This is a genomic window from Telluribacter sp., assembly GCF_035998675.1.
In the GTDB taxonomy this organism is placed as follows: domain Bacteria; phylum Bacteroidota; class Bacteroidia; order Cytophagales; family Spirosomataceae; genus Telluribacter.
Map to the genome: position 1 here is coordinate 57,296 of NZ_DASYHI010000010.1, position 57,417 is coordinate 114,712.

The window sequence follows — 57,417 nt, forward strand, 5'->3', positions numbered from 1 at the left end:
TTGCCGTTCCGGCCAAGGTAGGTACAGTGGAGGGTAACTATGCCATTCAGAATAACGTACTACGGGTTACCATTACAAAAAAACCTTTCATAGCTCCCAATTCTATGATTGAAGATGCCTTGCGCAGGTACCTTGGGTAGCAGACTTTTCCAAAGTGGAAAGGTACTTGGAAAGTACCTGAAGAAGATCTGATTAGGAATTTCTTCCGAAACTTTGAGGGTGGGTGCGAGTCCTGTTTTGTAACAGTACTTTTGCCATCAGCAGACCAATATATTGCGACATAAGCTGTTTCAGCTTCTTTTTCTGTGACATTTCCCCACAATTTGTGAGAATTATCCCCTTTCAGGCTCCGATTTTATCCTTTTGGGTTGTGGAATAGTCTTTTTCCTGAAAACCTGGAAAAAAGTTAGAATTAAATATTGTGAGCTATGGATTTGAAGCTGAAAGGAAAGAAAGTGGCCATTCTGGTCACCAATGGATTTGAACAGGTAGAACTAACAGAGCCTAAAAAAGCCCTGGAAGATCAAGGGGCTGAAACTCATATCGTCAGCCCGGAAAAAGGAACAATAAAAGGTTGGGATAAAACCGACTGGGGTGATTCATTTCAGGTAGATAAAACTGTTAGTGAAGTTAGCGCTGACGACTATGACGCGTTACTCTTACCCGGCGGTGTCCTGAATCCGGACAAACTCCGAACCGATAAGAAATCAGTACAGTTTGTCCGGGACTTTTTTGAGGCCGGAAAGCCGGTAGCCTCCATTTGTCACGGTCCGCAAATGCTGATTGAAGCTGACGTAGTAAGAGGAAGAAAACTAACCTCCTACCCCTCGGTGAGCACTGACCTTAAGAATGCGGGTGCCAACTGGGTCGATGCCGAAGTAGTTACTGACCATGGATTGGTTACCAGTCGAAAACCGGAAGATATACCCGCCTTTAACCGGAAGATGGTAGAAGAATTCCGGGAAGGTATCCACGAGCAGCAGCACGCCTGAAGCAGGTAAAGCTTCAAGTTATACAGGGAGGAGAAGGACTTTTGTAAAAAAGCTCCTTCTCCTTTTTTATTCCCCCATGGTACTGCCAAATGTAGCTTTATTGCTACAACCGCCCGGACATTTGGTGGGTATGGCTGCTATATAGGGGCTGGTATATTTTTTATGCTATTAGTTTAATCCTTATTTTCCTCTTTTTAATTAAAATAAAAGAAGCATGGAAGCCAGACTAAAAGGCATACGCATTGCCATCCTGGTAGCCGATGGTTTTGAACAGGTCGAGCTGACCGAACCCCGAAAAGCGTTGGATATGTGTGGGGCTACTACGCATATTATTTCGCCCAATAAAGATTCTGTAAAAGGCTGGAATCACATAGAATGGGGAGAAACGTTTAAAGTAGATGTGCCGCTGGAACAGGCACGACCCGGCTATTACGACGCTCTGCTCCTGCCCGGTGGAATCCTGAATCCGGACTCGCTTCGTATGAACACCCGGGCGGTGGAATTTGTGCGTTGTTTTTTCACTACCCAAAAGCCCGTTGCGGCAATTTGCCACAGCCTGCAGATGCTCATTGAGGCGGAGGTAGTTAAAGGACGACTGCTTACCTCCTACCCGTCGTTACGTAAAGATCTGGAAAATGCGGGGGCCCGCTGGGTGGATCGGGAAGTAGTGGTAGACCGGGGGCTGGTAAGCAGCCGCAAGCCAGACGACATACCGGCCTTTAATCAGAAAATGATTAAAGAAATTGCCGAAGGCGTACCCAGCAAACAGCACGCCTGAGTCATTTAATAGTATATAGAATACAAAAGAGCGGGATTCCTGAAAAAAGGGTCCCGCTCTTTTTATACTATAAAACAGGTACGTTGGCCTCTTTACAGACTGGCTTTTACCAGGTACTTTGACATGACCTGGTACAGTTGCTTAATAGCGTACGGCTTGGCCAGGTAGTCATTCATGCCTGCTTCCTGGGTCAACCGGATGGTTTCCTGACTGTAATCGGCCGATAAGGCGATTATAGGTACCTCTTTTTCAAATTTTCGAATTTCGCTACTCAGCGTAAAACCGCTCATGCCGGGCATTTGCAGATCCATCAGTATTAAATCATAAGTACTGGTTCTGGTTGCTTCCAGGGCTTTTAGCGGAGTAGAATATGTTTCAAGCTCCACGCCCATTTTATCCAGTGAATGTCTTATGAGTTTTAAATTAAGGTCACTATCATCAACAACCATAACCCGGAAGCCTTTAAAGTCCCAATCCTGATTATCCTGATTGAGGGGTAGTGCAACTTTGGCTTTTTTAAATTTAATCGAAAAGGTGAAGGTAGTTCCCTTACCCAACTCACTCTCTACCTGGATAGTACTTCCAAATAAATCAAGTAACTTTTTGGTGATAGACAATCCCAGGCCGGTCCCCCCGTACAGGCGGGCAATGTCAGTCGAGGCCTGCGTATATTCATTAAAGATAACCGACACCGCTTCCGGCGACATACCAATGCCGGTATCCTGCACCTTAAAATGGATTCTAACCAATTCACCATCCAGGTTCTCGGCGATTAGTCGGATCTTAATCAATCCTTTTTCGGTAAATTTGATACTATTGGATACCAGGTTATTAATAATCTGCAGCAACCGTACCGGATCCCCCAGCAAGTGTGGAGGCAGGTTCGGGTCGGCGTGTATTTCAATATGATTGCCTTTTTTACTGGCCCGATTCAGATTAAGCTGAACGGCATTGTTGATTAACTCCGCCAGGTTAAATGGTATGGTTTCCAATTCCATTTTTCCGGCCTCGAGCTTATTCAGGTCCAGAATATCATTGATCAGCGAGAGGAGCATTTCGCCCGAAAAGCGCAGCGCCTTGAGGGGTTGTTGCTGGTCCAGCCGGGGCGTTTCCTCGATCAGCAGGTTGGTATAGCCTACAATGGAGTGCAGGGGTGTCCGGATTTCATGACTCATCACCGACAAAAAATCAGTCTTTGCTTTATTGGCCCGCTCGGCTTTCAGTTTGGCTTCCAGTAGCTCCCGGTTTGCAGTTTCCAGTTCGGCCCTGGCCGATTCCAGTTCCATTGTTTTTCTGCGCAGTTCAAACTGACGTATAACCTGCCTGGCCAAAGCTGAAAGTGCCTGCTTCTGTTTCTCCGTTAGTTCCCTGGGCTTTTGGTCTATTACGCAAAGCGAACCCAAGGCAAAGCCATCGGAAGTAACCAGAGGAGCCCCCGCGTAAAAGCGGATGTGGGGGTCTGAAGTAGTTAGCGGATTATCCCAGAAGCGATTATCATCCTGGGTATCGGGCACTACTAATACTTCAGAAGGATTGAGGATGGCATGGGCGCAAAACGAGACTTCTCTCGACGTTTCAGTTGCCTCAATGCCTTGCTTTGACTTAAACCACTGCCGCTCCCGGTCAACCAGAGAAATTAATGAAATGGGCGTTTGACAAATTTCCGAGGCAATCAGGGTAATATTGTCATAGTCCTGCTCAGGAAGGGTATCCAGTATTTGATAGGCATCAAGAGCCTGTTGCCGGTCGTGCTCATTAAGTGGTAATAAAGCTGATTCCATGTAAGCAGTTAGTTACGAAATTGTCGATCACCTGGTAAGATACTGTCACTCTTTTTTAATAAATCTGCTTATCGGCATTCCCGATAGCATAACCCTTTTGTAAAGGGCCGTTGCAGCAATCAGCAGAATTAAATACGTGTGTGATGACAAAAAGTCCCGCTTAAAAACCCACGTAATAATACGTAATAAAAATGAGGCATTCCTAACTGTACAATAATATTTATACAAGTTTAAGCGGCTTATCTTCAATCATCTGCCCCTGCCCCAAACAGAGCGTCCGTTCCGCCGACACATGTGAATTCTACCTCCTCAATAAAGTACAAATACCTATATGGTACTTCGCTCCTCTCGAAAATCCCCTTTTACCGTTCACTCAATAGCTGTACCAATAAAAAATATTCACTATCCCGGCTCGTTTCTTTTTCGATTGTACTCATTCACTCTGAATATTCATAAAATAATCCTATCTGCTACCGCATGAAAATACCTATACCCATGATGTACCCCACTTCATGATTTATGTTTAACTCAAAATCACTCACTCATGATTACCAAGAAAATTAAATGGACGGCCTTAGGTTTGGCAGCAGTATTGGCGTTTAGTAGCTGCAGTTTACAGGACGACGAGGATATAGACCCCTCCGGTACCGGTGGCAAGCTGCGGGTCGAGCTGACCGATGCACCAATTGACGAAGCATCGGTTCAGGGCGTATTTATTACAGTTACCGAAGTCCGGATTGACGGCAAAAAATGGGAGGCTTTTCAAACGCCCAAAACTGTAAATCTGCTGGAATTACAGGGCGGCAAAACCTTTACCCTGACCGAAGGCGACATATCGGTGGGCTCTTTTGACAAACTTACCCTGGTACTTGACTACGAGCGTGACGCCAGCGGCAACGCCCCCGGCTGCTATATACTTCGCCAGGATGGTACCCGCAATAAACTGGTGGTATCGGGTAACGCCCGCTCCGACATTGAAACAAAAGGTCCCAAAGTAGATATAGCCGAAGGACAAACCCAGACCGTGGTTATGGATTTTGACCTGAGAAAAGCCATAAAGGAGCAGGGCAGTGGCAATAAGGACTATGCCTTCGTTACCTATGGTGAGCTGCAGTCGTCGGTCCGGTTTGTAAAAAAAGAGAATACCGGTACCATCAAGGGCAAGCTAACCAACTACAACCCTAACACCAATGGCAAAGCCGTAGCGTACGTTTATACCAAAGGTACCTATAACCAAAATGCCGAAGTAAGCGGACAGGGAGAAAGTAAAGTTAGATTCAAAAACGCCCTGACCAGTACCAAAGTAAACAACGACGGGAGCTTTACGGCGGCTTTTGTACCGGAGGGCGAATACGAACTGCACGTAGTAACCTACAAGCCCGAAAGCTCAGGACAGTTGAGCCTGAATGCTTTTCTGGATATGAGTGGAAACACCAGCCTGAACACTATTTCGGTCAAGGCTAATACAGAAACCAGCCTGTCCATATCCATCAAAGGGATTCTGGGCGGTTTATTATAAAATTTTTCAGGTAAGGCTATATTCTCAACGGGGCAACCAGTATGGTTTGCTCCGTTGTTGTTTTTCCGGCCGGAAGTACCGATGGGAAGAGAAATGAACCGGACCCATAATTAACTTACTTTTGCCTGAACTACATACATGATTCCAGGTACCTCAGGAAGGTTCTGTCCGGCTGGTTTGCGATAGTTCAGAAAGGAGCAGCGCCATCTGATAAAATTTCTCTGATAGGCCCGCGTAAGCCGCGTGGTTGCGCGCATCCGGCTCCACCACCTGCTCAACGGGTGTAAAGAGAGGTACTTCCGAGTAATCCTTAATAATACCCACCGCTTTCAGCCCCATCATGGCCGCCCCTACCGACCCGGTTTCCACGGTATCATTCAGGCGGACGGGCGTTCCGAACACATCAGCCAGCATTTGAACCCATACCGGACTTCGCGCAAAACCGCCGTTGGCGTAGAGGGAGGTAATGGTACGGCCTTCTTTAAGTACCTTGCCAATGCTATACAGATTCAGCAGGATGCCTTCCATGACGGCCCGGGCAAAGTGCGCCTTGGTATGTTTAATATCCAGACCCAGAAATCCGCCCCTTACCGCCGAGTTCCAGAGCGGAGCCCGCTCGCCCAGCAGATAAGGCATAAACAGGAGTCCGTCGGCTCCAGGGGCAATCTGGGCGGCAGCCTCAAAGAGCGTATCATAGTCCCATTCGGCAAACAGAGCATCTTTCAGCCATTGAAATATTACGCCCCCGTTGTTGGTAGCACCTCCGATTATATAGGTCTTTTCGTCGAGCAGGTAGCAAAAGGTACGCATTTGCTCATCGGTGTAGGCTTTATCCGCGCTGATGCGGGCTGCCCCGCTGGTACCTATGGTGACAGCCATTGAATCCGGGGCCATGGCACCACTACCCAGGTTAGCCAGGCAACCATCACTGGCACCCATAATCAAGGGAGTACCTACGGGTAAGTCCAAAAGATTTCGGGCCGGTAACTCTTCTATATGAAAAGGAGATACGGCTTCGGGTAGTTGGGCTTCATCCAAACCAATCAGGTCCAGGGTCCAGCGGTCCCAGCTGCGCTTACGAATGTTGAACAGGCCCGTAGCCGAAGCCAGTGAGTAGTCCATCAGGTACTTGCCGGTCAGTTTATTAATGATATACTCTTTAATGCCAACGTACCTGCCGGCCCGGGCAAAGGTATCGGGCTGGTGTTGCCTTAGCCACAACAGCTTACAGGCAGGGGTCATGGCGTGGACGGGCGTACCGTTGCGGTGGTACAGCAGCCGGCCGTCGGCCGAGTGGCGCAGGGCATCGGCGATGTCGGCACTGCGGTTGTCCGCCCAGATAATAGAATTAGTAAGGGGTTTGCCGTTTTCATCCAGCGCAATGAGGCTGTGCATGGCCGCACTAAACGCTATACCTTTCAGTTCACCGTGTTTTTTGCACATTTTATATACCGTCCGGATGCTTTCCAGGGTAGCCCGCAGAATTTCTTCCGGGTCCTGCTCGCTCCAGTCAGCATGGGGGTAGTAGATGGGGTACCCCACACTGTGTGAAGCCAATATAGTACCATACAAGTCAAAAGCGACAGATTTTACGTTTGTAGTCCCGATATCGGCTCCAATAATAAACGGCATTGTATTTTTTTATTAATAAGTTAGCAAGTATAGGCGGATTTGGGCTTTTGAAGAAATAAAAGGCCCTAAAACAGTCAAAGTTTGCTTGCTCTATTTAATTCTTATAGTGTATAATTGAAAGGCGGAAGGTACTTATATTACGCTACTGTGCTATTATTAATGCCGCGTTACTGTTGCCGGAGAGTACTTTACTTAGAAAGCCAAAGAAGGGATAGCGCCTCGAAATAAAATTGGAAACAGGCCGTAAAAAAATATAAAGTCTATTATTATTTTTCGCGGCGCGCTACCATAAGCCGAGGTAATTTAAAGACCGGGGATGGATTATGTAGGGTTATTTATTATTTTCGCCCCGTATTTATACAATTCAAACTATTACAGAATCATGACTACTCATCATACCGAATCCACCGAACTACCCGTTTGGGCAAACATCAGTATCTACCTCCTGCTCCTGCTGATTTTGGGCATATTTGGGGATCTCCTTGTCTTTATCGTCGGGTTCCTGGGAGTAACCATCGCGTTTGCCTCCTACTTCAGCGGCAAAGATTCGCACGACGAGCATCATTAATAAAAGAACTTCAATCAGATTTCCTGGAATCTGATTTCTATACGGCCAGTTCGGGCAGGACGTAGGTAACGTTCCATCTGAGCTGGCCGTTTTGAATATCAACGCTCCATTCCTCTTCCAGTACTCTGGTATCTTCTATGTCACGGTACTCGGCTACCAGCTTATTATCCCTGAGGTTTAGCATCACAAAACCATTGTACCCCACCGGGTGCCGGCCAATCTGTTTACGTACCCGGCGGTCGTAGTAAAGCAACCGATCCTGCTCTACTTGGGTACGCGGCATCTTGATTTCGACGGGCATACCACTGTGGCCTACGCAACGGCCGAAGGTCCGGGGACCATTCCGGTTTTGTTCCAGATGGTACACGACCAGCCGGTGGTCATGCCCCCAGAACCAAATCAGGGGCCGGTCGGCTTCACCCAGCAACTCGCAGATCTGTTCGCCCGGCTTAAAGTAATCGTCCCGAAACGATGACACATTGGGATGATGGCTCAGCAGTACCAGGCCCCGCTTGTCGGCCGGGTCGCCGATACGTACCACATCGCGCAGCCAGTCGAGTTGTTCTTTACGCAGGTGGCAGTCGGGGGGAGAAATCACCTCCATCAATGGACGCCCCACCGAGGTATAGCCGGTATCAAGCCCGATAATGCGCCAGTGGTCATTTTCGAGACAGAAAAAACCCGCCTGCTGCGTTTTCCGCTCCTCACCCTCGTAGGCATACATGGCGGGCAGCAGGTTTTGAAAGTAGGCATCACCGTTGGAATACATTTCGTGGTTCCCGGACAAAGCCAGACTACCCGAAGCCCCGTAGTACCACGAGGCATGGGGGGCAGTAAAATTTTCTTCTACTTCCTGGGGGGTACCTACAAAGTACACGTCGCCCAGGTGAATGGAGTAATCGGGAGCATAGCGGGCTACCAGGTGCGCCACCGCGTCAGACTCGTCGGTATCGCTACCCCAGTCGCCCAGCAACGCCAGGCTGATGGCTTTGCGGGAAGGCAGGGAAGACTGCAGCCTATATACCCCGGAGTCACCAAAACGCGGGTACGCCTGGTAGGGGTGCCGGGGGCCAAAGCGGCTCCGGAAGTAGTGGTAGGTAAATCCAAAGATATTCGTCTTGAAAAATTCAGAGATGACCCGGCTGACGGCGGTGGTGCGCTTTACGTGTTCATCGTATTGTTTTTGCTGGGACCGGGCGTGGTTTTCGGCCTCCGAATGGCCCACATCAAGGTACTTCTCCGCTTTTTCTTCGGAAGTTTCTGGCATAGCTAAGGGTTTTGAATCTGTGCTGCATTAGTAAAGAACCTAAGGTAGGATTTTGTTTGCTGGCTGGGTTTGCTGCCTTACTCTTTTCTGAAATTTTTTTTACCTCGCCGCTGCGGCTGTGGCATGATACTTTAGAGCAAGTAATAAACTCATCATTCACTCTGAAAAAGCTTGCAGCCTTATGTTAGGTTTAGGTATTCTCTATGCAGTTGGCGTTTTTTTACTGGTAGCCTCTACACTTTCCCTTATTCGGGCCGACTACTGGATCTTCCGAGTCTTTGATTATCCCCGGCTGCAGAAATGGATTCTTACTGCTATAATATTATTCATCTATCCTTTCATTGTTGATTTTAACGTTTGGTACCAATGGGCATTCGCCGGAGCGCTTCTGCTCAACCTGGCCTACCTGAGTTACCAGATGCTTCCGTTTCTGCCCTTTTCCCGCATTCAGCTGCTCAACGCCAGCCGGTTTGAAAAAGACCAGACCATCGGCATTATGATTGCTAATGTCTATCAGTACAATACTTTATTTGACAATCTACTTAAACAGATAAAAGCCTGCGACCCGGATATATTTATACTTTCAGAAACAGATCAGGCCTGGTCGGACTCCATGGCCAGCCTGCACGAAAAGTACCCCTATCGGATAGAAGAACCCCTCGACAACACCTATGGACTGATGGTATTTTCGCGCTTTGAACTCCTGGACCAGCAAATAAACTACCTGGTAGAGGACGATGTCCCTTCCATATTCACCAAGGTAAAACTTCCTTCGGGAGAAATGATCCAGTTTTATTGTGTACATCCTACCCCTCCGGTACCACAGGAAAATCCCCGGTCAACCGAACGCGACAAGGAAATCCTGATTGTGGGCAAACTGGCCAAAAGTTCACCGCTCCCGGTAGTAGTAGCCGGCGACCTGAACGATGTGGCCTGGAGCTATACCACCGGACTTTTCCAACGAATCAGTGGCTTGCTTGATCCCCGGCGCGGACGGGGCTTTTTCAATACCTTTCACGCCAAATACCCCTTAATCCGTTTCCCCCTTGACCATATATTTTGCTCGCCTGAGTTCCGGCTGCTCGAAATAAAGCGACTCCCCTACTTTGGCTCCGACCACTTCCCCATGTGGGTAAGGCTGGAGTACGAACCCCAGGGTGCCACCCAGCAGGAAAAACCAATGCCGGAGGAAGAAGACCTAGAAGTGGCCAACGAAAAAATTCACGAAGAAACCCGCGACGAGAAGCAGAAAAAAAGTACATAGGGATTACAAGGCTATTTGACAAGCCATACTACCCCCCGTTTTATAAAATAAGGAGCATCCGGGGTGCTTTTGGGGCGGTACTGGGCTTTCCAGGCGTAGGGGCCGGGCTGGCACAGGACATTGTGGAAGTAGCCGTCCCAGGGCTCGTCTATATTCTGGCTGTGGAAGATAGCATTCCCCCAGCGGTCATAGATTGTCCAGTGCAAATCCACGGCACCCGAAGCACGAACCGACAGATTATCGTTATGCCCGTCGGCATTGGGCGAAAATGCATCCGGTATCCATACCATCAGATCACACCATTTATTTACTTCAAATCTTTCCCGGAACTGACATCCCGAAGTAGTGGTAGTAATGAGCTCGTAGGTACCCGGTTCACTAACCAAAGTACTGAATGCGGTTGTTCGTGAATGGGTCCAGAAGTAGGAGTTGGTAGTTTCAGAGAGTGAGGTAGTCAGACGGAGGGGGCCGTTGGCTATACATACATCCGACACTACGGGCAAGTCAGTCATCACCGACAGAAACTCAACCTGTACCGTATCCTTAACCTGGCAGTCCCCCGAGCTTACTGTCAGTATATAAGTACCAGTGGTACCCACGGTAATTATGGGGGTGGTTTCGCCCGTTGACCACTGGTACTGCAATGCGGCCGTAGTACCTGCTACCTGCGGGCTCAGCGTTACGGCCTTCTCCTGGCAGGTGGAGCGGTCTTCCCCCAGGTCCACATTAAAAGCGGAGCCTACCTTTACGAATATGCTGTCCCGAACCGGCCGGTCGCATTTGTCGAGGTACGAAACCACAAATAGCTGATCCTGCTCCGGACGGGCCATGGGGCTTTTGGAGGTTGGATTATCCAGCAATTGCGCGGGGCTCCAGCTGTACTGCCCGTTCGAAGAATTGCGCGCTACCAGTTGAATGGCCTCTCCCTGACAGATCTGAAAAGTATCCTTCACTACAATGTCCTTCCGCAGACATACCACCTGCTGATTGCTGAGCTGCCCCGTACCACCCGTAAAACCCCACCATACCAGCTTTTCGTTCCCAAATATACTGGCCATATCTACAGATGAACTTAGTCTTTTCTCGCAGTCGAAGTATACCTCCAGGGTTTGCCCGGCGGCATTCCAGACTATGCGCACCAGATGATCTTTCCCGTCTTCTATGTTCGCACTTCCCGACAAAGCCTGTACCGGCCCCGCCAGGTTATCAGGATTGGTAGCCGAATGGTTAACATTTCCGTTCCGGAGTATAGCAATATGGTCAAAGCGGGGGTCTTCACTTTCGGAGGCACTGGTGTTGGAGTGGGTGTCAAACTCAATACCTAAGGAGGGCAGGAAGTCGGCAAAGCCCAGTCCGCGCCCATTAGGACCTAAGGCATTGTTACCCCGGGTTTGCAGCACAAAAACCATCCCATCGGCTCCTCCCGCGTCCTTATTGCCAAAATTCATGGTAAATTCAATATCAAATGAAGACGCCAGGTTGAGCTTTTGGGTATACCATACGGCTCCATTTTGCCAGGGTATATCTTCGGTAATCCTGTAACAGTCCCCTCCAATAGCGGTTGTACTTCCAAGAAGATTATAGGACTGGCCGAAAAGGTCACTGCCCGCACAGCAGACCGAAACCCAAACCACCAGGAGTACCCGAAGAAGCATACAATCTTTTTAGCTTTAGATTGTGAATATAAGCTAACTTAAAAAAATCATTGTACGAGCATTAGTACCATCATGACTCAATTTCCTGCTACTTTAAAACCATTGTTTCGAAGCCCGGCCCTGTTTAGCCGCTTTCCTGATCTGATAGCCGCCGAAAGTACCCGGCATGGCGGCGTAAGCCCGGCTCCCTATTCCTCACTCAACCTGGGGCTTTCCACTAAGGACGACCCCGGTCATGTACAGGAAAACTGTAACCGGTTCTGGCAGGCGCTGGGTGTATTGCCCACGCAGGTAGCCTCCTCCCACCAGATTCACGGAGCCGAAATTCTCACAGTTACCCAACCCGGGCAGTACCAGGGGTACGATGCGCTCGTTACCAACCAAGCAAATACCGTGCTAACTGTGACCGTTGCGGACTGTACTCCAATTTTAATTTACGATCCGGTTCAGGGGGTGGTGGCGGCCGTTCATGCCGGGTGGCGGGGCACGGTTCAGCACATTGCCAGCCAGGCGGTGGAGCGGATGCGGGACGAATTTGGCACCAACCCGGCCGACTGTTTTGCGTATATAGGTACCTGCATTGATGAATGCTCTTTTGAGGTGGGCGAAGAAGTAGCAGAGCAATTTTTGGAAACACATAAACGTTTTGACCCTACAGTCGGGAAGTACTTCGTGGACCTGAAGGCCGCTAATCAGGAGCAGCTTGTGCAGGCCGGAGTCCGGAAAAATCACATTGAAGTATCGGGCTACTCCACGGTTCTGCATAATTGCGATTACTTCTCTTATCGGCTGGAAAATGGCCAAACGGGCCGAATGCTGGCTGCAATCGGCATTATAACCAGTAAGCACTTATTAACCAACTAGTTCATTTTCTTATATTTATTTGCTTTTGGATTATACATTCTAAAAATTTCACTATTCTTGTACCGCGATTTGCGTTTTATTAGCTAAAAATTTAATTAACTTTGTTCAGTAGAATGCTTTTTACAATTGCTTATTACCATAATTCGAAAAACTGTCCTGTTCTATCCTGAACATTTCTTTCCTTGTTTTGGATACTTTAGGAGCAGCCCTTCGGATTACGATTTAATTCACTTAACCAATCAATCTTTTTATGAAAACAAAAATCTACTGGTTGTTACGTAGTACCCTTTTGGTACTACTCATTACAGTAGCTTTTCAGGACGTGGCCTCGGCCCAGTCCCGTCAAGTTACAGGTAAGGTAGTGGGGACGAGTGACGGACAAGGCGTACCAGGCGCCACGATTGTTGTAAGAGGTACCCAAACGGGTACAACGACGGATGGTGAAGGAAACTTCGCCATTAATGTAAATTCTGCGAATGCGGTATTGGTAATTAGCTTCGTGGGGTATCGTACCCAGGAGGTAACGGTTGGAAACCAGAGTAATATTACCGTCAGCCTGGCTGATGATGTTTCCAACCTGGAAGAAGTAATCGTAACGGGTTACTCCGTTGATAGCCGCCGCGAAACTTCCGGTGCGGTGTCTACCGTTAAGCCCAAAGACCTGACCGTAGTACCTTCCGGAAACGTGGAGCAGCAGCTACAGGGACGCGTAGCGGGTGTTACCGTTATTTCTAACGGACAACCCGGTACTCAAAGTCAGGTTCGGGTACGTGGTTTTGGTGCCTTCGGTGGTAACTCTCCTCTGATTGTTGTGGATGGTATCCCCGTAGGTTCTTCAGACTTCCTGAACCCCGATGACATCGAGTCTACTACCGTACTGAAAGATGCCGCTGCGGCTTCTATCTACGGTGCTCGTGCTGCTAACGGTGTAATTGTATATACGACTAAAAAAGGTACTAAGAGCGCTAAGAAACTGACCGTATCCTATGACGGTTTGTATGGTGTAACCGATCCGGGCCGTGGCCAGGAAATGTTAAACCCAACCGAATTTGCGGAGTGGACCTGGCAGGCCGAGCGCAACCAGGCTTTCCAGGAAGGTCGCGCCCCTAACTTTAACCACCCTCAGTTTGGTACCGGTCAAACTCCGGTTCTTCCTGATTATATCCGGGTGGGTAACCGTTCCGGTGTAGTTGGAAGCGTAGACCTGGAAGCCGAAAGAGCTAAATACAACATTAACCCAAAAGCGGGTGCGGTGTATCAGGTAGTTCGTGCTAACAAGGAAGGAACCGATTGGTACGATGCCATTACTCGTGTTGCTCCCTTGCAGCGTCACTCACTGGGTTTCTCCGGTGGTACTGACAACAGCCGTTTCTACATTGGCTTTGGTGCCCAGGATCAGCAGGGTATCCTACTCAATAACAGCTTTAAGCGCTACACCTTCCGCGCTAACTCTGAATTCAACATTCTAAAGAACTTACGCTTTGGTGAGAATATCCAGCTAACTTACCGCTCAGTATTAGGACAAGGTGGTGGAGCTGGTGGACAAGGTGTGGCGGCAGATGAGAACGATATTCTGCAGGCCTTCCGTATGCCTTCCATCATTCCGGTATACGATGAGTTTGGTGGTTACGCCGGTACAGCTGCTTCTGGTTTTAACAACCCGCGCAACCCGGTAGCTAACCGTGAAGGTCAAAGCAATAACCGTGGCTTCGGAACCGGTGCTCTTGGTAATATTTACCTTGAATTCGATCCTATTCCCGGTCTGACCCTGCGTTCCAGCCTGGGTGGTAACTACGGTAGCAACTACTTCTGGAACTATAGCCGTCTGCAGTACGAAAACTCGGAGAACAACTCGGCATTTGGATTCGGTGAAGGCGCAGGGCACTTTTTTGCCTGGACGCTGACTAACACCGCTACCTACAAGAAGCGCTTTGGTATGCACAACGTGGAAGTACTGGTAGGTCAGGAAGCCCTGAATGACGGCCGTGGTCGTAACTTAAACGGTAACGGTTTGAATCCGTTCTCAATTGATCCTGACTACGTAACCCTTAACACGGTAGCTGGTAGCGGCAAAACGGTTGGTAGTAACCTTTTCAAAGGAGTTAATTTCTACTCACTTTTTAGTCGTGTGAACTATATCTTCAACGACAAGTACATACTGACCGGGGTAATTCGTCGGGACGGTTCTTCCCGCTTTGGTATCAACAATCGCTATGGGGTATTCCCGGCCTTCTCGGCTGCCTGGCGCCTGTCGTCAGAGGAGTTCATGAAGCCGCTGACCTGGATTACCGACCTGAAGATTCGGGGTGGCTACGGTGCCATGGGTAACTCAAATAACGTGGACCCCAACAACCAGTATAGCTTGTATACTACTAACCTGGGTGAAGCTGTATACGATATTAGCGGAACCAATAGCAACGTAGCTGAAGGATTTTACCGGAATCGTATTGGTAACCCCAACGCGAAATGGGAAACTTCAATTACCCAGAACATTGGTATAGATGGAACTTTCTTTAACGGCAAACTGGACGTAATTGTTGACTTCTGGAGGAAAGATACCCGCGACCTGTTGTTCCAGGTACCTATCTCCCAGACTGCCGGTTACCGCGCTTCTGCTCCTTCGGTAAACGTAGGAGAAATGTTGAACAGAGGTATTGACCTACAGATTGTATCCCGTGGCAAGTTCAGCACCGACCTGGGCTACGAACTAAACGCTACGGCTACGGTACTGGAAAACAAGATTGTTTCGCTAGCACCAGGTCTTACGTACCTGACTACGGTAAACCCCGGTTTCCGTGGTATTCAGCCTATCCGTAACCAGATTGGCTACTCGCTGTCGTCTTTCTACGGCTACCAGGTACTGGGTCTGTTCCAGAATGCCGAAGAAGTTCGTAACGCACCAACACAAGCAGGTGCCGCTCCTGGTCGTTTCCGCTACGCGGATATCAACGGTGATGGTAAAATTGACCCCACTGACCGTACCTACCTGGGTAGCCCGGTTCCAAAGTTCACTACGGGTCTTACATTTACCCTGAGATATAAGAATTTTGACCTGGAGACCTACGCCTATGCTTCAATTGGTAACAAGATCTTCAACGTGTCGAAGTGGTTTACTGACTTCTATCCATCGTTTGCCGGTGCTGCTATCAGTGAGCGCGTGAAAGATTCATGGACTCCTCAGAATACCGATACCGATCAGCCTATATTTGACAAAGCTTCTAACTTCAGTACCAACACGCAGGCTAACTCGTGGTACGTTGAAGATGGCTCGTACCTGCGTCTGCAGAACATCTCCCTGGGTTATACCCTGCCTGGTGACCTGCTGAACCGTGCCGGTTTGTCGAGACTCCGTTTGTTTGTATCTACCAATAACGTTTTCACCATCACCAAGTACAAAGGCCTCGACCCATCGGTGGGTGGTAATGCCGATACCAACTTTGGTATTGACGTTGGAAACTATCCTATCACCAGAAGCGTAACGGGTGGTATCAATCTGACCTTCTAATAAAAACAATGTCAGGAGCGCCGGTAAAATTACTGGCTGCTCCTGATAAAATAAAACAACTTTACTAGTCGTTTTAGAACATAATTTCTTAAAAACTTACTATGAAAAAACTAATTACAAAAGGAGCCGTAGCGACAACCTTATCGCTTATGCTTCTTGCAGTATCGTGTAACGACGACTTTCTTGTCATCACGCCTACCGGCCAGTTAGGGCAAGCCCAGCTAACCAGTAAGAATGGTCTGGAAGGCGCACTGATTGCTGCCTACGCACAGCTCAATGGTCGTTCTAACCGGATGGCCAGTGCTAACAACTGGGTATTTGGTACGGTTCGCGGAGGTGAAACCAATAAAGGTACTGATCCCGGAGATTTCTCGGACATCAACCCGATCCAGCGCTATGAGTACCAGACTACTCAGGGTGTAATTGCCGATTCATGGGGTGGTTTGTACGAAGGGGTTGCCCGTGCTAACAACGTGTTAAGTCTTTTGGCAATAGCACAGCCCGAAGTGACCGAAGTTGATAAGAAGCGCATTGGTGCGGAGGCGCGTTTTCTGCGGGCGCACTACTACTTTGAGCTGCGTCGTAATTTCAAAAACGTACCTTATGTGGATGAAACCGTCGACGTAGGAACCGGAATTGAGGCAATTAAGAATGACAAGGATGTATGGCCGATGATTGAGGCTGATGTAAAGCATGCATTCGATAACCTGCCTGCTACTCAAGGTGCCGTAGGTCGTGTTAACAAATGGGCTGCTGCCGCTTTCCTTGGTAAAATTTATCTGTACCAGAACAAGTTCGCCGAAGCCAAAGCGATGTTTGACCAGGTAATTGCCAGCGGTGTTACTTCCGATGGCAAGAAGTATGCTTTGGTACCTCGTTATGCAGATATATTCAAAGCGTCTAACGACAACAATGCTGAGTCTATTTTTGCGATTCAGGCGGCCGCCAACACCGGTAGTGTGAACAACGCTAACCCACAGTTTGACCTGAACTATCCGTACAACACCGGCCCTAATGGCCCGGGTAACTGCTGCGGATTTAATCAGCCAAGCTTTGACCTTGCTAACTCGTTCCGTACTGAAAATGGTTTACCTCTGTTGGATAACTCCTACCGCCAGCCTGCCAATGAGCTGAAAACGGATCAGGGCGTAACATCGACGGCAACCTTTACGCCTGACACCAAGCCAGTTGATCCCCGTCTTGATCACACAGTTGGTCGTCGTGGTGTTCAATACCTGGACTGGGGTCTGCATCCAGGTGTTGCCTGGATTCGTAACCAGGTTAACGGTGGTCCTTACTCGCCCAAGAAGTTTACCTACTACAAGTCTGACGTAGGTTCATTACAGGATAACAGTTCATGGACCCCCGGTTATACCGCGCTTAACGTTACTATCATTCGTTTCGCTGATGTTCTGTTAATGGCTGCTGAGGCCGAAGCTGAACTTGGCAACCTGGAAAAAGCGCGTGAGTATGTAAACCGGGTTCGTGCCCGTGCCGCTAACCCTGCCGGCTTTGTAACCGTAGGCGGCACACCCGCTGCCAACTACATGATCAGCGAGTATCCCGCTACCAGCTTTAATACCAAAGAAATGGCACGTAATGCCATCCGCTTTGAACGTAAACTGGAGCTTGCCGATGAAGGACACCGCTTCTATGACCTGGTTCGCTGGGGTATTGCTGAGCCTTACCTGAACAGCTATCTGGCCTACGAAAGCAAGTACCTGCCAAACGCGTTGGGTGGTGCTAAATTTGATGCCAACAAAGATGAGTACCTGCCAATACCTCAGGCTCAGATTGACCTTTTAGGCTCAGATGTTCTGAAGCAGAACCCTGGTTTTTAATCTATAATTTTCAGTTATACTGAACGTTTTAAGGAGAGATGGTATTAATTTACCATCTCTCCTTTATTTATATCTTTTTGACTGTTATGTGCCGGTTTTCCCTCTTTCTGTTCCTGATTACTGGATTTCTTGTTACCTCCTGCAAGGACAACAAAACCCTCTTTACTTCTTTGTCGCCCGACGAAACCGGTATTCGCTTTGCCAACCGGATTACCGAAAACGACACCCTGAATATCCTTACCTTTGAGTATGTGTACAACGGTGGCGGAGTGGCCCTGGGTGATTTTAATAACGATAGCCTGCCGGATGTCTACTTCACCGGAAATACCACCGGTAACAAACTGTACCTGAACAAAGGCGATTTCAAATTTGATGACATTACGGAGAAAGCCGGTGTTGGGGCAGAAAAAAAGTGGTCGTCAGGCGTTGCCCTGATTGACATTAACAATGACGGCCTGCTGGATATTTACGTATGTGCCACGGCCAGAAAAGGCGTGGCGGATCGCACCAACATGCTGTACGTGAACCAGGGTCCTGGCCGCGACCAGGTACCTGTTTTCAAAGAAATGGCGCAGGAATACGGTATAGCCGATACCACCCATACTACCACCGCCGCTTTTTTTGACTACGATAACGACGGTGACCCCGACCTGTTCCTGGTTGTTAACGAAATGGACGACCGAAACTTCCCCAACAAGTACCACGAGAAAATCCGGGATGGCTCTTCCAAACGGACCGACCGCCTCTACCGCAACGACTGGGATGCGACCCTCGGCCACCCGGTTTTTACCAATGTATCCAAAGAAGCCGGTATCCTTATTGAAGGATACGGGTTGGGAGTAAATATTACGGATATTAATCAGGATGGCTGGAAGGATATATACGTCACCAATGATTACCTCACCAACGACCTGCTGTACATCAATAATCAGGATGGTACCTTCACCGACCAGGCCGCGAGCTACTTTAAGCATACTTCCCACTCGGCCATGGGCAATGACATCAGCGACATCAATAACGATGGTCTGGTAGATGTGGTGGCGGTGGATATGATGCCCGCTACCAACTACCGGAAGAAAATGATGACCCCGGCCAGCAGCTATATTACCTACCAGAACAATGACCGGTTTGGCTACCAGCACCAGTACGCCCGCAATACCTTACAATTGAACCAGGGGAAAGATCCGGCCAGCGGACAACCGGTATTTAGTGATATTGGTCTGTTGGCGGGTGTGGCCGAAACCGACTGGAGCTGGGCTCCTATGGTTACTGACTTCGATAACGACGGAAAGCGGGATATAATCATTACAAATGGTTTTCCCCGCGACATTACTGATATGGATTTTATAGCCTACCGGGCCGAAATATCCAGCATAGTTACTAAGATGGATATGCTACAGTACATACCATCGGTTAAGCTCAAGAACTTTGCTTTTCATAACAAAGGAAACTTACAGTTTGAAGATGTTACCGACCAATGGGGCATTAAAGAACCCAGTTTTTCCAATGGAGCCGCCTACGCCGACCTGGACGGGGATGGGGATCTGGATTATATCGTTAACAATATCAATGATTCGGCTTCGGTGTACCGCAATAACCTTATTCAGCTAAGACCGGATGAAAGTAACTACCTGCGTGTAAACCTGAAAGGCAGATCGACCAACCCAATGGGCCTCGGAGCCTGGATCGAGATCCAGTACCAGGGTGGGCAGAAGCAGGTATATGAGCATACACCCTACCGGGGGTACCTTTCTACGGTAGAGCAGGTCGCTCATTTCGGCCTGGGCAAAACGCAAAAAGTAGACCAGCTAAAAATAGTCTGGCCGGGCGGAAAGACCCAGGTACTAAAAGATATTAAGGCCAACCAGGTACTGACCCTAAGTGAGCAAAACGCCGCTGATCCAGACCCGGAGGAAGTTATTGCCGGGGCAGGCCCAAGTACCCTATTTAGTGATATTACGGGTACGCTCAACCTGGGATATAAGCACGAAGAGATGGATGTCATTGATTTTAACCTCCAGAAACTACTACCCCACAAGCTGTCGCAGTTTGGGCCCGCGCTGGCCGTGGGCGATGTTAACGGGGATGGCCGGGACGACCTTTTTGTGGGGGGCTCCTACCAGCATAAGGGCCGTTTTATGATCCAGAACGCCAATGGTCAGTTTACGGAAAAGGACCTGCTACCGGGAGAGGACGGATTGCCCAAAACCAGCGAAGACATGGGCGTACTACTCTTTGACGCCGACGGTGACGGAGACCTGGACCTCTATATTGTCAGTGGCAGTTACGAATTTCAGGCAAATTCGCCGGCCTTACAGGACCAGTTGTTCCTGAACGACGGAAGCGGTAGCTTTCAGTTGGCCACGCAGGCTTTACCGGCCTTCCTGAGCAGTGGTTCCTGCGTGAAGGCGGCCGACTATGACCGGGATGGCGACCTCGACCTTTTTGTAGGGGGCCGGGTTGAGCCGGGTGCATATCCCAAACCGGTTTCCAGCTACATTTTGCGGAATGATTCGTCTCGGGGCCAGGTAAAATTTACGGATATTACGGCGCAGGTGGCCAAACCACTCGGGAACATTGGCCTGGTTTGCGATGCCCTTTGGACCGACTTCGATAACGACGGCTGGGTTGATCTGCTACTGGCGGGAGAATGGATGCCCCTGACTTTTCTCAAAAACAATAATGGCCAGCTACAACCAGCTACCAGCGGTTTGGAAGGGTACAAAGGGTGGTGGAACAGCCTTACCGCCGGTGATTTTGACAACGATGGCGACATAGATTACATAGCCGGGAACCTGGGTACTAATACCCTCAACCGGGCCAGCGATCGGCAGCCCATCGGTATGTATGCTAAGGATTTTAACAACGATGGTTTCTTTGATGCCATTCCAACGGTATTCTATAAAGCCCAGGATGGTACTCCTAAGGAATTCCCCTACAATACCCGAGATGAACTGGGCAAACAGATAATTCAGGCGCGTCAGCGCTACCAGGAATACGGAAAGTACTCGCAGGCTACCATTACCGATATTTTAAAGGCCGAGGAACTGAAAGACGCCCTGGTACTCCGGGCCAACTGGATGAAAAGCAGCTACCTGGAAAATCAGGGCAATGGTACCTTTAAAATTAAGGAGCTACCCGTACAGGCGCAGCTGGCTCCCCTGTTTGGTATGGTAACCGAAGACGTAGACCAGGACGGGAATCTGGACGTAATACTGACCGGAAATAACTACGCATCGGAGACAGCCATTGGTCGGTACGACGCCTTTTACGGTCTGGTACTTAAAGGAGATGGCAAAGGAAACTTCCAGCCATTGTTACCTCAGCAAAGTGGGTTTTGTCTACCTGGCGATGCCAAAGCTGCCGTTCGCTTGGCCGATGCCCAGGGGCAGCTTCTGGTGGCCGCCTCCCAGAACCGCGACCAGCTGAAATTCTTTGCCAGTACAAAACCGGTGCGACGAATTCCGCTGGCTCCCCTGGAAACCACTGCCCTGCTGCAATTAAAAAATGGCCAGACCCGAAGGGAAGAAGTAGGCTATGGATCTTCATTCCTGTCGCAATCGGCTCATGCGCTCCTGGTAGGTGATGACGTAGTAAGCGTAGAGATTCTGGATAATAAAGGCAACAAGCGAAAAGTAACGTTTTAATCAAAGTAAAAAAGGTAGTCTATAGTACATGAACTTTTGTACTTAGGCTACCTTTCACTAACCTTTCCTCATTTGGCTGAACAGACGCAAAATATTGCGTCTCTACGTGTTCAATTTATTTTCCACTTCAACCTACCTCCTCACCACTACCACCCGCTTTTTGAACTGTCGGATAGCGCCATTGGCGTCAAAGGCATCAATAAGCAACAGGTAGTAGCCCATCGGCACAGCGGCTCCGCGCTCATCCGTACCATCCCAGCTTACCTGACCCCGGGTACCTATCAGTTGATTTTGAACCAGATTTTTTACAAGTCGTCCCTGTACATCGAAAATTCGGATGGTACCTACGATACCCGCCGTCGATAGGGTATAGCTGATGGTGGTCAGGTCGTCGGCACCATCTCCGTCGGGGGTAAAAGCTTCGGGTTCTACCACAAAACCATCGGTTTCATCACCTCGACTACCTTGTGAGTTGGCGTAGCCGGGCGTGGCGTACCCTACCGTAGAGGCCGCCGAGTGCCAGTTGGAAGGGTTATTGGTTGGCGCATCAATGTACCTGCGTTCCAGTGAAACGCCTTCCCGGCTGGTCAGCAGGGCCGAATGAAAGTTTTCGTGGTAGTCAAAACGGTCAAAAATTCGCCCCTGTTGATCACGTAGTACTACTCCACCCTGCACGTTCGGAAATTGAGGCAGGGAAGCTACGGCCAGAAATCGGGCCGGGCGGGCCGAAGGGTACTGCTGCCGCAGGATAGCCAGGTCGGTCGTAAAGGCCAGGTATTCATTCGGTCCCAGCAGTACATCATTGGTGGTTAGGGTACGAAAATTGGCCGGAAGCCCGGCGCTTACGTTGCCAATTGTCCAGTTTCTAAGATTTATATAGCTTGCAGTCCGATTATAAATTTCAACGAAGTCTACCCCACCGGTGCGCGGATTAAAAAGAATTTCGTTCAGTACCACATCTCCCGAGTCGGCCCGGGAAGGTAATCCCAGCGGTATTCGGGCCTCCCGAAGCAGATTACCGGCGCAGTCAGTAATGTTACGAACCACCAGCTCGTAAGGCTGCTGCTCCAGCAGGGGGGTGTCCAGGGTGAGCGTAACCCGCCTGAACTCGGGTGTTTCAAGTACCTGCCGCACAATTTGCCGTCCGGAAACCGAGAAACCGCCCCCACTGACGCTACTACTATCCAACCGCTCACTGAACAATACTACCACCTGATCCGCCGCCGCTATTTCTATCCGCTCCACCCTGGGAGGCACCAGGTCCGGATTGGAAGCCCGGGCCGCATTGATTTGCCCCGGGGTACCGCCCCGCACGTCGGTGGATACCTGCCAGTTTTCGGCTTCGCCGCATGGGTAGTCGGTATCTACCATTTCGAGTGCGTAACCGCCTTGCCGCCGGTCGGCTGGCCACCAGCGGTCTGAGTACGTAACCGCAAATACCAACTGCCCCCGGTTATTCCGTAGGGCCAGGGTAGCACCTTCGTTCGGCAACGTAACCGAACTGAGGCCTATAGTTTTCCCAAAGGGTAGCAGCAGAGGTACTGAACTGCGCCCGGTTACGATCACATACTGTCCGGGGGCTATCACCGAATCCGGGAAAACGGCCGAGCGGGTACCCGTTTCCAGGCGCCATCCGCGGAGGGGCAGCGGCTGTGCCGTTCGGTTGAAAATTTCAATGTACTCCGCGTCGGGCAGGCCTACCCGGGGTGTGGGGTCGGCCATGATTTCCGTAATGACCACACTGTTGTAACCTTGCCCCAAAGCAACGGGTGAAAGGCTCAACAGGTAAAGTAGCGGTACTGCGGAAAACTTCTTCATAGGGGTGTGTAAAAAATGAAAATGCAGATTCCCTTCGAAATCTGCATCACTATCATTTGCCGCAAGCCTTTAATCAGCCTTCCCTCCGTACCGTATCCGGTGAAAATGCCGGTACACACAGCGACCAGTACTAACAGGGTTCATCAAACGGGTTGGAGTACCGTACCCGGGTGCCGCGTTGGATCAATATAGTCTCGCCGGCCCTCAGTATCAGGGTTTCTCCTTCTACCTCAAACTGCTTCTTACCCCTGACCAGGATAGTTACCTCGTCAAATTCGGGCGTTTGAAACGGCTCGCCCCAGCCCGGTGGGGCTACCATGTGGGCCACACTAAAAGCTCCACCGTGGGTCGAGGCACGTCCGTAATGTTCTTCTATTAGCTTACCGTCGGTGGTAGGTACCACAAACGGATTGGTTTGTCGGATATAAGGCACTGCTATTATCCTTTGATGACTAACAACTATTCGTTGTGGCCGTTAACCTTTGACTCGTCAGCTTTCGCAGAGTTATTGGCTGGCGCAGAAGCCGTTTTTCTGTTAGCCCCGGCAGTTGTTTTGCGGGTATTGGCCCGGGACGAAGCCGATTTGGTAACGGCCGGTTGGGCGTTTGCCACGGTTCCTGACCGCCGGGCCGGGGTAGGTACTGCGGCCGATATCACTGCCAAAGTGGCCGCTGCCGCTGGTTGGCTGGCTTCTTTTTTGGCTCTTTTCCCAACCGCCCTCGCGGCATTCTTCTGGGCTTTAGCTTCTTTTTTCTCCGCTTTTTTATTTTCCTTTTTGCCCCTTACTTCTACCTTTTTCTTTAATTTCTTCAGGCCTTTCTCTTTTTCCTTCTCCTCTTTCTTTACGAGTTTAAGTACCTTACTGGCCAGCTTTTCAGCCGCTTTCTCGACTGATTTCTTTATTTTTTTTGACTTGGCACTAACCTCACCCAATTGCGCCTCAAGGGTACTGGCAATTTCGGCAGCTAGTTTTTTCTTGGTAGATTTCATATAGAATTGAATAGGTATAGTAAGCAGGAAAAATTAACCTTTTTAGAAGACCAGAGGGCTGCTTAAACATACAAGTACCACTCTTACCAGATATATAGCAAATTTGTTCGATTATATTTTTGTTAATTTTTGTTTTACAAACTCCCAAAGCACGATTCCCGCCGAAACGGACACATTAAAAGAATGCTTGGTTCCAAACTGTGGAATTTCGATACAACTATCCACCAGGTCAATTACTTCATCAGCAACGCCCTCCACCTCGTTTCCAAATACAAAGGCATAGGGTACATCAGGTCCGGGACTAAACTCCTGGAGCAGGGTACTACCTTCGGCCTGCTCGACCGCTACTACCCTGTACCCTTCCGCTTTTAACCGTACTACGGCCTCCGAAGTACTTTCTATTTTTTCCCAGGCCACCGATACCTCGGCCCCCAGGGCACTACGGGTAATTTCGCGGTGGGGCGGACTCTGGGTAAAGCCGCAGAGATATATTTTGCTGGCCCGGAAGGCATCGGCCGTCCTGAAAAAAGATCCCACGTTATTGAGGCTCCGGATATTGTCCAGTACAATTACAAAGGGAAATTTATCGGCGTTTTTGAATCCTTCCACCGATAACCGGTCCATTTCTTCAATTAATAGTTTACGCATTGTTTTAAAGGGGAATATAATTTCATTCTTTCGGGTCCAAACCTACAACGAAAGAAGGTGACAAAAAAAGCTGGTAAAACTGGATGTAGTCAAACAAGGCCCGGATCAAAGAGTTATAGGCTAATCGAGAACTGAATTTTGTTCGTATATTTAAAATTCACCTATCCGGTACCTGATGCGGGCACTATCCATCCTCCTGCTGTTACTACTTACCCTTGTCTTTCCTTCAAACGGGCAGGTGGACTGGCCCCTTGACCCCACGCTGCCCTGCCTTGCCCCCTCCCCTTCTGCCCGGGAGTTGCAAGCCTACGCAGCCGCCTACCAGCAGTATAAAACACAGAATGAGTCTACAGCCCGAAAACAGGCAACTCAGGTGGCCATTAAGGTTCATCACGTACTTACCAGCCAGGGACAAGGCGACGTTTCGGCTTACCTCGCGCAGGTTTTTACGGTCCTGAATGCCAAATTTGCCCCCATGGGCCTGAGCTTTTTTCAGTTTGGTACCATCAACTACATCCGGAGCGATGAATTTTATGATCTCGCGATGAGTGAGGACAAAGCCCTTACCTCGACCCACAATGTCCATAATGCCGTTAATCTTTATTTTGTGGGCAATGCCGACGGAGCCAACGGATACGCCTATCCTCCCAGCCTGGATTCAACCAAAAATACCAGTCACTGGAACTCCCTCTTTATTTCTACCAACCGCACTACCCCGCCGGCCCAAATCATCAACGAAGTAATTCCCCACGAAATGGGCCACTATTTTGGTCTGCTGCATACCCACGAACACGGCACCGCCGGTAACCTCGACCCCACTACCCGTGAGTACGTAACCCGGGGAGCCGCCGCCAACTGCGCCTACGCCGGTGACCAGATCTGTGACACACCCGCTGACCCCTACCTTTTGCTTATCGCCTCGGACCGGCAACTGGCGCAGTCAATTTGCTCTTCTTCCTTTTTTACCAACCTGGACCCGAGGCGCGAACTGTACCGCCCTGATGTTACCAACCTAATGTCGTACTACCGGGGCTGCCGCACCAGCTTTACGCCCCAACAATACGACCGTATGCGGTGGGGGCTGTCCCTGCGAAACCAGGTCAATCCGGACCCGGCCGACCGGTACTATATTGACGGGCAGCTTAGGTTCCTGCTGGAACCTACTACCGCTACCTACTGCGCCGGCTCCGAATTACAGGTCGGGTTGCGCCAGTACGGAGCCCCCGAAGAGGGAAATCAGTTCCGCCTCCGGTTGTCCGGTACTACTGGTACCAATGCGGTAGAAGTACCCGCTACCCTACTGGACAATACCAGACTCCGGGTGGCTTTACCCGCAAATTTGCCTTCGGGTACTTACCAGGTGCAGGTAGTAGGCAGCCGCCCGGCGGTAGTGTCCGCTGCCACTCCCGTACCTATTACCGGAATACCCCAGGTGACCGTCGATCAGGTCAACGGAAAACTGGTCCTGCGGGCCAGTAACGCCAGCAGCCACCAATGGTACCGCGACGGCGTGGCGCTGAAAGACTCAACCAGGCAGCTGCTATACCCCGCAGGAGCAGGCGCTTATACGGTACAGGTAAGCCAGGCGGGTTGTACAGCTGCTTCGGAGCCGTTTGTCATTACGGCAACCGATCCGGCTAACCAGGCATCAATCCTGGTTTATCCCAATCCAAACCGGGGTTCGTTCTGGGTGGAAGTACCCGTCCACACCTCCCCCGAACAAACGGCCGTTTTTTCCCTGAGCGGTCAGCCTCTGTTCCACGAATTATTATCTACCTCCGATCAGCACCGGAGCTTTATCCGGATGCAGGCTCCCCCCGGTACCTACCTGTTACGGATCACCATCGGCGGCCAGACCAGCAGCACTACCTTCGTAATTGACCGATAACCTCTAATTTCTTACTACCCTGGCTGCTACTTTGCCCGGTACCTTGTCAAACCGCTCAGAAGGGTTAATTTTGTAAATGGCTTGAGGCGGGAGGAAAAGTGTCCTCCGCCCGGGGAGCTCTCCGGCAATTACGTACCTTTTATATTTCAATATACCTTTGGCAAAGTCAGCGACAAAAGAAACTCCGCTTAACCGACAATACAATCAGATAAAGACCAAGTACCCCGGTGCGTTGCTGCTTTTCCGGGTGGGTGATTTTTACGAAACTTTTGGCGAGGATGCGGTCCGGGCCTCCCGGATTCTGGGTATTGTCCTGACGCGCCGTAACAACGGTGGAGCGCACGAGGAACTGGCGGGATTCCCACACCATTCCCTGGACACCTACCTGCCCAAGCTGGTGCGGGCCGGCGAGCGGGTGGCCATCTGCGACCAGCTCGAAGACCCCGCTACCGCCAAGGGGATCGTCAAACGGGGCGTGACCGAACTGGTTACGCCCGGTGTTTCGCTGAACGACAACGTTCTGGACATTCGCCGGAACAATTATCTGGCGGCGGTACACCTGGGTAAGGACGATCTGCACGGGGTATCGTTTCTGGATATTTCTACGGGGGAATTTTTAACTACCCAGGGAAGCGCCGCCTATATAGACAAGATGCTGCAGGGCTTTTCCCCTTCGGAAGTACTGTTCTGTAAAAAGGAGAAGCAGCAGTTTATTGAACGCTTCGGCGACAAGTTTCATACGTTCCAACTCGAGGACTGGTGCTTTGGCTACGACTTTGGCTACGAACAGCTGACTACGCATTTCCGTACGACTACCCTTAAAGGCTTTGGCATCGAAGGCCTGCCCCTGGGTATTACGGCGGCGGGGGTTATACTGCACTACCTGCACGAAACCGAACACAAAGAAACCAGCCACATTAACCGCATAACGCGGCTGGAAGAAGATAAGTACGTATGGCTGGACCGCTTTACGGTCCGGAACCTGGAACTGGTGTTTCCTCAGCAGGAAGGCGGGGTACCCCTCATCCAAATCCTGGACCAGACCGTAACCCCCATGGGCGCGCGCTTGCTGCGCAAGTGGATTGTTCTGCCTTTGAAGGAAAAAACACCCATTGAAGAGCGGCTCAATACCGTAGACCTGCTCTTAAAGGATGAAGACCTGCACGAAGCCCTGACGCAGTACCTCCGCCAGATTGGCGACCTGGAGCGGCTTATTTCCAAAGTTGCCGTGCGGCGTATCAGTCCGCGGGAACTGGTGCAGCTTAAAAAATCATTGAAACAGATTGCTCCCATTAAAGAGTTGCTGGGAAATCCGGCCGTAAAAATCAGTGCCCTGCGAAAGCACGCCGACCAGCTGAACTCCTGTGAGTACCTGCTGGATAAAATAGAAGCCGAACTACGCGAAGACGCTCCTCTGGTGACGAATCAGGGGGGTATGATAAAAAGTGGCATTGACCCCGAGCTGGACGAACTACACAGCATCTCCTTTGCCGGTAAAGACTACCTGCTCAAACTACAGAACCGCGAAATAGAGCGTACGGGTATTCCTTCTCTTAAAATAGCTTATAACAAAGTATTTGGCTACTACCTGGAAGTTACCAATGCTCATAAAAACAAAGTACCTAACGACTGGATCCGAAAGCAAACGCTGGTTAACGCCGAGCGGTACATTACCCCCGAACTGAAAGAGTACGAAGAGAAAATTCTGAGCGCCGAAGATAAAATCGCGGCCATTGAGCTGCGCATTTTCAACGATCTGATCCTGGCGGTGTCGGAGTACCTCACTGCTATTCAGCAAAACGCCCGCATTGTGTCGGTGCTGGATGCGTTGGGTTCTTTTGCGCAGGTAGCCCGTAAGCATAATTACGTCCGGCCGGTGATTACCGAAGGCAAAGAACTGGACATTAAGGACGGCCGCCATGCGGTTATTGAGCAGCAACTGCCGTTAGGGGAAAGTTACGTACCCAACGACCTCTTCCTCGACGACCAGACCCAGCAGATCATCATTATTACCGGCCCGAATATGGCCGGAAAGTCGGCCCTGCTGCGCCAGACCGCCCTCATCGTGCTTATGGCCCAAATGGGTTGCTATGTACCGGCCCGCGCCGCTACCATCGGAATTATTGACAAGATATTCACCCGCGTGGGTGCGAGCGATAACCTCAGCCGGGGCGAAAGTACCTTTATGGTCGAAATGACCGAAACGGCCAGTATCCTGAACAACCTCAGCGACCGCAGCCTGGTACTTATGGATGAGATAGGGCGGGGTACCAGTACCTACGACGGTGTATCCATAGCCTGGGCCATTGCCGAGTACCTGCACAATCACCCGCATTCACACCCCAAAACGCTCTTTGCCACGCATTACCACGAGCTAAACCAGCTGGCCGAGGACTTCCCCCGCATTAAGAATTTTAACGTAGCCGTAAAGGAGGTGGATAACAAGGTGATTTTCCTGCGCAAACTCAAACCCGGCGGCAGCGAACACAGCTTTGGTATCCACGTGGCCCAAATAGCCGGTATGCCCCAGCTCATTGTACTGCGGGCTAGTGAAATCATGCAGCACCTGGAAAAAGACCACGTACCCGAAACCAACCAGAAAAAGGTACGGGAGATGCCCAAAAACAACTTTCAACTCAGCATATTCGAACCCGCCGACCCCCGGCTGGAAGAGCTGAAAGAAAAGTTGTCGGTCATTGATGTCAACACGCTTTCACCCATTGAGGCGCTATTAAAGCTTAACGAACTGAAGAAGCTCATTTCCTAAAGGTGGTTACCCGTAAAGCTGTCGTGTCATTTGTTTGCAATCTTTGGTCGGTACCGGCTACTGGCGGCAGGGCTTTTCTGCTTACTTTCCGGGTCAGATTATTTACTTCGTTAACCCACATGAGCATTCCTTTTTTATTCCAATGCCCATCGCCCACATGGTAGTAGTCAATCGTATTTTTTAATTTGCTGTACATGTCTATCATCTGAAAACGCCCCGCTGACTCTTTCATTATTCTTGGTATCAGCCGGTTATAGCCTTCATTGGGAGCCAGAATAGTGGCCTTGTTGGGAATAATGGCAAAGTACACCTCATCGAATCCCATTTGGCGATAATGCCGGTATACCTTGTCCATATTATTCACAAACTGGGTTACTACGGTATCGGGAATCGGATAGAAGGAGGAGGTGTAACCTACGGTCCGGCTGGCCTCGTTCTGGTAGAACAGATACTTCTTATCGCTGGAAAGTACATTGTTACCGTCTACCTTGTTCAATAGCCACAGATTTACCCAGGCCTTGAATTCTTTTAACAATAAAAAAGGGCCGTAGTTTCCCAGCAGTAGCTGAAGTCGCTCTTCAACGGCATGGCCTCCGAAGTCACCCCAAATCCCCAGATTGACCGAAGGGTTATTTTTAAACCTCTTTCTGGTAGTCGCCGTATAGTACCCCGCGTTTTCAATATACGTATTGAAGTAATCGTAGTTGCTGAACCGGTCAGCGATACCCCGTTCGACGTTCTCGATAATCAGGATATTTACCTGATTAGGATTCAGGGTTATTTCCCGGCTGCTCACCCCTACTCTTTCAAACTCCGTTTGGCCTGCACAATAGGACTCCAGCGGAATCCGGTCGATGAAACTATCCCCAAACAGGTATAAATGTACATCAGCCTGCCGTTTATGGCGGGGGAAATCTAGCGGAGTTAAAACAGATTGGGTAGCATAATCCCGCTCCTTAAAAGTGCGGAGGTTGGTAAGGTTATATAAGTCGCCGTAGCGGTTGGGCGAGGGGAAAAAGCGACTGTTCGTCCAGGCATAGAACAAGGCATCTGAATTGGCAATAATAATGAATCCCAATGCTATGCCCGCAACGAGAATGCTGAGAAATCTAAGTACCATAGGTCCTGCGCATTTAGAATTGAAAATAGATAAACTGGTTAGAGTTGTAAATTCCAAACAGGTAAATCAGGGTACAGGCACACAGGAAGAGGACATAGAAACGGGTAGTATGGCTGGTGTCAATATGAGGGTAAAAGCGCTCCTTAAAAATGAGAAAAGTAATTAAAAAGAAACTGAAAATTATTTCAGCCCGGGAGAGCGTAGTTGAAAGTTGAAAGTCGGTAGGGAAAATCATTTTTTGAATAATATAAAACGCATCCGAAAGCGACGACGCTCTGAAAAATACCCAGGCCAGCATGACCAGTAAAAAGGTAATGATAACATTCAGTACCTGAGTCCAGGGCGTTGGGGTCAGCTTTAGCGCAGGCAGGTGGTCGTCACGCAGCTTGGCCAGTACCAGATAGGTACCGTGCAAAAAACCCCAAACTATAAAATTCCAGCTGGCACCGTGCCAGAGCCCGCTAACCACAAACACCAGCATCAGGTTGGCATATATCCTACCCTCGGCCACCCGGTTTCCCCCCAGCGGAATGTATAGGTAGTCTCTGAACCAGGTAGAAAGGGATATGTGCCAGCGCCCCCAAAACTCTGAAATTGATTTGGACAAATAGGGGCTCCGGAAATTCGTCATCAGGTCAAAGCCCATGACCTTTGCGGCCCCGATTGCCATGTCGGAGTAACCCGAGAAGTCACAGTAAATTTGAAAAGTATAGAAAAACGTAGCAACCAGTAGGGTAGTACCCGAATGCCCCTCCGGCATCCGGTACGCATGATCGACCATCAGGGCCAGTCGGTCGGCAATGACTACTTTCTTGAACATTCCCCAGGCCATTTGCATCAACCCGCTTTTTACCGCTTCCCAATCAAAGGAATGGTACCGATGAAACTGCGGAAGTACATTCTGAGGGCGCTCAATGGGGCCAGCCACCAGCTGCGGGTAAAACATCACGTACAGGGAGTAAATCCCAAAATGCCGCTCGGCGGGCTGATTCCCCCGGTAAACCTCAATAGTGTAGCTCATGGCCTGGAAGGTATGAAAAGACAGACCAATGGGCAGTATTATACCCGGTATTACCTCCCCCAACATGGGTAGTGGCTTTGGTAAACTCAGCAGCTGCAGAAAGGCGGTGTTTATATTGTCAACTAAAAAGTCGTAGTACTTAAAAAAAGCCAGAAAGCCAATATTGGAGAGGAGGCTAATAATCAGGATGACTTTCCGGGTCTGGCCCGTATGTTTTTCAATCCAGAGACCGGCGAGGTAATCGACAATTATAGTTACCGCCAGGATAAGGATGTAGACCGGCTTAAAAGCCATATAAAAATAACAGCTCGCAAAAAGGAGCAACCGCCACCTCCCCCCCCACCCAAGGTTAAAATAGCAGGCTGTTATGATTATAAAGAAAAGCAGAAAGTGTAAAGAGTTAAACAGCATACGCCTCGTAACATTATTGGTGATAACTCTACTGGTTATTCTAAAATCCGCGCCCACAAACCATTATCACTTCACCAAAACGTTACTAGATATACGTTTGTTAAAAAATTTCATTTTGCCCTAAATCTCGTCTGTATCCTATTTTTTATTTGTACATTTAAATAATTAAAAAATAGCCGGATTAATACTACCAAACACCCTGATTGAATTCTTTCACCACCCTGACCAGTTCTGTTTTTGGGCAACGAGGAGCATGAGCCGGAAGAATCACGTTGCGCAAAATTAAGGAAGTTACCTGGTAGTATACAAGCGTTACTTTTGATTTTTAGTAAAATGAGTCTTTTTTAGTATACATTTCAGCAGATGAACCGAAGAAAATTTCTTGAACAAAGTACCCTGGCCTCCCTTACCGCCGGGGCCTGGATGCTGGTACCTGCTACCGGCCAGGCCGCTCGGGTACGCACCTCGGCCAATGAAAAAATAACGGTCGGCCTGATTGGCTGCAACAACATGGGCTTTGGGATACTCAGCCACGCCCTTAACCAGCCCAATGTGGAATGCGTGGGCCTGAGTGATATTGACGAAAGTGTCCTGAACCGGCGGGCCGAAGAGGTACTTAAAAAGCAGGGGAAAAAGCCCCAGCTCTACGGCGATTTCCGAAAGCTACTGGATAACAAAGATATTGACGCGGTGATAGTAGGTACCCCCGACCACTGGCACTGCCTGGCCATGGCCTACGCCTGCGAGGCGGGTAAGGATGTGTACGTAGAAAAGCCCATGGCCAACTCCATTGGAGAGTGCAACGCCATGGTAAAAGCCGCCCGGCACTACCAGCGGGTGGTGCAGGTAGGACAGCAGCAGCGCAGTGGCGAGCTCTGGCAAAATGCCATGGGATTTATCAAGGCGGGCGGACTCGGCTCAGTACGGAAAGTACACAGCTGGGCCAACTTCAACTACGCCGCCGGACGCCCCAAAGTACCCGACCAGCCCGTACCCGCCGGGGTGGACTTCAATCAGTGGCTGGGACCGGCCCCGGAGCGGACTTTTAACCCCAGCCGTTTCCACGGCTCCTGGCGGATGTTCTGGGACTATGGCGGCGGCCTGATGACCGACTGGGGCGCTCACCTGCTGGACATGGCTTTATGGGTAAAGGATGTGAAGTCGGCACCGCTGTCAGTGTCGGCTACGGGTGGTAACTTTTTCAATCCCGACTTCCACCACGAAACCTTCGACACCCTGAGCGCGGTATACCAGCTTCCCGACTACTCTATAACCTGGGAGCATAGCGCGGGCCTCCAGAAAGGCCCCTACGGTCGCTCCTATGGACTGGCTTTTATTGGCAATGAAGCTACCATGGTTGTGGACCGCAACAGCTGGGAGGTGTTTCCCGAATCAGATAAGGGTGCTTTTAAAGCGCCAGAAATGGCTCAGAAAGGCTGGAAGGAAAGCCACGACCGACACGTCAAGAACTGGTTAGAATGCATCCGGGAGCGCAAGGAGACGAACTGCCCCGTTGAAACCGGCCGAATGGTAGCCATGTACGCCCACATGGGTAACATAGCCCTGCGAACCAACAGTCGGCTGGAGTGGGACGAGAAGAGCCAGAACTTTGGAAAAAACAAGGCCGCCAACGCACTTATCACTCCTGATTATAGAAAACCCTGGGTACTTCCCAGGGTGTAACTCGTAGTTTTTAACTAAACATGACAAGATTTATTATTGCCCTGCTGGGTACCTTCCTGATAACAGCGGGGTTGGTTCAGGCTGAGGTACCTATGGGTACTTCCAATTCAAAAACGCCACCGCTGGAAGTACCCAGGTGGAAAGTGCAGGATATTTCTTTTAAAGTAAAAAAACTTCCCCCCGGCTCTCCGTTTGACATTACCTTCGGGGCTACTTTCCGTGGTCCCGGGCAAACTAGCCTCCGGATTCCCGGCTTTTACAACGACAATGGCGAATGGGTGGTGCGGTTTTCCCCCACGGCGGAGGGTGAATGGACGTACGAAACCTACTCCTCCCTGGCTGAACTCACCGGCAAATCCGGTAAGCTGACGGCCACGCCCAACCGGAACAGCAATCAGCATGGGGCCGTAAGGGTAGACCCGAAAGACCCGCGCAAGTTTGTTTACGAAGATGGTACGCCCTATTTCAGCCTGGCATTTGAGCTGGACTGGCTCTTTGCGCTGGACTACGGCAACAAGGATGATATTCCCCGCACACGGCAAATTACCGGAGCGATCAGGGACAACGGGTTCAATCAGGTAGTGATGAACGTATACGCCTACGGGGTAAACTGGTCAACGGCTCAAAACGTACCCGCCGAATACGAATACAAAAAGCCAGGTTACTCTCCTTTTTTAGGTACTAATGAAAAGCCTGATTTTTCGGGACTGAATATTGATTTCTTCAAGCACTTCGACCGGGTCATTGAGCACCTGAACGAGCAGGGTGTAGTGGCGCACATCATGATTTACGTCTGGAACAAGAACGTCAACTGGCCGGACATGTACTCCTGGGCCGACAACCTCTACTACGACTACATCATAGCCCGCTACCAGGCCTATCCCAACATCATCTGGGATGTTTCCAAGGAAGCTCTGGACTACGGCCGTGTCGATATACCCTACATCAACGAACGAATCAGTCGCCTCCGGAGCCAGGATCAGTACAAGCGCCTCGTCACGGTGCACGACTACGAATACTGCTCCCGCGAACCCGACAAGGTGGATTTCATCTCCATCCAGAGCTGGCGGAACGACCTGTACTCGCTCATGCTTCAGGCCTATAACCGCTACCCCCGCAAGCCCGTCATGAACATTGAACATGGTGGCTACGAAGAAGGCCCTTATCATACGTTTGAAGGCAACTACACCAGTCCCGAAATTTGTCTTATCCGAAATCTGGAATGTGTTTTCGCGGGCGTTTATTCAACCTACTACTGGCAGAATACCTCCTGGAATATCGTTATTTATGACCCTCTGCGAAAAGGCCACTCCTTCGCCCCGCCCCGCTTTGACTACTACCGGCACATGCAGCAATTTTTTACCAAGTATAACTTTAATGAGCTGGTGCCTTCCACGCCAAAAATTACTACCAATAGTCGGGTAGGTGCCGACAACCTGGCCAGCAGTGGACTTCCTCTCTCCAACGGGAAAGATTTGTTTATTTACCTGGTACCAGCCAGCAACTACCAGATTAACGCCGTACTGCCCGAGCCCCCGGGCGGTAAGCTGGAAGTAACATGGTTCAATCCATTTACGGGTGAATACAAAGAAACCGGAAGTACCCCCTGGTCTAACTGGAAGGCCTTGAAATCACCCTGGAAGGATACGTACAGCCTGGTAGTAGTAAGGCTGAAATAACCTCTTCTCACCTTTTGGAGCAACTAAACAGTTTTTGTAGAAATTTTTCTGGCTCTATTCCAACCAAATCTTTGTTATATGAATCTTACTGGTACTTTTTAGGAGTAAGATTAAAAACTTAGTAACAAAGAATTAGCTATGAAAAAGGTATTTTTAAGTTTGGGAGTAATGCTGGCAGTGCTTATGGGAATAGCCTGCCAGCCCGAAAAAGTGGATGCCCTGAAAAGCGAACGAACTTCCGCCACGGCTGAGCTAACTGGTACCTGGAAGTTCAAACATTTCGGGGATAAAGCAGAGTACCCTTATGAGGTTACGCTGGAATTCAAGGGGGTACCCGATGAAAATGGAAAGCTGATGTTATCCGGAAGGTCCTCGGTGAATTACTACTTTGCCGCTTACCAGGCCGATGCTTCCAATAATACGCTGGCGGTGGCTGATCTGGGAAGTACCCGGATGGGAGGCTCACCGGAAGCCATGCAGTTTGAGCAGCGGTACTTTGAGCTACTGAAAAACGCGGCTACGTATCAGATCAAGGATTCCGGAGAGACGCTCGTCATCCTGAGCAACGGCCTTTCCAATCAAAGCCTCCACTTTCAGCGGAGTAAGTAGGTTTCTTGCTAAACACCACTATTTTCTGGTCCTCTGCCCAAAAGCAGGGGACTTTTCTTTTAAAGAACCCGACCTTACACCACCCGGGGTGAGTAGCCACAAGCCCCTGGATGTCTTATTAGTACTTTCGTAAGTTTGCGCAAAACCTGTACGCTCCGTATGAATAAGTACCTGTTACTTTTCTCCCTGCTCCTGCTAATCACGGCGGCAACGCAGGCCCAGTACCGTAACTTTTCCCCCTTCTACCAGGCTACGGCTACCACCAATCCCGCCCTCCTGCGCGAATCGTGGCCGGCCCGCTGGATTGGTCACCCCACCATCGATCCTACCGATTATGGTATTTACCATTTCCGCAAAAGCATTGATTTGCCGGCCCGGCCGCAAAGCTATGTAGTACACGTATCAGCCGACAACCGGTACCGGCTCTACGTTAATGGCAAAGAAGTAGCCAAAGGCCCCGCTCGCGGGGATAAAGCGCACTGGCGTTACGAAACGATAGACCTGGCCCCGCACCTGACCGCCGGAAAAAATATCCTGGCCGCCGAGGTGTGGAACTTCGCCCAGCACGCACCCATCGCGCAGGTATCCAACCATACAGGTTTTATTATGCAGGGAAATACCGAAGCAGAAAAAGCCGTCAATACCGACAACAGCTGGCTGGTGACCCAGAATGAAGCCTACGCGCCCATTCCTTTTGGACCGATAGCCTTCCGGGGCTACTACGTAACGGGTCCGGGCGAAAAAGTGGACGCCACCCGCTACCCCTGGGGCTGGCAGCAGGCCGACTACGACGACAGCCAGTGGCAGAAAGCAAAATCTTTTGGTCAGGGCGCTCCTTACGGCCTCAGTCGCGACAGCCAGTGGGGGCTGGTGCCCCGCCCCATTCCGATGATGGAAGAGCAGCTGGTGCGGATACCCAAAGTAGCGCGTACCAGTCTGGGAAAAATTCAGGAAGGATTCCTGGCGGGAAAAGGCGATTTGACCATTCCGGCTAATTCCAAAGGTACCATCCTGCTCGACCAGACTTACCTGACCAACGCCTACCCGCACCTGCTCGTGAGCGGGGGCCGCGGCAGCGAAATAAAGATGACGTATCAGGAAGCGCTTTACGACAAAGACTGGAAAAAAGGCAATCGTAACGAAATTGAGGGTAAGGAAATCATTGGGCACTACGACATTTTTCAACCCGACGGCGGGGCGCGTCGGCAGTTCCGTCCGCTCTGGTTCCGGACCTACCGTTACCTACAGCTGGACATAGATACCAAAGGAGAACCCCTGGTTATTCACGACCTGTACGGCACCTTTACCGGTTATCCGTTTGAAGAAAAGGGTAGCTTTAAGAGCAACGACCCGGTACTTAGCCAGATCTGGAACGTAGGCTGGCGTACCGCCCGCCTCTGCGCCATCGAAACCTACGTGGACTGTCCCTACTGGGAGCAACTGCAGTACATTGGCGATACCCGCATTCAGGCGCTTATTTCACTTTACGTATCCGGCGACGACCGGCTGGCGCGGCAGGCCCTGATGCACTTTGACGAGTCTCGCATTCCGGAGGGACTGACGGCCAGCCGCTATCCGCACGCGCTGCAGCAGCTCATACCGCCCTACTCGCTCTTCCACATCGCCATGATCCACGACTACTACCAATACCGCGACGACCTGCCCTTTGTGCGGTCGCTGTACCCGGGGGTGCAGAGTGTACTAAGCTGGTTTGAAAGGCACGTGGGAGAAAAGGGAATGCTGCACAACCTGCCCTGGTGGAATTTTGTGGATCATAAGCCCTTTCACGGCAAGGATAACCTACCCATTGGTAAGGATGAATATACTTCCAATATCACGCTACAGTACGCCTACGCCCTGGACTACGCCGCCGAACTGGCCGACGCCCTGGGCCGCCCCGACGATGCCCGGCAGTACCGCAGCCAGTCGGTCCGGCTTAAAAAAGCGACCTACGACCTTTGCTGGGACGAGAGCCGGGGCCTGCTCGCTGATGCGCCCGATAAGCAATTTTTCAGCAAGCACGCCAACCTGTTCGCTATCCTGACCAACACAGTACCCACCGGGCGGCAACCCGAAATCATGCAAAAGGTACTTTCAGATAAGAGTCTGACACCCACCACCATCTATTTCGACTTTTATACCAACCGGGCCCTGGAGAAAGTAGGGATGGCCAACGACTACCTTAACCATCTACAGCCCTGGCGCAACATGCTGGACCTGGGTCTGACTACCTTTGCCGAACAGGAAGACCCTACCCGTTCCGACTGCCACGCCTGGAGCGCCAGTCCCAACTACGACCTGCTGGCCACCGTATGCGGCATCAAGCCCGGCAGCCCCGGCTTCAAGACGGTACGAATTGAGCCTGCCCTGGGCTCACTGCAGCAGGCTTCCGGGAAGGTACCTCATCCGGCCGGTGATATTCTCGTTAGCTACACCCGGCAGTCCAACGGCCGCCTGAAGGCGGATATTACCCTTCCCGCTGGTCTGACGGGTACCCTGGTCTGGCGGGGCGAACAAATACCCCTGAAAGGAGGAAAGCAGACTATCGAAAAGTAGTTTTTAGCGGTCCAATAAAACAGAAGCGGGAGGCTGATTGGCCTCCCGCTTCTGTTTTAAACTATCCCCGGCCCTTTTTCTTCCGGGCGTTGGCAATCATATCATTAAAAATCTTTCGCTGCGCTATCAGCGCCTGTACTTTATCGGCGGGGTCGGTGCGGCATTCCAGCAAGATCCAGCCTTTGTAGTCCATACCTACAAAAAGGTCCATCAACTGCTGGTACGGATAGCTGGTATCGTCCAGTTCCCGCACATGAACTGTATCGCCAAAGCGGTTTTTGACCAGATTGAAGTTGTGGACCAGCCCCTCCCCTTTCAAATCCTCCGGATTACAGTTCCAGCACACGGTGGCGTTGCGGCTGTCGGCATGGTCCATGATGGTTTTGATGTTGGGCAGGTCCTGGGTTTCGTTGCCGTGTACTTCCAGCCGGATCTGCTGGCCGAAATCGGCGGCATACTTTCCCAGTTCACCCAGCGCCCGGCCAATCTGCTCCAGCGTTTTTTCGTGGGGTACATCTTTATGAAACTGATTAGGCTTTACTTTCACGCCGGTCCCCCCGACATCAGCACTCAACCTGACAAACTCTTTGGTTCTTTCTATAGACGCTTTCAGTTTGGCCGGATCGGGCGAGTCATACTGTTCGTTGGTACCCATACCCACAATTTTGACGGGGCTGTCGGCAAAGCTTTTCTTTACTTCTTTCCGGGCGGCAGCCGAAAGATCGGGCATGACCTTGTGGGCGTGGTCCACGCGTAGCTCAACGCCCCCTATGTCCGAAGCCGCGCAGTTTTTTATCAGGGTAGGTACGTCCCAATCCTTTCCCCACAGGTAGGTCACCAGCCCCAGCTTCATTTGGGACGCCTTCAGTAATTCCGCCGAAGATGCGTGCGCCAAACCGGGTAGGGCCGCTACACCTGCCAGGAGCGACAGATCTCTGATGAATTCTTTTCTGCTGATGTTTTTCATTGGTAATGATTTAGGAATATGTAAGTACTAAATAAATTCTATTAACGGGCAACAATCCGGGGTCGGGCCGTCCGGGCAAACGAATACGCAAAGAGCTGGTAGCCAATCAGTCGAATATTGCGCTTCCCCTCAAAGTCTGCCTTTTCAAACTGGCTTACCATATCCCGGTATGCCTCTTCAAACGTACGGTTTTTCCCCTTCACCTGGTAGTAATCAGCCATAAATTCGGGCTCGGCACTAAACAGTACTATGACATCCAGCGTTCGGTTTTGCTTTTGAGCCTCCTTTCCCAGGTAGGTAAAGCGCTCCCTCAGGTACTCAAACTCCGGTACTTTACGGTAAGCATGTACCAAAATCCGGTCGAGCATTCTGACCAGGGTACCCGCCTGCTTCGCCTCCTGCCGGGCCGGATTTATAAACCACCCGATATAAGCCTCCCTGATCCGGGGTGGACTGCCCCGCCGGGCTTTCTGCTGCATCAGTTCCAGGATGCGCGCATAGCAGTCAAAGTTACACTCACTTCCATTGTTCCACCATTCATTCTCAAGATTATAAGCCGTAAAACGCTCCATGGGCTCCGTACGCGAGCTGTCGTACTGTACCATCTGGACAAAGTCCCGGGATATGCCACGCACGGCCGCTACCTGCGAAATACCGTAGTCCACGCGGGCTTTCCGGATAAACCGCGCCAGGCTGTCCTGCCCGGTTTTTCGGACCATTACCTTATGGAGGTCATAGAGGCTGATGGCATTAAATCCGTTTCCCACGCACCACTGTAGTACCGAGTCTTCGCGAGGGCTGTTACCAAGTATGGTAGTAAATTCATCCAGATAAATACCCCGGTACGTTGGAGCCCCCACCGCTCCGGCAGGCTGCGCCACCGCAGGTACCTCTACCCAAACAGACAACAGAAAGCCCGCTACGACCGCCGGAACTACCCGGATTCCACTTAGAAAACATTTCACAACTTTGACGGCATTTGGTGCTAATTCCTTATTTGTTAACTTCCAGACACTTGCCTACCGCCCCGATTATTGTAACTAAACGATAAAACTCCGTTTTTCTACTTAAAAATCTAACTTTCCTGGCTTAGCGGCGGGTAACGGTGCAACTCAATTCGCGTTCAAAGCGAGGTAATCATAAAAGGGACATTGGAATAAGGTACCTAACGTCTTTTAATTGTAACACTCCGAGTCGGAGGTATCGAGTTGGTGCCAGTAACCAGGAGGTTGGTGTAGGACGTGGAGCTGTCCGGGAGGAAGGGGGAAATATTAATAATTTCTTAATCTAAGGGGTACCGGGCCCGGTACGCTTAGCCATTTTCTTTCAGCATCCGGATAAAATCATCTTCGTACTGCTTAATGGCTTTCAGCAGTGCCTCCAGTTCTTTTTTTTCGGGAGTACCCGGTTTGGCGTTATAGATTTCATCGGCCCGCTCGGAGGCCTTTTCGTACTCATCTTCGTTATTTATCTTGATCATGATCGTCTGTTTTTGGTTAAGTCGTTCGGTTCAGCTTTCCGGATTAGTCTAACACAAGAAGAAGTACTTTATATAGAGAATTCCACCCTGCACTGGTACTAAACCGGCTTCCGTCGGGCCTCCTGTTGTACCATAAAAATAATACCGGGCCCGGGCTTTCGTCAGCTAATTTAGAAGAACCGGACAAAAAATAAAAGCCCCGCCGGGGCGGGGCTTTGGGTAGGACTGAAAAAAATTAAAAACTGGTCTTTGCCTCTTTCAGGTCGAGTTTCTGAATCCAGATATTCCGGTACAGTACATCGTGGCCTTCGGCCTGTAGTTTCAGCCCGCCGGGGGCGTCGGTGATCCCTTTGCCGCCTTCGTTGCCACCGTCCATACCCGAGTTGGGACCGCCCCACACCTGATTGATAAGCTGGTTGTCGTGTACCTTTTTTCCGTTGAAGTACATGGTGACCATGGCTTTTTCGGTACGTTTGCCGTTTTCGAAGCGGGCCGCCCGAAACACTATATCGTAGGAGTTCCACTTACCCACTCCGTTGTAAGCATGGTAAGGCGAAGGAGATTCGTTGATGACCGCCGCCATCCCGTGCGAGGTAGTGTCGCCGTCGAGTACCTGAATCTCGTAGCGGTTCTGCAGGTACACGCCGCTGTTGCCGCCGGGCTTGGTAATATAAAACTCCACGTGCGCCCGGAAGTCCCGGAATTTTTCTTTGGTAACTATGTCGGCGGCACCGTACTTGCCACCGGCTCCGGCGGGATCATTGCTGTTCAGGGCCATGCCCTTACCGGTGGGGTCCTGCACTACGGTCCATTTTATGGGTAACGTAGCCGACAGGCGCGGCCCGTCCCAGTAGGTCCATTTTTCATCGAGCATTTTGCGGGAGCCGTCAAAGTACACCTCGGCGCCATTTACCGGCTTGGCTCCGACACCAATATTTTTCTGGGCCACCACCTGCATCCAGGTACCTGCAGCTACTATCATACAAGTTGTGGCAAGCGTTACGGCTTTTAGTTTTTGTATTTTCATCAGGATATAATTGTTAGGAACAGGTATATTTTTATTTATTAGTTAACATTCGCATCTAAGGCGTGTCGGCAAAACTACTTACTATTTAATCATCAACTCTGATGGCATGATTTAATAGGCTTTCTATCTTTACTTTTTAAAGTCGGTAATGGTGGTTCCATCATAACGGTACACGCCATCGAATGAGCCAAACCAAATACTTCCATCATTGGCTTCTAACATTCCAAAAAGGTTTAATGAGTGTGTTATTTCAATTACAATTGGCTTGTTAGTAGACATTGACTTTTCATCATAACGGGAAAGGACCCATACTCCATTATCATTTCTTCCACTAGTCCAAATGTTGCCCTTTTTATCTTCGTAGACGTACCCCACAAAATTCTCCGTGTAAGTGGTAGAGGTACTGCCATTATACCGCCGGAGGCCATTCCCGCCACCGAGCCAAATATTACCTGTTTTATCTTCGATTATCGACCAAACATTACTAAAAGTACCGTTTGCGGTTAAAATGGCAAATGTTTTTCCGTCATAAATGCCCGTATTTCCACTTGTGCCAAACCACAATTTCCCTGTTTTGTCTTCAATAATAGAATTAATCGAATTATCGGGCAATCCGTCTTTAGTTGTAAAATTTTGAAAGGATTTTCCATCGTAACGGCTTGCTCCACCCCTAGTGCCGAACCAGATATTGCCGGTTCGATCTTCATAAATACACACAACCCCATTGTCAACAAGCCCCTGCGAGGTTGTAAAATGCTGAAGGGATTTCCCAACTGCCCGTTTGGGATCGTAATAATAAACACCTGAACCATGATTACCGAACCAGAAATTTCCTTTTCTATCTTCCAGAACAGAAAAAAAGCGGTTTGTACTTCTATCACCTGTGATATTGGTAAATGACTTCCCATCGTACCGAACAATACCTTCGTTTGAAGCAAGCCAAAGGTTGCCCTTTTTATCCTGCGTGATCGTCCGAACAGAAGTGCTGGGCCCGTAGGAAGTGATTACGCCTTTGGTTTCCTGCAATGTAGTTGAACTTGGCAGTTCTTTCTTGTTTTGTGCAGTACAGAGGTTGCAAAAAACAAACATCAGGAATAAAATAAATACGGAAACGTGTTTCATTTAGCTGTTCTTTATATTACCAGCCCCTCAGAGGGTTATACCCTGTTTTTCTCCCACCGTACGAATATAGGTAGCCGCCAGCTGGTACTCTTCGGCGGTAGTCAGGTGCTCCATCATCAGGGGGATATTGGGTAGTTTACTCAGTTCGGTCAGGAATGCGCCGTAGTCAAGACTACCCAGGCCGGGCCGGCATTCAAACAACTGGGGCGTGTAGGTATCTTCTTTCAGGATAATGTCTTTCCCGTGGCAGCTCCGGATGTGGGGACCCAGTTTTTTGAAACACTCCCTGATCAGCTCCTCGTTGCCATAAAAAGACCGGGGACTTACTACCAGGTTCATGGGGTCCATGTGTACACCGAAGCGCCTGTGGTTGATGGCTTTAATCAGCCGCAGGTACGAATCGGCGGAGTCGGGGTAGGTCCAGGGCATGGGTTCCAGGGCGAAGTAGGTACGGGTGGGTTGTACTTCGTTCAGGATTTTGCGGGTTACTTCCACTATTTCATCAAAGGTACCCTGGCTAAGATTGTTCGGATGCGGCCCGGCCCAGTGAACAGAATTTTTAGAACCACTGATGTTCACGCAGCAGTTGGCCCCGATGTCCTCCGCCAGCGCCAGCGAATCCACGCATTTCTTAAAGGCCTCCCGGGCCATTTTGGGGTCCGGGCTGATGGGGTTGCTCCAGGCCCCTACTTCGGAGATTACAATATCGGCCTGCCGGGCGGCCTGCTCGTAGGCCCTGATGTCAGCGGCCGGGGTACCTACCTTCACCGGACAGTAAGCCGCCCGGTATCCCTGCTTTTTCAGGGCCGCTATCCACTCGTCGGGACTTTGGTACTTGTCAAAAACGGGGCCGCCCAGCCGCACTGAGGACCTGGCCCGGGTAAAGCTTCCAAGTGCGGAAGCTACCCCCGCCAGTGCGGTGGTTTGCAGGGCCATCCGGGTAAAACTTCGACGATTCATGGTTTTGAATTAGTAGCTTTCCATAAAAGCGTCGTTGGCCCGCAAGATACTTATGTGGCAATTGGAGCAAGTTTTTGCTTATGGTAGTAATTCCTGCGGCCTCTCAATTGAGCCTATTGGTAGTACTACTAACCGGCTGGCACGATTGTTACTGATAAAGGTAGTACTTTCCGTTGGGCCTCAGTAGGAACCCCATTTTTTACAAAAGAGGCAAAGAAGTAAAAAACACGAAACCAAGTACCTGCTATTTAGTTGACCAAATAGTATTGGCACCTATAATGATAGATGTATCTGGGTCTCGCGGCATTGGGTTGAGCAATTTGCTCCTGACACGTTGAATATAAAATGGACTTAACTATATTCAAACCCTAATCCATACTCACATTATTTAAAATCAGTGAATTTATGCTTGAAGCTTTAAGTAAAGACATCATCCCTTTAAATGATGCCGAGCGGTTAGAAGCGTTACATAAATATGAGATTTTATACACGCCGGCCGAAGAATCGTTTGATACCATTACCCAGATGATGGCCCAGGTGTTTCGGGCCCCTCTTGCCTTTATTTCTCTGGTAGATAAAGAAATCGTATACTATAAATCGCAGTTTGGGCCTTTTGGCCGAAATATGGTAGACAGGAAAGATAGCCTGTGCTCCCTGACTATTTTAGGAACCGAACCCCTTATTATCGAAGATGCCTCCGGCGAGGCTTGTTTTCAGGAAAATCCTTTTGTGGCTACCGAAGGCGGAATCAGGTTCTATGCCGGGGCGCCTCTCATTACCAAAGAGGGCCTCCCTATTGGTACGGCCTGTATTGTCGACACCGTGCCCCGCACCTTTTCCGGAGAAGACAAACGGCTCCTGGTTCATTTTGCCCGGCTGGTCATGCATGAGATTGAACTAAGGTTCAGCAGTCTGCAACAGTTTAGCATTCAGTATGAACTGGACAAAGCACAGACCCAACTTCAGGCTGCTCTCGAAGCCGGAAAAGTAACCCCCTGGCATTGGGATATAGATCAGAATAAAGTGTATACCGGAGCGGCCCTGGCAAGCATGTTTGGAATTAATGAACAGACTATTTCCGAAGGTTTACCGGCCGAAACATTCATTGAGTCCATCCATCCCGACGATCAGGAATTGGTAAGGGGGCGGCTCAGCCGCAGCCTGGAAACCGGGGCCGACTTTGAAGCCGAGTACAGGGTACTTGACGCTCAGAAAAAAGTCAGGTGGGCCATTGGAAGGGGAGCCATTCAGTTCAATCAGGAAAAAAAAACCAGCAGCATGGCAGGTATTCTGATTGACGTTACGGAGAAAAAAGAAGCTGAAAATACCCTGAGTTTCCGTACGGCAGTACTGGAAGCCCAAAACCAGGCTACACCCGATGGTGTGCTCCTTGTAGATGCCAAAGGTGAAATACTGCTGCACAACAAGCGCTTTGCTGAAATCTGGAATATTCCCCAGCAGATGCTGGATAAGAAGGATAGAGAAGCTGCCCTGCGTTACGCAGTAAACCTATTGGTAGACCCGCAGGAATACCTGGCTAGTACCAGTAAATTATATTCTTCCAATGAAAGGCTCAATAGCTGCGAGGAATTCTTATTCAAAGATGGCCGGGTTCTCGAGCGGCGTGGGACTCCCATTGTGGCAGAAAATGGCGTCAACTATGGCTGGGCCTGGTACTACCGGGATATTACTGATCGAAAAAAGCAGGAGTACCGGCAGCAAACCTTGCTGGAATCCCTGCCCCAGATGGCCTGGACCGCCCGGCCAGACGGTGAGGTCGACTACCTGAACACCCGCTGGTATGAGTACACCGGACAAGCCGTAGAAGAAGCATTAGGTAACGGCTGGGCCAATACGCTGGCCCCGAAGGCCGGAGAGGAAATTTTTGAGCAGTGGGCCTACTGCCTCGAACACGGCACCCCCTATGAGGTAGAGCTACGGTACCGCCGTCGGGATGGCGAATACCGTTGGCATATTACGCGGGCTGAGCCTATCAAAGAAGGAGATAAGGTAGTGCGGTGGGTAGGTACCTGCACCGATATTCATGATTTTAAAGAGTTACAGGAATCCCTGGAGCTACAGGCCACCGTGCTGGAAAGTATGGACGAAGGCGTATCGGTATCCGATGAAAATGGCTATATCCTGTTCACGAATAACGCCGAGGACCGTATATTTGGATATAGCCCTGGCGAGTTGATTGGAAAGCACGTAACCGTGCAGAATTATTATGAAGAAAATGAAAATCAACAAAAAGTAGCGGAAGTACTTGGCCAGCTGAAAGAGCGGGGATTCTGGAACGGAGAATGGCACAACAAGCGAAAAGATGGTACTGCTTTCTTTACTTATTCCCATATTACGGCAATCCAAATCGGGAATAAAACCATGTTAGTATGCGTACAAAGGGATATTACCGAAGAAAAACGTAACCAGGAAGCCATTGCCTACCAAAACCTGCTCTTTAAAACAACTACGGATAATGCTACCGCTACCCTGTTCATGATGGACAAAACGGGACATTGTACGTTTATGAATGCGGCCGGCGAGAAACTGTTTGGGTATAGCCAGGTGGAGATAAGGGAAAAACCCCTCCACTACCTCATTCACCACCATCGCCCGGACGGCTCCTTTTATCCAATGCAGGAGTGTCCGATCGACCGGGCCCTGCCCGAGAATTTTGATGTGCGGGCTCACCGTGATTTGTTTTTCAGAAAGGACGGCACCTCCTTTCCGGTGAGCTGCGCTGCCAGCCCTATTTTTGAGAATGGTGTGCCGGTTGCTACGGTTATTGAGGTACGGGATATCAGTCTGGAAATAGAGGCCGAACAAGCTCTGCGCCGAAGTGCCGAGGAGCTTGAACAGCTGGTAGGACGGCGTACCGAAGAGCTAAGAGTAGTCAATGAGCAGTTGAAACAGTTTGCCTACGCCGCTTCCCATGACCTTCAGGAGCCGCTGCGGAAGATTATTTTCTTTCTGGATCTGCTGCAGTCCAACCTGGGTACCTCCCTCGACGAACGAAATACCCAAATTATGGGACGGGTATTGGCTACCGCCGGGCGAATGCGCTCCCTCATCAATAACCTGCTGGACTACTCCAACGCTACCCAGGGTACTACTTTCTTCCAGGAGACCGACCTGAACCAGATCGTAGAAGAGGTAACCAGTGATATGGAGGTTACGATCACCGAAAAAAACGCAGTACTTGATATTCAGCAGCTGCCGGTTATAAAAGGGGACGAGCGCCAGCTGCGTCAGTTGATGCAAAACCTCATTGGCAATGCCCTCAAATACAGCCGTCCGGAGGTTATGCCGCTTGTACAGGTACATTACCGTAAACTTTTGGGTAAAGAAACCGGACTTCAGCTATCTGCTACCGAGTCGAACACCTATTTTCATGTTATTTCAGTGAGCGACAAAGGAATTGGTTTTGAACAAAAAGATGCTGAAATAATTTTTGATGTATTCAAAAGACTACACGGAAACACCCATTATAAGGGTTCAGGCGTGGGACTATCTATTGTGAGAAAGGTAGTAAAAAACCACAATGGTTACATAACTGCGCAAAGTGAACCCGACCAGGGAGCTACGTTTACGGTTTTTCTTCCGGCCAATTAACTATTCAACTATTATTTTCACCCCTCCTAAACCTCTACTTATTAAAACTTTGGCAGGTTAAAAAGGAAGGATATTCCGTAACTTCGCTTTCTTTTTGAACTATGAAACATCTGAATCTGTGATTGAGCCTACTGTTGATTTTAAGGCGGCTTTTGAAGCAATGCCGGGTATAAGTGCACTTTTGCAGGCAGACTCCTCCCGTTTCACCATTCTGGCTGTAACCGACGAGTATGTTCAGTTAACCGGCGTAAAAAGAGAGGACCTGGTAGGCAAGGGACTTTTTGAAATGTTTCCCAAAAGTCCCGACGATCCGGACTTTACGGGGGAGCGTAATATGAGGGCTTCCTTTCAATACATTATTTCTCACAAACTACCGCACCAACTACCGGTGCAGCGCTATGATATCCCTAACCCAGACGGCACATTTTCGGAACGGTACTGGTATGCCAGTAACAAACCGGTGCTTGACGCCCAGGGCCGGGTACTTTATATTATTCATTCGGCAACGGAGATAACCGAGCAGATAAAAGCAGAAAGGAGAGAAACCGCTATCAGGGAAATCGAAAAATCCTATCAGCTTTTTATGCAGGCGCCCGTCATCATTGGAATCGTAAGCGGCGATGATTACGTGATTGAACTGGCCAATGACGAACTCCTTGAGATATGGGACCGGACCAGAGAGGTAGTAGGTAAACCTCTGCTACGGGCCATTCCCGAACTGGAAGAACAGGGATTCAAAAGCCTGCTGGATCAGGTCCGGACTACGGGCGAACCTTTCCACGCCAATGAATCCCCCATTGTTCTGCTCCGCAACGGTAAGGAGGAAATACGGTACTTAAACTTTATTTACAAGCCTTATTATTCCCAGGAGTGCCCAACTGACTCGGTAGCGACCGGCGTGTTTGCGGTAGGTCACGATGTAACCGAACAGGTCCTGACCCGGCAGAAAGCCCGGGAAAACGAAGAAGAGCTAAAGCGGTTCAAGTACATGGCTGACCATGCTCAGAACTCTTTCTTCCTAATCCGGCGGGATGGTTCCTTTGCCTACCTCAACCAAAAGGCTATTTCTGCCTTAGGTTATACCGAAGCCGAAATCGGGCAGCTTCGGGTACCTGACTTTTTCCCTACCCAGAATGCGGCCACCTTCCCAACCACTTTTGACCAGGTACAGGAAAAAAAGCAGATTCGGTTCGAAACCTTTTACCGCAGTAAAGAGGCCTTTGTTTTCCCGATTGAGATAAATATGGGCCATATGGTTTATAATGGCGAACCTTATATGTTTGCGATTACAAGGGATATCACCGAGCAGAAAGAACTGGAAAGGAGTATCAGAGAAAGTGAGAATAAACTTCGGAGCATTATTGATCAGGCCCCCAATCCTATTTTAATTTTTAAAGGGATGGATATGACCCTGGAAATAGCCAATAAAGCTTTGTTCGATTTGTGGAAAGTTGATGAAAGCTCCCTGGGAAAAACGTTTCTTGAAATACTGCCCGAAATGAAAGGGCAGGGATTTCTGGACCTTTTACAGAAAGTATATCATACTGGTGAAGCTTTCCATGGCTATGAAATGCCCGCTGAGTTTGAAGAAGCCAACGGACAAAGGCGAACCGTGTACTTTAACTTTACCTACCATCCCTACCGGGAGGACGACACCATTACCGGAGTACTGGTACTGGCCACAGATGTGACCGGACAGGTACTGGCAAAAAGAAAAATAAAGGAAAGTGAAGAGGAGTTAAAGCAGTTTAAATACATGGCCGATCACGCCGAGGACCCTTTTATCCTGATGCGTGCAGACGGCACATTTGCCTACCTCAACGTAAAAGCACTCGAAGCCTGGGGATACACCCAAGAAGAAGCAAAAGACTTACGCGTACCGGATGTGGACCCTATCTTTCAGGATGAAGCTTTTAATGCCGTGTTTGCCCAAGCACAAAAAGAAACCATTCCCCAGTTTGAAACCTTGCATAAACGCAAGGATGGCCATATTTATCCGGTAGAGGTTAACATGGGCGGACTAACGCTGGACGGCAAGCCCCATCTTTTTGCCATTGCCCGGGGTATTACCGAACGTAAAAAGGCTGAAAAAGCTATTAATGAGACTAATGAGCGCTTTGAACTGGTGGCCAAAGCTACCCAGGACGCCATTTGGGACTGGAACCTGATTACCGATGAAATCTGGTGGAATGAAGGCTTTAAGACCTTGTTTTTATACAAACAGGAAGACATAGAACCTGGTATTGAGTCGTGGTATAACAGGCTTCATCCGGAAGATAAGGAGCGGGTAATGAAGGATATTCACGATGTAATTGATACAGGCGGTAAGCAATGGTCATCGGAATACCGTTTCCGGAAAGCGGATGGCAGCTATGCAATTGTATTTGACCGGGGCTACGCCTTGCATAACGAAGACGGCAAGCCCTTCCGGATGCTTGGCTCTATGATTGATATTACTCAACGCAAAAAACTGGAAGAGGCTGCAGTAGAAAGTGAACGTACCCTGCGGAATATGATTTTGCAATCTCCGGTTGCCATGTGTATTCTAAGGGGCCCTTCCCTGGTGGTTGAAATAGCCAATAAACGGATATTGGAAATCTGGGGCAAAACGGCTGAGCAGGTCTTGGAAATACCTATATTCGAAGGGAGTCCCGAAATCCGGAATCAGGGTCTGGAGGAGTTATTACAGCAAGTTTACACAACCGGCGAATCGTTCATTGCCAACGAACGCCCCGTAATGCTGCTCCGGAACGGTACACTGGAAACTACCTATCTCAATTTTGTCTATGATCCGTTGCGGGAAGTGGATGGAATCATAACCGGCGTAATGGTAGTAGCCAATGAGGTAACCGAACAGGTAAAGGCCCGGAAGAAAATGGAGGAGCAAAATAGTGAGCTTGAGTTTGTGCTGGACTTCATGCCACAGATGGTATGGCATACCCTCGCGGACGGCACCGCCGACTTCTTTAACCAGGTTTACCTTGACTATACGGGCTTATCCCTGAGCCAGCTGATTGGAAAAGGCTGGTTACGGATTCTGCACCCGGATGATTCGCATAGAACCGAAAAAACCTGGCAGGAAGCGATCAACGGCGGAATCAGTTATGAGGTAGAGCATCGCATTCGCAGACATGATGGCGCTTACCGCTGGTTTTTGACCCGGGGTATACCGCTCAAAAATGAAAACGGGGCGGTTGAAAAATGGTACGGTACCACCACCGATATTCAGGAACATAAAACAACGGCCGAACTGCTGGAAAACCGGGTGGAAGAGCGCACCCGTGAACTACTGGAAGCCAACAATAACCTCCGGCGCATCAACGCCGAGCTGGAACAGTTTACGTACGTTTCCCACCATGATCTACAGGAGCCGTTAAGAAAAATCCAGATATTTACCGAAATGGTAAGGTCTGACCGCCAGAATAAGTTTACCGAAACCTCCCAACAACGGCTGGAAAGAATCACTGCCGCGGCCCAGCGTATGAGTACCGCCCTGAGCGATGTACTGAACTTTGCCAGCCTTAACAAGGAGGAGCAGCCCGCAACAGTAAACCTGGAAGAGGTACTGGCTACGGTACAAGCGGACCTGGAACTGGTCATAGCTGAAAAGAAAGCTACCGTTACCGTTGAATCTATGCCTGCCATTCGGGCGGTACCCCGGCAAATGCACCAGCTCTTTTATAACCTGGTGAATAACGCCCTGAAATTCTCCAAACCTGAGGTACCACCCGTTATTTCCGTTACCGGCCGGGCCTTGCCCCGCCAATTGATAGTGGAACAGCCGGACCTGGATACCAGTAAACACTACTACGAAATAACCGTAAAGGATAACGGCATTGGCTTTGAACCCGACTATGCCAACAAGATATTCCTCATGTTCCAGCGGTTGCACAACAAGGATGCCTATTCAGGGACGGGGATTGGCCTGGCGCTGGCCCGGAAAGTAGTTTTGAAAAACGGCGGGAAGATTTGGGCCGAAAGCTCCGTTGGTAAGGGAGCTACTTTTAAAGTACTCCTACCCGCCGATTGACCCCATTCGTTTTTTTAAACCAACCGGGTTTGGGTACTTAAAGACTTGTTCCGGCCAAAAAGTTAGTAGTCCGGGGATGACTTAGCTCCCGGATTACTATCAGAATTTTCCGATTATTTGAAATTCTTCCCTTAGCTTTAAAAATCAGTTTCAGTTAGAATTATTCAAGAATTAACTTTCTTTCTGAAACAGCTTCAATTGAACAGACATTCCTGGAGTCACTGAAAGTTTACTTGAAATTATGCCCGCTAAGAGGCATATTTGTCCTACAACTGATTTATTTTTATGCTTAGACGGCTATTTCTCAAAACCCTCGGTACCAGCAGCCTGCTCGGCGCGGGTACCCTTGATTCCTTTTCCTCACCGCAGGCCACTACCGATCGTACGTTCTGGCTGGCGCATCTGGACAAACTGGCCGGACCCGTCCTGGAAAATCTGGCTAAGGATACCCTCAGGGCTAACATGCCCGTGGAAGGCAAAACTCAGGATCGGCCCCAATATACTCACCTGGAGGCTCTGGGGCGGTTAATGGCGGGCATTGGCCCCTGGCTTAACCTGACTGCCCTAGCCGATAGTGAAGAAAAAAAACTCCATAGTACCTACTTCAGCCTGGCGCAACAAGCCCTTGCCAATGCTACCAACCCGGCGGCGAAGGATTTCATGAACTTTAATAAAGGGGGGCAACCCCTGGTAGATGCCGCCTTTCTGGCACATGGACTTATCCGGGCTCCTGCTCTCTGGAACAGCCTGCCGGATACTGTAAAATCCAACGTGGTTAAGGCCTTCCTGAGCAGTCGCGCCATTAGGCCCGGCTTCAACAACTGGCTCCTGTTCAGTGGGATGATTGAAGCTTTTTTTGCCAAATTTGGCTATGATTATGACAAGATGCGGCTGGACTACGCCATTCGGCAACACGAGCAATGGTACCTGGGCGACGGTATGTACGGCGACGGCCCCAATTTCCACTGGGACTACTACAACAGCTACGTAATTCAACCTTTTCTATTCGACATTCTGACGGTCATTGCGCCGCTTGATAAAACGTACCAGACCATTTTTGACAACGTTACCAAAAGAGCGGTTCGTTACGCGGCCATTCAGGAGCGTCTGATCTCGCCCGAAGGTACCTTCCCGATCATTGGCCGCTCCATTGCCTACCGCGCCGGTGCCTTTCAGCACCTGGCCAATATGGCGCTGGTAGGGCAGCTGCCCGAAGGCGTTTCGTCGGCTCAGGTACGCAGCGCCCTCACGGCGGTAATCAAAAAAACCACTGAGGCACCAGGTACCTTTGATGCCAAAGGCTGGCTGCAGATTGGGATGTACGGCCACCAGCCGGCTTTGGGTGAGCGGTATATTTCTACCGGTAGCCTGTACCTGTGCGCCGAGGTACTGTTACCACTGGGCTTGCCTGCCTCGCACGAGTTCTGGGCGGCACCAGCGGCCGACTGGACATCACGTAAAATATGGAGTGGAGCTGACCTCCCCGCCGACCACGCTATTTAAAGTACCTGATGCACCAAACGGTATACCCTATCCGCTCCGGCCTTTATAGTTTATTGTAAATAATATTACCAGACGTACTTTAATCGTTACTGAAACTAACATCCCTTCTTATACCACTACTTTATGAAAACCAGTGTTCGTATCCAGTTAATGGTCATGATGTTTCTCCAGTTTTTTGTGTGGGGAGCGTGGTACGGCCAGATGAGTAAATACATGTTCACGCAGTTGGGCGCCACGGGCGTTCAGGTGGGCAATGCTTACGCTGCCTTCTCCATAGCCATGCTGATCGCCCCCTTCTTTGTCGGGATGATAGCTGACCGGTACTTTGCCGCCCAAAAGGTACTGGGCATTCTGAACCTGGCCGGGGCCGCAGTACTCTACTTCCTTATTCAGACCAGGGATGTCGACACATTTTTCTGGATGATCCTGACCTACTGCTTGACCTTTGCTCCTACCCTGGCACTTATAAGCTCCATCGCCATGCAGCAGATGAAGAGCTCGGAAAAGGAGTTTCCGGCCATTCGGGTAATGGGTACGGTGGCCTGGATTATAGTGTCCAACATTGTAGGTTATTATGCCTTGGGCGATAAGGTTGCTATTTTCGAAATTTCTATGTACTCGGCGGCGGTGCTGGGAATCTTTTCCTTTTTCCTGCCCAATACTCCTCCCAATCCTTCGGAAGGTACTACTTTTGCCGATATTGCCGGACTGGATGCCTTCCGGCTTTTTAAGGACCGCTCTTTTACCATTTTCTTCATTTCTTCGGTCCTGATTTGTATTCCGCTTTCCTTTTACTATGCCATGGCAAACCCGTCCCTGACGGACTCGGGCATGGCCAATGTAGAAAACAAAATGTCTTTGGGACAAGCCTCCGAAGTAATTTTCATGCTCCTGATTCCGTTGGCTTACACCCGGCTTGGTGTTAAGTGGATGCTGGTGGTGGGGCTTTTCGCCTGGATCGCACGCTTTATCTTCTTCGGCTACGGCGATGGTGGTTCCGGTGAGTGGATGTTTTATCTGGCTATCATTCTGCACGGTGTCTGCTATGATTTCTTCTTCGTAACCGGCCAGATTTATACCGACAATAAGGCGGGAGAAAAAATTAAATCTTCGGCTCAGGGACTCATTACGCTGGCAACCTACGGCATCGGGATGGGTATTGGCTCGTGGCTATCTGGCGTTACGGCCGACTACTATACCCGTGACGGCATAAAAGACTGGACGGCAATATGGATGGTACCGGCGGCCATTGCGGTAGTGGTACTGCTTCTGTTCATCCTGTTCTTTAAAGACAATAAGACCCAGGCTCCCTCGGTCAAAGAAAGCGAACCGGTAATGGTTTAAATCTGGAATATAAAACAATGGTAAGCCTCCCGAGACACCAAGCTTCGGGAGGCTTTTCTATTTATTATGTACCTTTACGGCTCTAATAAATACGCTTTATGCAAATCCTCTCCTATAACGTAAATGGCATTCGTGCTGCCATTAAAAACGGTCTGCTCGACTGGCTCAGCGACAAACCTTACGATGTACTTTGTTTTCAGGAAGTAAAGGCTACCATGGATCAGGTAGACCTGTCAGGCTTTGAAGCCCTGGGGTACCAGGTGCGGGGCTGGCACGCGGCCGAAAAAAAAGGGTATAGTGGGGTAGCTATTCTCTCCCGTCCTACCCCCGACCTCACGGTGGATGGGTGTGGGCTGTCCATCTATGACTGCGAAGGTCGGGTACTTCGCGCCGACTACGGCGACCTCTCCGTCCTGAACTGCTACTTCCCTTCGGGTACCAGCGGAGAAGTACGGCAGGACCTAAAAATGCGTTTCTTGGACGATTTCTTCGAGTACGCGCATAACCTTCGACAGACCCGGCCCAACCTTATCATTTGCGGAGATTACAATATTGCCCATACGCCCAATGACATTCATGACCCCGTGCGGAACAAGAATACAACGGGCTTTCTGCCTGAAGAGCGGGATTGGATGACCAGGTGGTTTGGGAGTGGCTTTACGGACTCGTTCCGTCACCTTAATCCTGAGCTAACGGAGTATAGCTGGTGGAGCTACCGGGCCGGTGCCCGCGCCAATAACAAAGGCTGGCGAATCGACTACCAGTCAGTAACGGATACCCTGCGCCACCGACTGCTTGGCTGCCGCCAAATCTGCGATGCTGTTCATTCCGATCACTGTCCGGTATGGCTGGAAATAGCGGACTAAAAGAAAGAGAGCATGCATTTCCTTCCGGTGGTAGAAGTTGTGTAGTAAAGGATAATTCAAATTAAACGTCCAACAGTTGTTCAGGTACTTTCTCCTATATAAGCCTTTTGGTATGCTGTCGCAATTCAGCCGGGAAGGTGACATCCGCTCCCTGGCCGATCTGGAGTTCTCGTTCCCGAGGGATGTATATCCCGTGGGACGACTGGATGCTGATAGCGAAGGTCTGCTACTACTAACCAACGACAACCAGTTAAAAACCCGGCTGCTCGAACCACGCCACCGCCACTACCGCACCTACTATGTGCAGGTGGAGGGACTTATTACCGACGAAGCCTGTGAGAAACTGTCAAAAGGAATACCTATTTCGATCAACGGGAAAAGCTACCAGACCTTGCCCGCCCGGGCAGTAGCCATTGATGAACCTAACCTGCCCGTCCGGACTCCGCCCATCCGATTCCGGCAGAATATACCCACCTCCTGGGTATCTATTTCGTTATATGAAGGAAAAAACCGCCAGGTGCGTCGTATGACCGCTGCGGTAGGATTCCCTACACTTCGGTTGGTACGGTGGGCTATTAGCAGTACCTTGTTAGGTACCATGCAGCCCGGGGAAGTCAGAGAAGTAGATGGTAAGGAGCTCTTAAAAAAAATTCTTTAAGTACCCTGGGTTAATTATTCGTTAATTTTGGCGTCCGGGTCAAAGTCATCAGCAATGAGATGCTTATACTGAGGAGCGTGCGCCTCTATGTATTCCTCCATAAACAGGCAGTAAGGCTTTATCTTCAGCCCCTGCTCCTCAATATATTCTAGTGTATATTTCGCCAGAGCAGTACCTAACCCCTGACCCTCAAGTTCAACGGGTACTTCTGTATGCATTATGGCCATAGCGCCATCTTCCCACTCATACATCTGAACCGCCTCTCCAAAATCTGTATGAATAACAAACTGGTTGTTATCAGGCTCATGAACAATTTCTGGGCTATTTGACATAGACATTTTTGTACAATTTTAATTGAATTAGGCACCCTTTCTTTCTTCCTCGAGGGCTATAAAGTTAACCAGTTCCTGATTACCATTGTAAATGGGCATTATATGAACCTCACATGAGTAAAGCTGTCCTGACTTACGGTAGTTAAATATACTTCCTTTAAAGTCGTGTCCCCGCGTCAGGCACTCTTTTATTTTTCCTCTCACCTCAGACTGGGTCTGTTCTCCCTGAAGAAAAGAGGGCTTTTTATTATACACTTCACAAAAAGTATACCCGGTCATTCGGGTAAAACCCGTACTTGTCCAGATAATCTGCTGTGAAGTATCGGTAACCACCACAGCTTTTGACTTTTCCCGCAGGTAAGACTCTGTCAGACTGAGGTCGAAATCCCATGCTTTTTCCTCATGTAGCGCCTCCAGCTCCTCCAATTCATTCAATCGGGAGGGTTTTGTAAAAAACTCCAGCCCAAGCAGCAAAGGCGTTGGGAAGCTAAGACTTTTATAAGTATCACAGTTGGTTTTGGATGTAAGATTCAGCATAGGTTAAAAGTTGTTTATGGGTAAATCAATAACGAGGTGGTTGGCGTATTTAACTAGCTCTTTTATGTTCAGCAACACAACGTCCAACTATTTTGTTAAAGATAGATTAAACAAATTTTATTTTAATTGAATTTAGGGATAACTCGTTGAGAAAGATCGGAATATTACCTGATGCCAATTAGGAAAAAGCTCAAAGACAGAAGCTTTAGGAGAATACTAATTGAAGAATGAGCGTAGTAAAACAGGTGTAAGTACTACTAACAGGCTGTGAAGAGCTGGCAGAGAGTTCTAGCGCCTTAAAACCAGCAAAAGCCCCGCATTATTGGCGGGGCTTAGTGGTGAAGAGGTGGCGGCTACCTACTTTACCGGCTGTTAACCAGTATCATCGGCGGTGCGGGGCTTAACTTCTCTGTTCGGGATGGGAAGAGGTGATCACCCGCCCCATAGCCACCATCAGGCCTGGGGGTGTATGTACT

Annotated in this window: 40 protein-coding genes and 1 rRNA gene (1 of these 41 running past the window's edge); 22 read left to right on the top strand and 19 right to left on the bottom strand. The window is 49.8% G+C overall.

The features are described 5' to 3' along the window. From VGN67_RS04460 to VGN67_RS04470, 3 genes are all read left to right on the top strand, one after another. Positions 1–140, top strand: partial view of a hypothetical protein gene (locus VGN67_RS04460; protein ID WP_327485571.1) — the 3' portion only. The gene continues 118 nt to the left of window position 1, outside the view; the window shows 140 of its 258 coding nt (coding positions 119–258); its start codon lies beyond the left edge, outside the window; it ends in the stop codon at positions 138–140. 288 nt (positions 141–428) lie between these two features. Further along, positions 429–992 carry a type 1 glutamine amidotransferase domain-containing protein gene (locus VGN67_RS04465; protein ID WP_327485572.1) on the top strand — a complete coding sequence of 188 codons (564 nt, stop codon included), beginning with the start codon at positions 429–431 and terminating at the stop codon, positions 990–992. Positions 993–1,206: 214 nt separating this feature from the next. Beyond that, on the top strand, positions 1,207–1,770 hold the full coding sequence (locus VGN67_RS04470; RefSeq protein ID WP_327485573.1) for a type 1 glutamine amidotransferase domain-containing protein: 564 nt from the start codon (positions 1,207–1,209) through the stop codon (positions 1,768–1,770). Between the two features lie 92 nt (positions 1,771–1,862). On the opposite strand, the gene VGN67_RS04475 is transcribed toward VGN67_RS04470, so the two are convergent. Continuing rightward, complete coding sequence (locus VGN67_RS04475) at positions 1,863–3,551, bottom strand: GAF domain-containing hybrid sensor histidine kinase/response regulator (protein WP_327485574.1); 1,689 nt, start codon at positions 3,549–3,551, stop codon at positions 1,863–1,865. Positions 3,552–4,095: 544 nt separating this feature from the next. On the opposite strand from VGN67_RS04475, the gene VGN67_RS04480 reads away from it, so the two are divergent. Beyond that, entirely contained in the window at positions 4,096–5,070 is a 975-nt protein-coding gene (locus VGN67_RS04480; RefSeq protein WP_327485575.1) for a DUF4382 domain-containing protein, read from the top strand. A gap of 153 nt (positions 5,071–5,223) precedes the next feature. Here the strand turns inward: VGN67_RS04480 and VGN67_RS04485 are convergent, their stop codons facing one another. After that, the gene (locus VGN67_RS04485; RefSeq protein WP_327485576.1) at positions 5,224–6,702 is read right to left on the bottom strand and encodes a gluconokinase; all 1,479 of its coding nucleotides are present in this window, start codon (positions 6,700–6,702) and stop codon (positions 5,224–5,226) included. A gap of 382 nt (positions 6,703–7,084) precedes the next feature. Here VGN67_RS04485 and VGN67_RS04490 point away from each other — a divergent pair, with 382 nt between their 5' ends. Next, the gene (locus VGN67_RS04490) at positions 7,085–7,270 is read left to right on the top strand and encodes a hypothetical protein (RefSeq protein WP_327485577.1); all 186 of its coding nucleotides are present in this window, start codon (positions 7,085–7,087) and stop codon (positions 7,268–7,270) included. Positions 7,271–7,307: 37 nt separating this feature from the next. On the opposite strand, the gene VGN67_RS04495 is transcribed toward VGN67_RS04490, so the two are convergent. Further along, entirely contained in the window at positions 7,308–8,537 is a 1,230-nt protein-coding gene (locus VGN67_RS04495; protein WP_327485578.1) for a metallophosphoesterase family protein, read from the bottom strand. A 181-nt stretch (positions 8,538–8,718) separates the two neighbouring features. Between VGN67_RS04495 and VGN67_RS04500 the strand changes: the two genes are divergently transcribed. Continuing rightward, on the top strand, positions 8,719–9,801 hold the full coding sequence (locus VGN67_RS04500) for an endonuclease/exonuclease/phosphatase family protein (protein WP_327485579.1): 1,083 nt from the start codon (positions 8,719–8,721) through the stop codon (positions 9,799–9,801). Between the two features lie 11 nt (positions 9,802–9,812). Here the strand turns inward: VGN67_RS04500 and VGN67_RS04505 are convergent, their stop codons facing one another. After that, positions 9,813–11,456, bottom strand: a complete 1,644-nt coding sequence (locus tag VGN67_RS04505; RefSeq protein WP_327485580.1) for a lectin-like domain-containing protein — start codon at positions 11,454–11,456, stop codon at positions 9,813–9,815. Between the two features lie 72 nt (positions 11,457–11,528). Between VGN67_RS04505 and pgeF the strand changes: the two genes are divergently transcribed. The 4 genes from pgeF (at position 11,529) to VGN67_RS04525 (ending at position 21,313) form a co-directional block, all read left to right on the top strand. Further along, complete coding sequence (gene pgeF, locus VGN67_RS04510) at positions 11,529–12,320, top strand: peptidoglycan editing factor PgeF (protein WP_327485581.1); 792 nt, start codon at positions 11,529–11,531, stop codon at positions 12,318–12,320. A gap of 250 nt (positions 12,321–12,570) precedes the next feature. Then, entirely contained in the window at positions 12,571–15,825 is a 3,255-nt protein-coding gene (locus VGN67_RS04515; RefSeq protein ID WP_327485582.1) for a TonB-dependent receptor, read from the top strand. A 101-nt stretch (positions 15,826–15,926) separates the two neighbouring features. Beyond that, positions 15,927–17,666, top strand: coding sequence for a RagB/SusD family nutrient uptake outer membrane protein (locus VGN67_RS04520; RefSeq protein WP_327485583.1), 1,740 nt, complete (start codon positions 15,927–15,929; stop codon positions 17,664–17,666). A gap of 86 nt (positions 17,667–17,752) precedes the next feature. After that, on the top strand, positions 17,753–21,313 hold the full coding sequence (locus VGN67_RS04525; protein ID WP_327485584.1) for an FG-GAP-like repeat-containing protein: 3,561 nt from the start codon (positions 17,753–17,755) through the stop codon (positions 21,311–21,313). A 132-nt stretch (positions 21,314–21,445) separates the two neighbouring features. On the opposite strand, the gene VGN67_RS04530 is transcribed toward VGN67_RS04525, so the two are convergent. The 4 genes from VGN67_RS04530 to VGN67_RS04545 all read right to left on the bottom strand — a co-directional run bounded on the left by VGN67_RS04530 (position 21,446) and on the right by VGN67_RS04545 (position 24,769). Then, positions 21,446–23,131 (bottom strand): lamin tail domain-containing protein, encoded by a 1,686-nt coding sequence (locus VGN67_RS04530; RefSeq protein ID WP_327485585.1) that lies wholly within the window; start codon positions 23,129–23,131, stop codon positions 21,446–21,448. Between the two features lie 130 nt (positions 23,132–23,261). Further along, positions 23,262–23,564, bottom strand: coding sequence for a cupin domain-containing protein (locus tag VGN67_RS04535; protein WP_327485586.1), 303 nt, complete (start codon positions 23,562–23,564; stop codon positions 23,262–23,264). A 26-nt stretch (positions 23,565–23,590) separates the two neighbouring features. Then, complete coding sequence (locus VGN67_RS04540; protein ID WP_327485587.1) at positions 23,591–24,121, bottom strand: hypothetical protein; 531 nt, start codon at positions 24,119–24,121, stop codon at positions 23,591–23,593. A gap of 111 nt (positions 24,122–24,232) precedes the next feature. After that, positions 24,233–24,769: an RNA methyltransferase gene (locus VGN67_RS04545; protein ID WP_327485588.1), complete on the bottom strand. Its 537-nt coding sequence runs from the start codon at positions 24,767–24,769 to the stop codon at positions 24,233–24,235. 175 nt (positions 24,770–24,944) lie between these two features. Between VGN67_RS04545 and VGN67_RS04550 the strand changes: the two genes are divergently transcribed. Both VGN67_RS04550 and mutS read left to right on the top strand, forming a co-directional pair. Further along, entirely contained in the window at positions 24,945–26,657 is a 1,713-nt protein-coding gene (locus tag VGN67_RS04550) for a zinc-dependent metalloprotease (RefSeq protein ID WP_327485589.1), read from the top strand. A 157-nt stretch (positions 26,658–26,814) separates the two neighbouring features. Further along, positions 26,815–29,424 carry a DNA mismatch repair protein MutS gene (mutS, locus tag VGN67_RS04555; RefSeq protein WP_327485590.1) on the top strand — a complete coding sequence of 870 codons (2,610 nt, stop codon included), beginning with the start codon at positions 26,815–26,817 and terminating at the stop codon, positions 29,422–29,424. On the opposite strand, the gene VGN67_RS04560 is transcribed toward mutS, so the two are convergent. Continuing rightward, positions 29,414–30,544, bottom strand: coding sequence for a hypothetical protein (locus VGN67_RS04560; protein ID WP_327485591.1), 1,131 nt, complete (start codon positions 30,542–30,544; stop codon positions 29,414–29,416). The two genes, mutS and VGN67_RS04560, sit on opposite strands and share 11 nt — an antisense overlap. A 13-nt stretch (positions 30,545–30,557) precedes the next feature. Next, positions 30,558–31,976: an MBOAT family O-acyltransferase gene (locus VGN67_RS04565; protein WP_327485592.1), complete on the bottom strand. Its 1,419-nt coding sequence runs from the start codon at positions 31,974–31,976 to the stop codon at positions 30,558–30,560. A gap of 363 nt (positions 31,977–32,339) precedes the next feature. On the opposite strand from VGN67_RS04565, the gene VGN67_RS04570 reads away from it, so the two are divergent. The 4 genes from VGN67_RS04570 (at position 32,340) to VGN67_RS04585 (ending at position 38,503) form a co-directional block, all read left to right on the top strand. Next, entirely contained in the window at positions 32,340–33,659 is a 1,320-nt protein-coding gene (locus tag VGN67_RS04570; protein ID WP_327485593.1) for a Gfo/Idh/MocA family oxidoreductase, read from the top strand. Between the two features lie 20 nt (positions 33,660–33,679). Then, positions 33,680–35,338, top strand: a complete 1,659-nt coding sequence (locus VGN67_RS04575; protein ID WP_327485594.1) for a DUF5060 domain-containing protein — start codon at positions 33,680–33,682, stop codon at positions 35,336–35,338. A 138-nt stretch (positions 35,339–35,476) separates the two neighbouring features. After that, positions 35,477–35,947 (top strand): META domain-containing protein, encoded by a 471-nt coding sequence (locus VGN67_RS04580; RefSeq protein WP_327485595.1) that lies wholly within the window; start codon positions 35,477–35,479, stop codon positions 35,945–35,947. A 159-nt stretch (positions 35,948–36,106) separates the two neighbouring features. Then, entirely contained in the window at positions 36,107–38,503 is a 2,397-nt protein-coding gene (locus tag VGN67_RS04585) for an alpha-L-rhamnosidase C-terminal domain-containing protein (RefSeq protein WP_327485596.1), read from the top strand. A gap of 61 nt (positions 38,504–38,564) precedes the next feature. Here the strand turns inward: VGN67_RS04585 and VGN67_RS04590 are convergent, their stop codons facing one another. The 6 genes from VGN67_RS04590 to VGN67_RS04615 form a co-directional block, all read right to left on the bottom strand. Continuing rightward, positions 38,565–39,470: a sugar phosphate isomerase/epimerase family protein gene (locus VGN67_RS04590; RefSeq protein ID WP_327485597.1), complete on the bottom strand. Its 906-nt coding sequence runs from the start codon at positions 39,468–39,470 to the stop codon at positions 38,565–38,567. A gap of 41 nt (positions 39,471–39,511) precedes the next feature. Beyond that, entirely contained in the window at positions 39,512–40,435 is a 924-nt protein-coding gene (locus VGN67_RS04595; protein WP_327485598.1) for a hypothetical protein, read from the bottom strand. A gap of 347 nt (positions 40,436–40,782) precedes the next feature. Beyond that, a complete protein-coding gene (locus tag VGN67_RS04600) occupies positions 40,783–40,950 on the bottom strand; it encodes a hypothetical protein (protein ID WP_327485599.1) in 168 nt (55 codons plus the stop codon). Between the two features lie 235 nt (positions 40,951–41,185). Then, positions 41,186–41,932 carry a DUF1080 domain-containing protein gene (locus tag VGN67_RS04605; RefSeq protein WP_327485600.1) on the bottom strand — a complete coding sequence of 249 codons (747 nt, stop codon included), beginning with the start codon at positions 41,930–41,932 and terminating at the stop codon, positions 41,186–41,188. Between the two features lie 174 nt (positions 41,933–42,106). Next, complete coding sequence (locus VGN67_RS04610) at positions 42,107–43,099, bottom strand: ligand-binding sensor domain-containing protein (RefSeq protein ID WP_327485601.1); 993 nt, start codon at positions 43,097–43,099, stop codon at positions 42,107–42,109. A 27-nt stretch (positions 43,100–43,126) separates the two neighbouring features. Then, a complete protein-coding gene (locus tag VGN67_RS04615; protein ID WP_327485602.1) occupies positions 43,127–44,059 on the bottom strand; it encodes a sugar phosphate isomerase/epimerase in 933 nt (310 codons plus the stop codon). Between the two features lie 405 nt (positions 44,060–44,464). Between VGN67_RS04615 and VGN67_RS04620 the strand changes: the two genes are divergently transcribed. The 6 genes from VGN67_RS04620 to VGN67_RS04645 all read left to right on the top strand — a co-directional run bounded on the left by VGN67_RS04620 (position 44,465) and on the right by VGN67_RS04645 (position 56,072). Next, positions 44,465–47,671: a PAS domain S-box protein gene (locus tag VGN67_RS04620; protein WP_327485603.1), complete on the top strand. Its 3,207-nt coding sequence runs from the start codon at positions 44,465–44,467 to the stop codon at positions 47,669–47,671. A 118-nt stretch (positions 47,672–47,789) separates the two neighbouring features. After that, entirely contained in the window at positions 47,790–51,701 is a 3,912-nt protein-coding gene (locus VGN67_RS04625; RefSeq protein ID WP_327485604.1) for a PAS domain S-box protein, read from the top strand. Positions 51,702–51,986: 285 nt separating this feature from the next. Continuing rightward, complete coding sequence (locus VGN67_RS04630; protein ID WP_327485605.1) at positions 51,987–53,204, top strand: DUF2264 domain-containing protein; 1,218 nt, start codon at positions 51,987–51,989, stop codon at positions 53,202–53,204. Positions 53,205–53,327: 123 nt separating this feature from the next. Next, the gene (locus VGN67_RS04635; RefSeq protein ID WP_327485606.1) at positions 53,328–54,548 is read left to right on the top strand and encodes a nucleoside permease; all 1,221 of its coding nucleotides are present in this window, start codon (positions 53,328–53,330) and stop codon (positions 54,546–54,548) included. A gap of 98 nt (positions 54,549–54,646) precedes the next feature. Beyond that, positions 54,647–55,414, top strand: a complete 768-nt coding sequence (locus VGN67_RS04640) for an exodeoxyribonuclease III (RefSeq protein ID WP_327485607.1) — start codon at positions 54,647–54,649, stop codon at positions 55,412–55,414. 76 nt (positions 55,415–55,490) lie between these two features. Then, on the top strand, positions 55,491–56,072 hold the full coding sequence (locus VGN67_RS04645) for a pseudouridine synthase (RefSeq protein WP_327485608.1): 582 nt from the start codon (positions 55,491–55,493) through the stop codon (positions 56,070–56,072). 14 nt (positions 56,073–56,086) lie between these two features. On the opposite strand, the gene VGN67_RS04650 is transcribed toward VGN67_RS04645, so the two are convergent. The 3 genes from VGN67_RS04650 to rrf form a co-directional block, all read right to left on the bottom strand. After that, the gene (locus VGN67_RS04650) at positions 56,087–56,404 is read right to left on the bottom strand and encodes a GNAT family N-acetyltransferase (RefSeq protein ID WP_327485609.1); all 318 of its coding nucleotides are present in this window, start codon (positions 56,402–56,404) and stop codon (positions 56,087–56,089) included. A 27-nt stretch (positions 56,405–56,431) separates the two neighbouring features. Next, positions 56,432–56,941, bottom strand: coding sequence for a PAS domain S-box protein (locus VGN67_RS04655; protein WP_327485610.1), 510 nt, complete (start codon positions 56,939–56,941; stop codon positions 56,432–56,434). A gap of 344 nt (positions 56,942–57,285) precedes the next feature. Further along, positions 57,286–57,396 (bottom strand): 5S ribosomal RNA (gene rrf / locus VGN67_RS04660). Between the last annotated feature and the right edge of the window lie 21 nt (positions 57,397–57,417).

Coding starts and splice junctions, on each gene's coding strand:
- VGN67_RS04465 (WP_327485572.1), top strand. CDS start 429: ATGGATTTGAAGCTGAAAGGAAAGAAAGTGGCCATTCTGGTCACCAAT.
- VGN67_RS04470 (WP_327485573.1), top strand. CDS start 1,207: ATGGAAGCCAGACTAAAAGGCATACGCATTGCCATCCTGGTAGCCGAT.
- VGN67_RS04475 (WP_327485574.1), bottom strand. CDS start 3,551: ATGGAATCAGCTTTATTACCACTTAATGAGCACGACCGGCAACAGGCT.
- VGN67_RS04480 (WP_327485575.1), top strand. CDS start 4,096: ATGATTACCAAGAAAATTAAATGGACGGCCTTAGGTTTGGCAGCAGTA.
- VGN67_RS04485 (WP_327485576.1), bottom strand. CDS start 6,702: ATGCCGTTTATTATTGGAGCCGATATCGGGACTACAAACGTAAAATCT.
- VGN67_RS04490 (WP_327485577.1), top strand. CDS start 7,085: ATGACTACTCATCATACCGAATCCACCGAACTACCCGTTTGGGCAAAC.
- VGN67_RS04495 (WP_327485578.1), bottom strand. CDS start 8,537: ATGCCAGAAACTTCCGAAGAAAAAGCGGAGAAGTACCTTGATGTGGGC.
- VGN67_RS04500 (WP_327485579.1), top strand. CDS start 8,719: ATGTTAGGTTTAGGTATTCTCTATGCAGTTGGCGTTTTTTTACTGGTA.
- VGN67_RS04505 (WP_327485580.1), bottom strand. CDS start 11,456: ATGCTTCTTCGGGTACTCCTGGTGGTTTGGGTTTCGGTCTGCTGTGCG.
- pgeF (WP_327485581.1), top strand. CDS start 11,529: ATGACTCAATTTCCTGCTACTTTAAAACCATTGTTTCGAAGCCCGGCC.
- VGN67_RS04515 (WP_327485582.1), top strand. CDS start 12,571: ATGAAAACAAAAATCTACTGGTTGTTACGTAGTACCCTTTTGGTACTA.
- VGN67_RS04520 (WP_327485583.1), top strand. CDS start 15,927: ATGAAAAAACTAATTACAAAAGGAGCCGTAGCGACAACCTTATCGCTT.
- VGN67_RS04525 (WP_327485584.1), top strand. CDS start 17,753: ATGTGCCGGTTTTCCCTCTTTCTGTTCCTGATTACTGGATTTCTTGTT.
- VGN67_RS04530 (WP_327485585.1), bottom strand. CDS start 23,131: ATGAAGAAGTTTTCCGCAGTACCGCTACTTTACCTGTTGAGCCTTTCA.
- VGN67_RS04540 (WP_327485587.1), bottom strand. CDS start 24,121: ATGAAATCTACCAAGAAAAAACTAGCTGCCGAAATTGCCAGTACCCTT.
- VGN67_RS04545 (WP_327485588.1), bottom strand. CDS start 24,769: ATGCGTAAACTATTAATTGAAGAAATGGACCGGTTATCGGTGGAAGGA.
- VGN67_RS04550 (WP_327485589.1), top strand. CDS start 24,945: ATGCGGGCACTATCCATCCTCCTGCTGTTACTACTTACCCTTGTCTTT.
- VGN67_RS04560 (WP_327485591.1), bottom strand. CDS start 30,544: ATGGTACTTAGATTTCTCAGCATTCTCGTTGCGGGCATAGCATTGGGA.
- VGN67_RS04565 (WP_327485592.1), bottom strand. CDS start 31,976: ATGCTGTTTAACTCTTTACACTTTCTGCTTTTCTTTATAATCATAACA.
- VGN67_RS04570 (WP_327485593.1), top strand. CDS start 32,340: ATGAACCGAAGAAAATTTCTTGAACAAAGTACCCTGGCCTCCCTTACC.
- VGN67_RS04575 (WP_327485594.1), top strand. CDS start 33,680: ATGACAAGATTTATTATTGCCCTGCTGGGTACCTTCCTGATAACAGCG.
- VGN67_RS04580 (WP_327485595.1), top strand. CDS start 35,477: ATGAAAAAGGTATTTTTAAGTTTGGGAGTAATGCTGGCAGTGCTTATG.
- VGN67_RS04585 (WP_327485596.1), top strand. CDS start 36,107: ATGAATAAGTACCTGTTACTTTTCTCCCTGCTCCTGCTAATCACGGCG.
- VGN67_RS04590 (WP_327485597.1), bottom strand. CDS start 39,470: ATGAAAAACATCAGCAGAAAAGAATTCATCAGAGATCTGTCGCTCCTG.
- VGN67_RS04600 (WP_327485599.1), bottom strand. CDS start 40,950: ATGATCAAGATAAATAACGAAGATGAGTACGAAAAGGCCTCCGAGCGG.
- VGN67_RS04605 (WP_327485600.1), bottom strand. CDS start 41,932: ATGATAGTAGCTGCAGGTACCTGGATGCAGGTGGTGGCCCAGAAAAAT.
- VGN67_RS04610 (WP_327485601.1), bottom strand. CDS start 43,099: ATGAAACACGTTTCCGTATTTATTTTATTCCTGATGTTTGTTTTTTGC.
- VGN67_RS04615 (WP_327485602.1), bottom strand. CDS start 44,059: ATGAATCGTCGAAGTTTTACCCGGATGGCCCTGCAAACCACCGCACTG.
- VGN67_RS04620 (WP_327485603.1), top strand. CDS start 44,465: ATGCTTGAAGCTTTAAGTAAAGACATCATCCCTTTAAATGATGCCGAG.
- VGN67_RS04630 (WP_327485605.1), top strand. CDS start 51,987: ATGCTTAGACGGCTATTTCTCAAAACCCTCGGTACCAGCAGCCTGCTC.
- VGN67_RS04635 (WP_327485606.1), top strand. CDS start 53,328: ATGAAAACCAGTGTTCGTATCCAGTTAATGGTCATGATGTTTCTCCAG.
- VGN67_RS04640 (WP_327485607.1), top strand. CDS start 54,647: ATGCAAATCCTCTCCTATAACGTAAATGGCATTCGTGCTGCCATTAAA.
- VGN67_RS04650 (WP_327485609.1), bottom strand. CDS start 56,404: ATGTCAAATAGCCCAGAAATTGTTCATGAGCCTGATAACAACCAGTTT.
- VGN67_RS04655 (WP_327485610.1), bottom strand. CDS start 56,941: ATGCTGAATCTTACATCCAAAACCAACTGTGATACTTATAAAAGTCTT.